At 40.9% G+C, this 46,598-nt stretch carries 38 protein-coding genes and 1 other RNA gene; 34 read left to right on the top strand and 5 right to left on the bottom strand.

What is annotated here, in order from left to right:
- The 24 genes from HPK16_RS14815 to HPK16_RS14930 all read left to right on the top strand — a co-directional run.
- Positions 1-192: sugar transferase (locus HPK16_RS14815; protein WP_181677692.1), on the top strand; the 192-nt coding region annotated here is incomplete at its 5' end.
- A gap of 24 nt (positions 193-216) precedes the next feature.
- Positions 217-963, top strand: coding sequence for a WecB/TagA/CpsF family glycosyltransferase (locus HPK16_RS14820; protein ID WP_181677693.1), 747 nt, complete (start codon positions 217-219; stop codon positions 961-963).
- On the top strand, positions 953-1,465 hold the full coding sequence (locus HPK16_RS14825; protein ID WP_181677694.1) for an acyltransferase: 513 nt from the start codon (positions 953-955) through the stop codon (positions 1,463-1,465). Before HPK16_RS14820 ends, HPK16_RS14825 begins: the two co-directional genes overlap by 11 nt.
- An 8-nt stretch (positions 1,466-1,473) precedes the next feature.
- The gene (locus HPK16_RS14830) at positions 1,474-2,721 is read left to right on the top strand and encodes an O-antigen ligase family protein (protein ID WP_181677695.1); all 1,248 of its coding nucleotides are present in this window, start codon (positions 1,474-1,476) and stop codon (positions 2,719-2,721) included.
- On the top strand, positions 2,718-4,157 hold the full coding sequence (locus tag HPK16_RS14835) for an oligosaccharide flippase family protein (protein ID WP_181677696.1): 1,440 nt from the start codon (positions 2,718-2,720) through the stop codon (positions 4,155-4,157). Before HPK16_RS14830 ends, HPK16_RS14835 begins: the two co-directional genes overlap by 4 nt.
- Complete coding sequence (locus HPK16_RS14840; RefSeq protein ID WP_181677697.1) at positions 4,154-5,230, top strand: glycosyltransferase family 4 protein; 1,077 nt, start codon at positions 4,154-4,156, stop codon at positions 5,228-5,230. Before HPK16_RS14835 ends, HPK16_RS14840 begins: the two co-directional genes overlap by 4 nt.
- A 26-nt stretch (positions 5,231-5,256) precedes the next feature.
- Entirely contained in the window at positions 5,257-5,838 is a 582-nt protein-coding gene (locus tag HPK16_RS14845; RefSeq protein WP_181677698.1) for a Crp/Fnr family transcriptional regulator, read from the top strand.
- 156 nt (positions 5,839-5,994) lie between these two features.
- Positions 5,995-7,458: an AcpB/EbpR/MafR family transcriptional regulator gene (locus HPK16_RS14850; RefSeq protein ID WP_181677699.1), complete on the top strand. Its 1,464-nt coding sequence runs from the start codon at positions 5,995-5,997 to the stop codon at positions 7,456-7,458.
- A 255-nt stretch (positions 7,459-7,713) separates the two neighbouring features.
- Entirely contained in the window at positions 7,714-8,388 is a 675-nt protein-coding gene (locus HPK16_RS14855) for a Crp/Fnr family transcriptional regulator (protein WP_181677700.1), read from the top strand.
- A 57-nt stretch (positions 8,389-8,445) separates the two neighbouring features.
- A complete protein-coding gene (locus tag HPK16_RS14860) occupies positions 8,446-8,910 on the top strand; it encodes a DUF4352 domain-containing protein (RefSeq protein ID WP_181677701.1) in 465 nt (154 codons plus the stop codon).
- Positions 8,911-8,948: 38 nt separating this feature from the next.
- Positions 8,949-10,352, top strand: coding sequence for a polysaccharide biosynthesis protein (locus HPK16_RS14865; RefSeq protein ID WP_181677702.1), 1,404 nt, complete (start codon positions 8,949-8,951; stop codon positions 10,350-10,352).
- A complete protein-coding gene (locus HPK16_RS14870) occupies positions 10,349-11,695 on the top strand; it encodes a nucleotide sugar dehydrogenase (protein WP_343064820.1) in 1,347 nt (448 codons plus the stop codon). Before HPK16_RS14865 ends, HPK16_RS14870 begins: the two co-directional genes overlap by 4 nt.
- A gap of 25 nt (positions 11,696-11,720) precedes the next feature.
- Positions 11,721-12,401: a YveK family protein gene (locus HPK16_RS14875; RefSeq protein ID WP_181677703.1), complete on the top strand. Its 681-nt coding sequence runs from the start codon at positions 11,721-11,723 to the stop codon at positions 12,399-12,401.
- An 18-nt stretch (positions 12,402-12,419) separates the two neighbouring features.
- Positions 12,420-13,088 (top strand): CpsD/CapB family tyrosine-protein kinase, encoded by a 669-nt coding sequence (locus tag HPK16_RS14880; RefSeq protein ID WP_181677704.1) that lies wholly within the window; start codon positions 12,420-12,422, stop codon positions 13,086-13,088.
- A gap of 10 nt (positions 13,089-13,098) precedes the next feature.
- Positions 13,099-14,475, top strand: coding sequence for an O-antigen ligase family protein (locus HPK16_RS17130; RefSeq protein ID WP_181677705.1), 1,377 nt, complete (start codon positions 13,099-13,101; stop codon positions 14,473-14,475).
- Positions 14,447-14,926 carry a DUF4352 domain-containing protein gene (locus HPK16_RS14890; RefSeq protein ID WP_181677706.1) on the top strand — a complete coding sequence of 160 codons (480 nt, stop codon included), beginning with the start codon at positions 14,447-14,449 and terminating at the stop codon, positions 14,924-14,926. Before HPK16_RS17130 ends, HPK16_RS14890 begins: the two co-directional genes overlap by 29 nt.
- Positions 14,926-16,074 carry a glycosyltransferase family 4 protein gene (locus HPK16_RS14895; RefSeq protein WP_181677707.1) on the top strand — a complete coding sequence of 383 codons (1,149 nt, stop codon included), beginning with the start codon at positions 14,926-14,928 and terminating at the stop codon, positions 16,072-16,074. The genes HPK16_RS14890 and HPK16_RS14895 overlap by 1 nt, the downstream gene beginning before the upstream one ends.
- A gap of 27 nt (positions 16,075-16,101) precedes the next feature.
- Positions 16,102-17,592, top strand: a complete 1,491-nt coding sequence (gene murJ / locus HPK16_RS14900) for a lipid II flippase MurJ (protein WP_181677708.1) — start codon at positions 16,102-16,104, stop codon at positions 17,590-17,592.
- Entirely contained in the window at positions 17,592-18,707 is a 1,116-nt protein-coding gene (locus HPK16_RS14905; protein WP_181677709.1) for a glycosyltransferase family 4 protein, read from the top strand. Before murJ ends, HPK16_RS14905 begins: the two co-directional genes overlap by 1 nt.
- A gap of 14 nt (positions 18,708-18,721) precedes the next feature.
- Complete coding sequence (locus HPK16_RS14910; protein WP_181677710.1) at positions 18,722-19,912, top strand: glycosyltransferase family 4 protein; 1,191 nt, start codon at positions 18,722-18,724, stop codon at positions 19,910-19,912.
- The gene (locus HPK16_RS14915; protein WP_181677711.1) at positions 19,896-20,504 is read left to right on the top strand and encodes a sugar transferase; all 609 of its coding nucleotides are present in this window, start codon (positions 19,896-19,898) and stop codon (positions 20,502-20,504) included. The genes HPK16_RS14910 and HPK16_RS14915 overlap by 17 nt, the downstream gene beginning before the upstream one ends.
- A gap of 41 nt (positions 20,505-20,545) precedes the next feature.
- On the top strand, positions 20,546-21,718 hold the full coding sequence (locus tag HPK16_RS14920) for a DegT/DnrJ/EryC1/StrS family aminotransferase (RefSeq protein ID WP_181677712.1): 1,173 nt from the start codon (positions 20,546-20,548) through the stop codon (positions 21,716-21,718).
- Positions 21,719-22,600: 882 nt separating this feature from the next.
- Entirely contained in the window at positions 22,601-26,107 is a 3,507-nt protein-coding gene (locus tag HPK16_RS14925; RefSeq protein WP_181677713.1) for a toxin Cry1Ac domain D-VI-related protein, read from the top strand.
- 96 nt (positions 26,108-26,203) lie between these two features.
- Complete coding sequence (locus HPK16_RS14930) at positions 26,204-28,564, top strand: toxin Cry1Ac domain D-VI-related protein (RefSeq protein WP_181677714.1); 2,361 nt, start codon at positions 26,204-26,206, stop codon at positions 28,562-28,564.
- Between the two features lie 157 nt (positions 28,565-28,721).
- Here the strand turns inward: HPK16_RS14930 and fghA are convergent, their stop codons facing one another.
- On the bottom strand, positions 28,722-29,564 hold the full coding sequence (fghA, locus tag HPK16_RS14935) for an S-formylglutathione hydrolase (protein ID WP_281368051.1): 843 nt from the start codon (positions 29,562-29,564) through the stop codon (positions 28,722-28,724).
- The gene (locus HPK16_RS14940; RefSeq protein WP_181677715.1) at positions 29,557-30,669 is read right to left on the bottom strand and encodes an S-(hydroxymethyl)glutathione dehydrogenase/class III alcohol dehydrogenase; all 1,113 of its coding nucleotides are present in this window, start codon (positions 30,667-30,669) and stop codon (positions 29,557-29,559) included. The genes fghA and HPK16_RS14940 overlap by 8 nt, the downstream gene beginning before the upstream one ends.
- 229 nt (positions 30,670-30,898) lie before the next feature.
- Here HPK16_RS14940 and HPK16_RS14945 point away from each other — a divergent pair, with 229 nt between their 5' ends.
- The 3 genes from HPK16_RS14945 (at position 30,899) to HPK16_RS14955 (ending at position 36,876) form a co-directional block, all read left to right on the top strand.
- Positions 30,899-34,786, top strand: coding sequence for a putative mucin/carbohydrate-binding domain-containing protein (locus tag HPK16_RS14945; protein WP_181677716.1), 3,888 nt, complete (start codon positions 30,899-30,901; stop codon positions 34,784-34,786).
- Positions 34,787-34,933: 147 nt separating this feature from the next.
- Entirely contained in the window at positions 34,934-35,239 is a 306-nt protein-coding gene (locus HPK16_RS14950) for a hypothetical protein (protein WP_181677717.1), read from the top strand.
- 92 nt (positions 35,240-35,331) lie between these two features.
- Entirely contained in the window at positions 35,332-36,876 is a 1,545-nt protein-coding gene (locus HPK16_RS14955; protein ID WP_181677718.1) for a gluconokinase, read from the top strand.
- A gap of 300 nt (positions 36,877-37,176) precedes the next feature.
- On the opposite strand, the gene HPK16_RS17220 is transcribed toward HPK16_RS14955, so the two are convergent.
- The gene (locus tag HPK16_RS17220; RefSeq protein WP_181677719.1) at positions 37,177-37,281 is read right to left on the bottom strand and encodes a type I toxin-antitoxin system Fst family toxin; all 105 of its coding nucleotides are present in this window, start codon (positions 37,279-37,281) and stop codon (positions 37,177-37,179) included.
- 236 nt (positions 37,282-37,517) lie between these two features.
- Between HPK16_RS17220 and HPK16_RS14965 the strand changes: the two genes are divergently transcribed.
- Positions 37,518-37,889: a hypothetical protein gene (locus HPK16_RS14965; protein WP_036060690.1), complete on the top strand. Its 372-nt coding sequence runs from the start codon at positions 37,518-37,520 to the stop codon at positions 37,887-37,889.
- Between the two features lie 247 nt (positions 37,890-38,136).
- Here the strand turns inward: HPK16_RS14965 and HPK16_RS14970 are convergent, their stop codons facing one another.
- Positions 38,137-38,247 (bottom strand): putative holin-like toxin, encoded by a 111-nt coding sequence (locus tag HPK16_RS14970; RefSeq protein ID WP_220132361.1) that lies wholly within the window; start codon positions 38,245-38,247, stop codon positions 38,137-38,139.
- A gap of 197 nt (positions 38,248-38,444) precedes the next feature.
- Positions 38,445-39,302 (bottom strand): GRP family sugar transporter, encoded by an 858-nt coding sequence (locus HPK16_RS14975; RefSeq protein WP_181677720.1) that lies wholly within the window; start codon positions 39,300-39,302, stop codon positions 38,445-38,447.
- Between the two features lie 157 nt (positions 39,303-39,459).
- On the opposite strand from HPK16_RS14975, the gene HPK16_RS14980 reads away from it, so the two are divergent.
- From HPK16_RS14980 to ffs, 6 genes are all read left to right on the top strand, one after another.
- Positions 39,460-41,421: a BglG family transcription antiterminator gene (locus tag HPK16_RS14980; protein ID WP_181677721.1), complete on the top strand. Its 1,962-nt coding sequence runs from the start codon at positions 39,460-39,462 to the stop codon at positions 41,419-41,421.
- Positions 41,421-41,885: a PTS sugar transporter subunit IIA gene (locus tag HPK16_RS14985; RefSeq protein ID WP_181677722.1), complete on the top strand. Its 465-nt coding sequence runs from the start codon at positions 41,421-41,423 to the stop codon at positions 41,883-41,885. The genes HPK16_RS14980 and HPK16_RS14985 overlap by 1 nt, the downstream gene beginning before the upstream one ends.
- Positions 41,882-42,202: a PTS fructose transporter subunit IIB gene (locus HPK16_RS14990; protein ID WP_036060685.1), complete on the top strand. Its 321-nt coding sequence runs from the start codon at positions 41,882-41,884 to the stop codon at positions 42,200-42,202. Before HPK16_RS14985 ends, HPK16_RS14990 begins: the two co-directional genes overlap by 4 nt.
- A gap of 12 nt (positions 42,203-42,214) precedes the next feature.
- Positions 42,215-43,321: a PTS fructose transporter subunit IIC gene (locus HPK16_RS14995; protein ID WP_181677723.1), complete on the top strand. Its 1,107-nt coding sequence runs from the start codon at positions 42,215-42,217 to the stop codon at positions 43,319-43,321.
- Between the two features lie 15 nt (positions 43,322-43,336).
- Entirely contained in the window at positions 43,337-45,940 is a 2,604-nt protein-coding gene (locus HPK16_RS15000; protein ID WP_181677724.1) for an alpha-mannosidase, read from the top strand.
- Between the two features lie 104 nt (positions 45,941-46,044).
- An RNA gene (gene ffs / locus HPK16_RS15005) (signal recognition particle sRNA large type) lies at positions 46,045-46,311 on the top strand.
- Positions 46,312-46,598: the final 287 nt, after the last annotated feature.

Consider the following 46,598-nt stretch of genomic DNA (forward strand, 5'->3'; position numbering starts at 1 on the left):
CGCGATCATAGAAGGCTTTCGATTACACCAGGATGCACAGGTTTATGGCAAGTTAGCGGACGCAATGATGTAAGTTTTGCGGAAATGGTCAATTTAGATTTAGAGTATATTCAAAAAGTTAGTTTTTTATTAGATATGCAGATATTACTCAGAACGGTGCGGGTTATTTTTGTCCCGAATAGCGCCTATTAAGTCAGAGGAGAAGTGAAAGATAGTATGACACGTACTTTTTTGTTAGGTAGTTATGTTGATTCGCTTACGATGCAGGAAACGGTGGATCAAGTAGAAAACATTATTCAGATTGGAAAACCAGTGCAGCATGTGGTGATTAATGCCAGTAAAATTAATTTGATGGCAGAAAACAAGGAACTCGCGAATATCGTGAATACGTCGCCGCTTATTAATGCGGATGGCCAGTCCATTGTTTGGGCGATGAAGTTTCTTGGTCATGAGGCACGTGAAAGAGTCACTGGAATTGATTTATTTGAAAATTTAGTAAAATTAAGCAACGAGAAGGGTTACCGTGTTTATTATTTTGGCGCAAAGGAAGAAGTCGTTCACGAAGTCGTCCAGTTGCATCAAAAGAAATATCCGAATCTGCAAGTTGCTGGATACCGAAATGGCTATTTTGAAGACGCAGATTCAGAAGAAATTGCACGTGATATCCAAAAATCGAAAGCAGATATAGTCTTTGTTGCTTTTTCCAGCCCTAAAAAAGAGCAATGGATTCATGCGTACAAAGAGATGATGAATGTTCCGTTTGTAATGGGTGTTGGTGGAAGTTTTGATGTTATCGCTGGTGTGACAAAACGTGCGCCGCGATGGATGCAAAAAACAGGGCTCGAATGGTTTTACCGATTTATGCAAGAACCACGTCGAATGTTTAAACGTTATTTTGTCGGAAATTTGAGCTTTATGTGGAAAGTTATAAAAGAAAGGTGGCGTACACAAGATGTTGGCTAAACTGACATTCTCGTTACTTAATGTTTTTCCGATGCCTAATCGCTTAGTTTTAGGGCGAGTGGTCCGTCACCTTAAGAATCAAATGGCAAGGTATTTCTTTGGAAGTTGTGCGAAAAACAGCAATTTGCGACCAAAGCTAAAATTACGCCATCCCAAAAATATTCACATTGGCAAACGTTCGTCGATTGGTGACAATGCACGTATTATTGCAACGGCACCTGTTCATATTGGCGATGATGTATTGATGGCACCAGATGTGGTGATTTTAACGGATACGCATTGTATCAATGGTAAGGAAAAGATTTTAGATAGCGGAACAACACAGAAACCTGTTTTTATTGGGAATGACGTTTGGATCGGCACGCGTGTCACTATTTTAGCGGGAGCCGAGATTCCAGATGGCTGTATTGTTGCGGCTGGCGCGGTTGTACCTGCCAAGAAATATCCACCTTACAGTGTGATTGGCGGTGTGCCTGCAAAAGTGATTAAACAAGAGAGGTAAGGATAATTTTGCTCAAAGAAACTAAGATTTTCATTTTTTTATTCGCGATTTTTCCGATTGTTGATGCGCTGAACGGCTTTGTATTGTCTGCTGGTATCAACCTTCCTATTGGTGTGGCCTATCGTCTTGTCTGTATTGGCTTTCTCGTTTTTCAGATTGCTAGAAAGGGGTTTCCGAAAAAGCTCTACACAGTTCTATCAGTCGGCTTTCTTTTTTGTGGTATTATCTCGCTCTTTATTCAGACTATCGTACTGCAAAATGATTTGTCGGGACTCCTTTATGATTTGACGAATATGACTAAATTTTTTCTCTGGATGCTTATTCCTTATTATGTGTATCAGCGTGCCGATTTGTTGAAAAAGACGAGTTATGAAAAAATCTTTCTGACCATTAGCGTCCTTTTTACGGTAGGGCTGCTCATTCCATATGTACTTGGAATTGGGAATCAGACGTATGCGGGTTCGGATGCGGGTTATAAAGCTTTCTTCTTTGCTAATAATGACACAACGATTGGCTTCATCGTTTCTGCGACGTTCACTGGTTGGTATTTATTTCGGCAGACGAAAGAGACAAAATTATGGACGCGTATGCTGATAGCTTTACTTTATCTAGGTAATTTACTTGGCTTGTTGCTTCTTGGAACGAAAACAGGAATTGTATATGGTGTCATCTTAACAATTGTCTTACTCCTTCGCTTTTTCTTCTTTCAAAACCGCGTCGGAACAGTTGCGAAGTGGGGAATTGGAGCTGTGATTATCGCAGTGCTGGCGCTCGTTGTCATCCAAGGGAAGGCCTTTATTCTTGAGACTGTATCGGGACTTCTTCAGAGACTCACGTATTTCTACAATTTGTATAACGGTGATTTAGTCCGCTTTATCACAAGTTCGCGTAGTGAATTCTTGGACTCCGCTTTTCATTCCTATACGTACAGCGGCAATCTCATGACACAACTCTTCGGTTACGGATTTAGCACTCGCGTTGCAACATGGGGACTCGGCGATTTAGTCGAAATGGATTTCTTTGACGTATTTTTCTCCCTTGGTATTATTGGCCTCATTGTTACACTTGGCCTCTTACTCTTCTTCTTTATAACATCGTGCAAAAAACGAAATATCTACAGTGTTCTCTTCCTCATCCTCGTACTATATGGCGCCTTTGCTGGACATGTTTTATTTTCCGCCCTATCTTCCACTTTGTTTGGTCTCGTATGTGGCGGCCTATTTTTACAAAAAGAAAGCTTGTGTGAAAAAGAATGAAAGCTCTTGTAAAACGATTAATGCAATTTGCGATTGGTTCCCTTGGTTCCGCGATATTAAATTTGATGACAATTCCAGTGATTACATTTTTTATCACACCAGAAGAATATGGTAAAACTAGTATGTTTATGCTGGTGCAAACATTGTTAATTTGTTTCATTTATCTAGGCTATGATCAAGCATTTGCGCGTGAATTTTATGAGTATCCGAATAAGAAAAAACTATTTAGTACAGCGATGATCGTGCCATTTATGTTTTCAGGCGTGGTTATAGGATGTATGTGCTGGTTCGCAAAGCCGATTTCGGACTTGCTATTTGGAAGTGAAGTATACTTTCATGTCGTGTATCTGATAGCAGCTTCCATCCCATTTCTGATATTCGAACGATTCCTTTTCTTGTACATTCGGATGCAAAACAAAGCACTAGAATTTTCATTATTCAACATTTTAGTGAAGCTTAGCATTTTAGTTTGTACAGTTCTTTTCCTCTATTTTTTCTCCCATACATTTATTACTGTTATTTATGCTACCATTATCGGTCAAATTATCGGAGACGCGATTTTGATGCTCCGTAATGCGCGTATATTGTACATGAATCCGATTAAAACAGACCCCGATCTATATCCTAGGTTAGCAAAATTCGGCTTGCCAATTGCGGTTGCGACGGTAATTTATAGCTTGTTTGTGATTATTGATAAACTGTTTATTCGCTATTTTTGCGACTTTGAACAATTGGGCTTATACACAGCGGCTTTTAAAATTGCGAGTGCCCTGTTGATTTTGCAGACGACGTTTTCAAATTTTTGGGTACCGACGGCGTACGAATGGTATAAAAAGCAAAAACCGATGCATTACTTCAAATTGGTGAGCGACAGCATTATGTTTTTGATTGCTATTTTGTTCATGGGGCTGCTCCTCTTTAAAGGCGTTATTATGATGATTTTATCTCCTGATTACAGCCAGGCGCAGTATATATTTCCGTTCCTCTGTTTTTATCCGCTGATGATGACGGTAAGCGATACAACGAATCTGGGTATTGTTTTCTTGAAACGAAGCTCGCTGAATATTCTTGTTTCGATTATCGCGCTGATTGTATCCGTAGGCTTGAATTTTCTGCTTGTGCCTAAGTACGGCGCGATTGGAGCGTCCATTGCAACTGGATCTGCCTACATTGCCTTCTTCTTAGCACGCACCTATTTCTCGATGCGGATTTGGAAAGGTTTCTCTGTAAAAAGTCATTTGATAACCACGTTACTACTTGTTGTCGCAGCTAGTTTAAATATACTGATTCACACCGTTTGGCTGATTTCGATCATCAACGTGGGTATTCTGATAGGCATTGTTGTCATCTATATCCCGTTACTACGCAAATTATATCGTTCGTATTATACCAAAAAACAACCATCTATTGTAGAAAAGGAAGGAATTGAAATATGAAAATTCTTGTTATTGCCAATATGTTTCCGTCAAAGGAGTACCCATCGTACGGCGTTTTTGTGAAAAATCATGTTCGCTTGATGGAAGAGGCAGCAGATAAAGTAGAGACTATTACGATGAAAAAAGAGTTGAATAAAATAAAGAAGTTATGGTTATACATCCAATTTTATTGCCAAATTTTCTTTACGTTACTATTTAAGAAATATGATATTGTCTACTTGCATTATGCGTCACACAGCGCGTTTCCAATTTTGTGTGCGAAGTTTTTCAACCGTAAAATCAATCTCGTTGTTAATCTCCATGGAAGTGATGTGTTTCCAGAAACCGCCTTCCAAGAACGTCTGCAAAAATGGGTGGCGCGACTTTTGAAACAGGCGAATCATGTCGTTGTACCTTCCGATTATTTTAAGCAAGTGGTCGTGGAACGCTATCAATTGGCACAAGAGTATGTCTGGATTTCTCCATCAGGAGGCGTTAATCGTGAATTGTTCGCACCGCAAGAAACAACGACAGATACGGCGACTTTTCAGGTGGGTTATATCGGACGCATTGATGTAGATAAAGGTTGGGATGACGCGCTTCGTGGTTTTTCCGAATTCAAGCATCAATCGAACCAACCAGCAAAATTGATCATGGTTGGAAGCGGCAAAGAAAATGCGCAAAAAGAAGCGCTTATTCAAGAATTGGAACTACAAGAAGATGTTCGTTGTTATGATTTATTGCCACAAGAAGAACTCGTTGCGCTATACAATGAGATGGATGTCTTTGTTTTTCCAAGCCGTAGAAAAGGCGAGAGTTTAGGGCTTGTCGGCATTGAAGCAATGGCTTGTGGTGTCCCGGTTATTGGCAGTCAGATTGCGGGGATTCAAGGTTACCTTATCGACGGGGAAAATGGTTATTTCACAGAAACGGGGAATCCGTATTCGATTGCTGAAAAATTACTAGCATTCCATGCGCATAGCGAGGAAAAAAAACAAACATTAAGAAGTAATGCGTTTCATTCGGCGATTCCTTACGATCAGTTACAGGTGCAAAGAGATATGGTAAACATGTTAGATATTTTAGTGAAATAAGCAGTTTGAACAAGGAGGAGCATGAGATGTTAGTCAAAGATATTGAAATCATTTCATTGAAGCAGGGAGAAGTGCTACGAATCTGTGGAGAATATACAATCCTTGAAGGGTATGTTGTATGTCGAAGAGGGAATCATTTATTGAGAATAATAAAGGAAGGTACATTTATTGTTCCAGAAGATGCTTTTATGGGAGGTTTAGTAGAGTATAGAGCTCAAAGGGATACCCGCGTTGCCTTTATACCAAGCTCGTTGTTAGCTGGTTTTTTGAATAAACAAAGGGAAGCACAGCAAGATATTATCCAGCTATTTACGCAGCAGTTAGATTTATATGAGCTGCCTGTTAAAGAGCGAGTTATGGCATTATTATATCGAACCGCGTGTGAAGTTGGTGAGTTTAAGTTGGATAAATGTCGTATACCCACGATTTTGATACAAGCAGAAATCGCAATATATACGCATTGTACGAGAGAGTATTTAAATAGTGTTCGTAAAGCTCTAATGAATGAAGGCTGGTTGGATGTTAGTAAGGATTGGGTGCTTCTGGATTGGGAACGTTGGAGCGCTCGCGTATCGGTTGATTCGTTAAAGGGAAGGTCTGTTTTATAGTAAAGAAATACCCCAGTTTCTCAAGAATTTAATTTGAGAAACCGGGGTATTTTATATACTGTGAAGTTGCAGGAAATCTGCGGTTGCGTTTATAATGATGGCAAGGAAGGGTACACAATATATACGTGGACACTTAGGTTCGAAAGGGGAATAAGCATGAATCATTTTTTTTCACAGTTGGTTGCAGATAAAAAGATAAAACGTCAAATTAAGTTGCTACAAGCGATTTACGAGGCAAACTATCCCATAATGCTCGATGAAATTGCAGATGATTTTGGGACTTCTAAACGAACGCTATTCCGAGATATGAAGGATTTGGAGCATGTATTACCGGAAGACAATATTGTGGAGTTTAGTACAGTATCTGGCTATACGATTAACCATGCGCATTTGATTGAAGACTTGATTGCTCAAGTTTCTGAGCAATCACCTCTGTATACGATTGTTAATAATATCTATGAAGAAATCTTTTTGACGATTGATGAATGGGCGGATGACTTATTTTTGTCAACATCAACACTATATCGCTATCTAGGCTATCTAAAAAAAGTATTAAAAGAATTTAAGTTGGATTTGACACTAACTCCCGTTGCAATTGTCGGTGAGGAGGTAAATATTCGCCATTTTTATTTCCACTTTTTCTATAACACGAATGATATTTCTTCCATGAATAGGCCGACAGAACAGCATAAAAAAATTTTTAGAGAATCATACCGCTTTTTCTCGGAGGTGGCGAATCATAAGCCAGCCACGTTGCATAGGAGTTCGTTATACTGGATTATGGTTACGACGAAGCGTTTGGAGCAAGGACATACGATTACTTTAGATGATAGTCTAAAAAAAATGGTGAAGCATTTGAGATCTTATGAGTTTATGCCTCAATTTGGACCGCTGTATTTTCCGGATATTGAAGAACAATATGTGACGGAAGATGAGATTTTGTATTCCAGTTTGTTGACGCTAGACAATTATGTATATGAAAAAGGAGAACTATATGAAACAGAAGATTTGCTGGATGCAGAAAATTTAGAGGTCATCCATCAATTTTTAGTGCGTGCTTTTGCCACTTTAGAAAAGAAATTACCTGAAAAAGAAACGCTCTCGCTCTATGTGTTGTATTTACGCAATCTTTTCTTTCTTACTAAATTGACACCGTTATTTCAAAAAAACAGCATGGAGGTAAACAAGCTGATCAAGCACCGTCATCCGTTTATTTACACGAAATGGCTAGAAATAGTAAAAGGTGATCCGATTAAGAAAAAATTTGGGATAGCGTACGAAGAAGATGTCGCGGTGAATCTTGCAATGTTCACCTACTTTTCGCAACACGGCGAGCCGCACGAGAAAAAGCAAGTACTATTTACTTTTGATGGTAAGAGGGCATACACTAATTATTTAAAAATCTTAGTGGATAGTTTTGTGAATCAAAATGTGGAAGTTACGTTTCTGGTAAACCAGCATATAACGAATAAAGTGATAGAGGATTTAGGCGTGGATATCGTGATTTATAATTATAAAGAAGAAAGTGAGCAGCTTGATTGCACTAAATATAGAACGGAACGAATGCCTACTGAACATGACTGGGAAAGGATAAATAACCTTATTTTTGATACACAATAAAAGAAGATATAAGCAAAGAACTGTAGTTTAACAGCTATAAATTCTTTGTTTATTTTTTTTTGCTTTTTTACAAATGACAGTAGTGGGTGACAATTGTGATTACCTTAAAATGGCTGGTGATGGTTAAATAGAGTTAACAGCAAAATAAATACGCATATTGAACTTCACGAAATAGACATAAATTTTTGAAATTAGTTATGTTTTTAAAAAATAAAAGATAATTAGACCTGTTAGTATAATTTTGGAGGTGATGAGATGGAGTTAATGGAGCTTTACAATCAGGATACAATTGAACAAGACTTTCATCCGAAAAAATTAGTATCACTGTTACTTGATGATAATAGCTTCCCAATTTATAAGGAACATGTTTCGTATGGAAGAGGAGATAAGATTACTTTGGAGTCGAATAAAGTAGAATCTCCGTATATGTATATTGTAGAAAGTGGTATTGGTGCGATTTACATCGGTAAACAGGTTATTGATTTTGTTGGTGAGGGGGATTTTATTGGGTTATATCATAGCCGAGCAGTTCATGATACAAAGATGTGTGGTGTGGTCTTAACCGGTAAAATGATGGTTTGGCGATTATTGTTAAGTGACGTCATCGCGAAAATAATGAGCATTCAAGAAGGTTATCTATACCATTATAACTACATGCGTATGGTATACGAACGCTATGCTTTAAAAATTGTAACAAGTAGTGACATGAATCAGAAGAGAGTAGAGAACATGCTTCAAGTTATTATAAAACGTTTCGCGACGGAACAGTCAGAAGATTATGTGAAATTACCGCGATGTTTCACTCGTGATGTGATGGCTAATTACGCAGGTGTTAGTAAAACAACCTTGAGTGGAATTTTAACACAGTTGGAAGAAGAAGAGTATATCATTTTTCAATTACGAAATATATTGGTATTAAATGATTTCTAGATATAGTTTGTGAAAATAAAAAACAGGACAAGAATCAGTACATTAGGAGGGTTTAAAGTGTTAAAAAAATTACTAGCTATTACAGGTATCGTTCTAGCAACCATGACTATTGCCGCTTGTACTGGGAATGAAACGCCTAAGAAAACAGAGGCTTCAAATCATCAGGTGCAAGAAAAAGTAGACACAAAAGGTTTAAAGATAAATATCGAGCAAGCGAATTATACGGATGAACGGGACCGTAATACGGAGAAGGTTAAACAAGTTTTACGATTGAAAATGACGGTGGAAAATACATCGATTGAAGAAATATTTTTTGATAGTACGAAGCTTCAAGTGAAGGATGGTAATGGAAAGAAACTGGCTATATACCCATTTGAAAATATGATGGAGACTGTTGCACCAAAGAAAACGATGACTGGTTATGCTTATTTTAAGTCAAATAGCAACGGACCATACACAGTGGTTTATACGCATCCGATTACAAAGAAAAAATATGAATGGCAAGTGAACCCAGAGAGATGAATAAAAAAGCGATAGATAATAAGTGTGAGGTGTAATAGATGGTGTTGAAAAGAACGATAATTATCGGTGGCGGAGAAGCTGCTAACTATGTTTTCCATACGTTGACTAGTAGAGCAATTTCGGAGTACCAAATCATTGGCTTGCTAGATGATAGTTCAGATGTGAAATTGAACAAAATACCGCGTCTAGGCGGTTTGGATCAATTAGAAAAGGTTGTTCGAAATGAAGACATTACATGTGTGTTACTTGCCATACCATCACTAGAGCAAACGAAACGTAAACAAATTTTAGATACGTGTATATCGTTACAAATAGAGACACAAGTTTTACCAACGTTACAAGATATTTTTGCTGAAAAAGAGAAAATTACGATGCGTCCGGTTGTGTACCAAGACATTATTGAGCGTGATGAATTCGAATTGGATTATCAGAAGGTAGCACGAATGGTGAAAGATAAGACGATTTTGGTAACTGGTGCCGGTGGTTCTATCGGTTCGGAAATTACACGCCAAATTATGCGAGGAAATCCGAAAAAACTAATTTTGCTTGGACATGGTGAGGCGAGTATTTATAACATTCACCGTGAACTAGGAAAAGTGGACTCGCCTGTGGAGTTGGTTTCATGCATTGCGGATATTCAAAATAAAGAGCGACTAACAGCTATTTTTGAAACGCATCGTCCAGATATTGTTTACCATGCTGCTGCGCATAAACATGTTCCGCTGATGGAGGAAAATAGCACAGAGGCCGTAGCAAATAATGCGCAAGGAACATGGAATTTAACAGAAGTTGCAGATGCATACAACGTAGACAAGTTTGTCATGATTTCAACAGATAAAGCGGTGAAACCAACAACTGTGATGGGTGCTTCAAAGCGTATCGCCGAAAAAATTGTGCAGTTATTCAACCAGATGTCACAAACAAACTTTTGCGTAGTACGATTTGGAAATGTGCTAGGTAGTCGAGGCAGTGTGGTTCCATTATTTCACGATCAGATCTGCAACGGTGAGCCAGTAACATTGACGCATCCTGATATGGAACGTTATTTTATGACAATTCCAGAGGCGAGCAAACTGGTGATACAGGCGAGTATGCTGACAGTTGGCGGTGAGATATTTGTATTAGACATGGGAGCCCCAATCAAAATTTTAGATGTGATTCATAAATTAATCGACCTGACCGGACGAAAACGTGAAACAGTTCCCATTGAATTCATCGGTATTCGTAAAGGCGAAAAAGTGCAGGAAGAATTGTTTGAAAATCACGATAAGAAACCAGTCCTAATTTTTGATAAGATTTTTGTTGGCGAGGATAATCCTCATCCAGCAGAATTAATGCGAATTAAAAATTTATTGGTCAATTATATGGATTTTGCAGAAGAGGAACGTAAAAAACAATTATTCGGATTAGTAGAATTAGATTGGAGATATGAAAAAATATGACATACAAGCAATCGGAAACTATAACACCTATGAGTAACTATGAGGCACTGACGAATAAAATTTTGCAAAAAGAAGCGGTAGTTGGTGTTATTGGTATGGGTTACGTAGGACTGCCACTGGCAATGGAGTTCGCGTCGGAAGGCTTTCAAGTCATCGGCGTAGATGTAGATGCTAGAAAAGTTGAAACCTTATCGCTCGGGAAATCGCATATTATCGATATTTCGGAAAAGGCGATTGGTGAGGCATTGCAAAATCAGCGCTTCCGAGCAACAACAGATTATCAAGAACTGGAAAAAGCAAATATCATTAGTATCTGTGTTCCGACACCGCTCACCAAGTCGCATGAACCTGATATGAGTTACATCAACGAAACGATTTCACGCCTAAAACCAGTGATTCAAAAAGGTACGCTACTCGTTTTGGAGAGCACAACATATCCGGGGACGACGCGTGATTTGATTCATATCGAGTTTGAAAAAGAAGGTTGGGTGACAGGCGAAGATTTATTTATCTGTTTCTCTCCTGAAAGAATCGATCCAGGGAACAAACAATTTAAACCGAAAGAAGTCCCGAAAGTAGTCGGTGGCATGACAGAGAAGTGTTCTGCACTTGGCCAACTATACTACGAAAATGCGTTCGACACAGTTGTTCCAGTATCGACGCCAGAAATCGCCGAAATGACAAAATTACTAGAAAACACATTCCGTAGTATTAACATCGCGTTTATCAATGAAATGTCGCTTTTGGCAGAAGAGCTAGGCATTGATTTATGGGAAGCGATTGATGCGGCAAAAACAAAACCGTTCGGATTCATGCCATTTTATCCAGGACCAGGTGTGGGTGGGCATTGTATTCCACTTGACCCGATGTACCTGTACTGGAAAGGCAAAGAGAAGAATTTTTTCAGCCGATTTATTGATTTGGCGCAGCAAGTGAACACGTCTATGCCAAAACATGTCGTGGAAATCGCAAGCAAAGCGCTCAATAAACAAGGTAAGTCACTCAGCCAGTCCCGCATTTTACTCGTTGGTATGGCATATAAAAACGATATTGACGATGTGCGAGAATCCCCAGCACTGCACGTATACGAGCATTTGAAAGACGCTAATGCAAAACTCACTGTACTCGATCCTTTTGTGTCCTCATTCCGGGATGCTTCTGGTGAAATCATTCATCCTGAAAATGAAGTAGCAGATCTTGCAGCCTATGATGGCGTGATTATTATGACTAAACATTCTACGATTGACTATGATCAAATTTTGGAAACAAGTTCATGCATTATCGATACTAGAAATGTTTGGACAAAGTCATACGATCATGTATGCAAGATAGGGCAAGCATGAATAGAAAAAGTAGAGGTGAACTGGGATGAATGGAAAAACAATGGAGCTCGGCGTGGCATTAAAGATTATAAAGAATAATCTGATATGGTTAATCGCCTTGCCATTGATCGCCATGGTCATTGCATTTGGTATTAGTAAGTACTATCTCGTGCCACAATATACATCATCTGCGCAGATTTTTATAACAACTAATGTAGAATCTGATTCGGAAAAAGAGACAACCGTTTATTCAGAGCAACTAAGGACAAATATGCAGATGGCAAACACGTTTAACACGATATTAAAAAGTTCGAGAATGCTAGAAACAGTGAGGTCAGAGCTGCATCTCACTGAATCAAATGATGCGTTAGCAAAAAAAATAAGTATTCAATCAGATAAAGATTCCCTCGTTTTCACAGTATCTGTCGAGGACTCTAGTCCCGACAGAGCACAGAAAATCGTAAATACGATTACTAAAACGTATCAAAAAGACCTGCCGAAGCTCATTTCTAATAATAAAGTCATTATATTAGAGCCGGCGAGTCTCCCCTTAGAACCAAGCTCCCCCAATGTTATTATCAACACGATGATTGCTTTTGTACTTGGAATCATTGGAAGTGTCCTCTTGGTCTCACTCATTTATCTTTTCCGAAATGTGATCGAAAGTGAGGATGATTTGGAAGAACTATCACTGAAATTTGTTGGTGATATACCGCTCATTAAGTAACGCAGAAAGGAGACAAATATGAAAACATATCGCGAGTTTGAACAAACGAAAGAAATCCAATTTTATAAAGAAAAATTTCATAGCATCCAGACAAGTTTACAATTCATGTTGCAAAAACAAGGTATCCGCAATTTCATGGTGACTTCAGCGAACATGAGCGAGGGGAAAAGTTTTACGAGTGCTAATATTGCTGGGGTTTTTGCAGAAAAAGGAAACAGCACATTGTTAATTGATGCGGATTTTCACAGACCATCTTTACGGAAATATATGCAAATTTCGGAAAACGTAGGGCTGATTGACTGCTTGATGGGTGATAAAACATTGATGGAATGTACGCAAGAGACACATCATCCGAATTTGAGATTAATGCCAACTGGGATTGCACCGCTAAACCCTAGTGAATGGGTGGATTCGCTTGAGATGAAGCAGCTTATTGAAGAAGCAAAGCAACAATTTGATTATGTCATTATTGATGCACCGCCACTTTTGCCAATTACAGATAGCCGGATTCTTAGTTCGTTATGCGATGGTGTACTTTTTGTCACTTTTGCTAAAAAGACGAAGCGTAGTGATATCAAGCAAGCGATGCGTTACCTTGAGATTGCTGATGCAAATGTAATCGGTAGTGTGTTGAACGGTGTCGCAATTTCTAAGAGTAATATGAAAGGCTATCACTACAAATACTGAGGTGGAAATGGTGTATAAAACAGTAACCTTAAAAGCGGCTTTTATACTGGGCTTCCTAGCGTTACTAGTAGCAGGAACGGTATTTAAAGAAGTGCTAGTCCTTCCTTTCTTTATCGCCATTATTGTGTTCAGTTTCTTCTTCACACTGAAGCAATTGGCAGAAATGACTTGGATAATCCTCATAGTTTCTTCGTTCTTTGGCTCGATTTTGTCTATTCCAGGTTATGAGAGCTTGTTCTTATATCGGATTTTGCTACCAGTTCAAGCGTTATTATTATTACTCACTTGGAAGGACTGGTCATGGCTAGATAGGCGCATCCGAGGTCTGTTATTACTGCTAATTGGCTGGCTTATTACGGCGTCTATTACACTCATTTGGGCTCAATATCAAGTCGCAGGATTCCGAAATTTGTATTACATCATCGAAGCTATCTACCTTATTGGTACTGGGGTTTATTACTTGGATAGCAAAAAGAAACTGGAACGACTAGCACTACTAGTGTGCGGTGTGATTATCATCAATATCGGTGTCGGCGTTTATGAGATTACAACAGGGCTTCATTTGAAAAAATCAGCACTTGTCGGTGCGATTGGAAATGTCCAATTCTTACCCAGCGGAACGTTTTTTAATCCCAATGATCTCGCCTCCTTCCTTGTTTTATTTTTGCCAGTTGTCCTCGTGTACATGCGCTCTGAGACCATAGTTGGAAAAACAGTGAAGATTGTACTTTCGTTTATGAGTGTTTATATTATCGTTGCAACGCAATCTCGAATTGCCCTCGTTTTGATTATTGGGGTTTTGTTCCTTCTAATCTTGAAAAAGTCCTGGAAATGGGGACTTATAATCCTGCTGACCATCCCGCTTTTCCTGCAGCTACCGGCGATGCAGGAGATTACAGAACAAGTGAACAAAACCTACACTGAAAAAAATAACTCGACCGACTTTCGACTAGAAATCACGGATTACACATGGCAAACAGTTTTGGATACACATTTTGTAGGAGTGGGACCAGGAAACGTACAGATGAAATTGGCGCAATATTTTCCAGTCGACGAACAAAACGAAGAAGGAAACATATCTGTGCACAATTTTTTACTAGAAGTTTTGGCTAACTACGGGTTGCTGTCAGCGCTATGTCTTTTCCTTTTTCTTTACCTCGTCTGGCACTTCAGCTTCCGACTATGGAGAGTAAACAAAAATAGAGAGGCATGGTATATGTTACCTCTAATTATTAGTGTCGCTTTCCCATTTATCTCTTTTGCATCGAGTACGACGCTTGAAAAAAGCTATGTATGGATTAGCTTTGGCATTATTCTAGCGGTATTGAACCATTACTTTAAACGAACGGAGCTTAAAAATGAAAAAAATTATACTTGTAATATGTAGCCTATTTGTAGTGGGTGTCCTTGCTTCTTGTCAACAGAATGAGGAACCAAAAAAAACAGAAATGAAGCCAACGCAACACACTTTTTCAAAAAATAATACAGCAACGGTAGCAAGCTTGAAAATCGAGATGTTAGGGATTAAAGATGCTGAAAAAAGTATCCCGAAACACGAGAAGTTAGAAGATAAGAAGCTTGTGAAAGTAGATATGAGAATGAGTAACATGACAGAATACAAGATTCCGATGGCTGCGAGTCTCTTCAAAGTTTTAGATTCAAATGGAAAGTATCAGCCGAATTATCCGATGCTAGATGAGCTGGGTCAAACGATTGCTGGTAATAAGGAGATTCGAGGTGTTGTATATTTCGCTATTCCAAAAAACAGTGTCATTGAGAAAATCGTGTACGAAGATCCTAAGAGAGACGCGCTTCACGAGTGGACGGTGGAAAAATAATGACTGAAAAATTAAATGTATTGATGGTATCTGATGACTTTTACCCAAAGGTCGGTGGGATTGCAGCGCATGTATTAGAAATTAGTCGCGCTATTAGTGAACTAGGTCATCAAGTAGTATTGCTCACAAAAATATACGATCCTAAGAATGAACTACCAGAAGAAGAGTACATCGGAAACATTCGTATTGTACGAGTAAAAGTAAGTAATAGACGCAAAATTCGCGCTCTTGAATTCATGTACAAAGGCAGACGCAAAATAAAGGAACTACTGAAAGAAAATACGTTTCAAGTAATTCACTGGCATAAACTCATTGCCGATTCTATCATTACGAAAATTCCGTTTGATGGTGTAAAAATTTTCACAAATCATTCTTCTACTTTTTTGAATTGGTATGAGCGAAAGAAATTCGGACGCTGTCGTTTTCTGCTAGGACATATGGATGGTGTTATTGCCCCGAGTCTGGAGCTGACGAGTAAGATTGGGACTATTTTTCCAGATAAACCAGCGCTTAATATTTCCAATGGTGTAGACGTTTCTAAATTTTATCCAGACACGATGATGCGCGGTATAATGCGCATGCAACTTGGATATAATTCTTCTGATAAAGTTGTCATGATTGCGAGGCGGTTAGAAGAAAAGAATGGTGTAATGTATTTTACACAATCGATCCCGAAAATGGTGGACAATGACCCTACGATTCAAATATTGATTGTTGGCAGTGGAAGTCAGGAAGTAGCGATTCGAACCTTTATTGAAGAAAAGAACTTGGAGGAGCGCGTAACGATTATTCCAGGTGTGATGAATCCAGAAATGCCATATTACTTTAATGTAGCGGATCTTGTTGTATTACCGTCTTTGATGGAGGCAACAAGTATTGCTGGGCTCGAAGCGATGGCGTGTGGGAAACCGCTTGTGGGAACGGATGTTGGAGGTATACCTGAAATCATTACCCCACATGAAACGGGTTTGCTCGTACCCGCTAGATCTGCTGAAGCATTAGCTAATGGTGTTTTAGAGATGTTGGTCGACGAAAATAAGCGTCTAGATATGGGTGAAAAAGCGTTACAAAGCGTACAAGAAAACTTCGCTTGGTCAGAAATTGCAAGAAAAACAGTAGCATTTTATCAACAGCATTTAAAGGCCTAAAAATTAGCTAGAAAAGGTGATTGACGAGTGACTTCCAAATTAATAAAACCATTCCTGCTCATGATTCTATTGACAATTGCCACCCAATTTGCCGGTTTGATAAAAAACGTTTTTATCGCAAAAATTTTCGGGATGGGTGCAGAAGTTGATGCATATAATTTAGCAAATACGTACACAGTATCGATTACGAATTTGGCGATACCCGCTATTATTACGGTACTCATTCCGTTTTTAACGAGGCGTGGTAATAGTGTAGCTGAGCGTGCCGCAATCAATACGTATGTAAGCTTTCTGTTGTTGGGAGTCGCAGTTGTAGTAGGAATAAGTATTGGAGGTATAGCTTGGGTACTAAAGAATCAGTTAAGCCTATCAGAAACGCTAACATCGACATTATCATTCATTATGATTTTGAGTGTTGCACAAATTTATCGTGTTCTTACTACAGTTTTAACAGCATTTAGACAAGTTGAGAACGACTTTCTGACTGCTAAAATAGCAACTTTGTGCAGCACTATTTTTAGCGGAATTTATATTGTCGTGGCGCAGAATCCATCTATTTTGCTAGTCAGTTTGTTTCTGACAATCTCCTTCATGCTCGAAGCTATGATACTACTCATCAAAAACCGCGGCTTCTCATTTCGCATCCAATTTAAATGGGGAAACCGAATTTTTCATAAGTTAATACGCCAAACGGGGCCTGTTGTTTTTAACTCCATCGTGTTTCAAATCTCATTACTCTTCTCAACTACTCTGGCCAGCTTTCTTGGTCAAGGCTATGTTGCGACGCTAAGCTACGCAAACCAAATTTTGAGTATCATTCAAGCATTAGTTCTAGTTAATATTTTGACACTCGTTTATCCATCCATGTCGCGAGTCTTTGCTAAAACAATGGCGGCGGGAAAAGAATTGTTTATCAAGTACACCATCGTTACGAATATGTTGGTAATCCCTCTTGTTGTTGGGATTATGGTAATCGGTGACTTGTTCACGGCTTTGCTTTTTGAGCGAGGGGCATTTACTGCGGCAGATACGCAACAAGTAACGCTATTTATGACGATGCTAGGTATTAGCCTACCAGGTTTAGTGTTACGAGATTTCATTTATCGGGTTTATTTTAGCCTAGATGATACCAAAACGCCCTCTCGGATTTCTATATTTACAATCATCGGAAATGTTTTGTTACTACTGACTTTAACCCCTATTTTTAATATCTATGCGATACTTTTTATCCCGGGACTTATGAACTTTGCATCGGCTTGGTTTGCTTATCGGTTACTTGAAAAGCGAATTGGGCGAATCGACGTGCAGCGTAAATTGGTAAAGCAGCAGTTACTCATCGTATTTAACGCTAGCGTGATGGGGGCAGTACTTTACTACGTGAAACAGGCATTGAATTTCTCGCCGTTGCCAACATTTCTGCTACTCGTTGGGATTGGGATTGCAGTGTATGGCGTTCTAGTTGTCCTTACACAACGAAGGTTTATCCAAACATTTAGGATGAAAGGAGTAAGCGAATAATGAAAAAAGTATTGATAATGAGCTCAGTTCATCCATGGAACGATACGCGTGTTTTTCATAAAGAGGCTGTCAGTTTGGCTCGATTAGGTTATGACGTAACGCTTTACGCAATGGCAGGTAATCATGTTTATGATGATACTATTCCGAATTTGTGTGTGGTGACATTTACACCAAAAAGCATAGCTAAGAGGTGGAAAACATGGCTTCAACTCTATAGAATCGCTAAACATTCCGATGCAGAAATAATTCATATACACGATCCAGAGTTGCTACCGCTCGGCTATTTACTAAAAAGAATGCACCGAAAAAAAATGATTTTCGATATGCATGAAGACTTTCCAGCAGTTTTGGGAGGAAAAAAATTTGGCAAGATGAGAATACCGAGATGGTTACTTCGGCTAGTTTCTACGGCAGAAAAAAAGATGCTCCAAAAAATGAACGCAGTAATTTACGCTGAGAAGTATTACAAGGAAAATTACGAAACATTGACGACAAAACAGAGGGACATTTATAATTATCCATTTTTGCAAGAGGCGACTGAAACATTGAAATATGAGAAACAAACACTGATTTATGCAGGAGCAATTCACGAAATACGTGGCTTTAAAGAGATGCTCGCAGTTGCGAAACTTTTAAAAGGAGCAAACTATGATTTTCAATTATTAATTATTGGAAAAGTGCCGGAACGATTGAAAATATATGCGGAACAATTCGTACGAAACAATAATCTAGAAGATGAGGTAAAGTTGCTTGGGCGCTTGGATTTACCCGAGTTGATGACCTATTATGCGAAATCTCATATTGGTTTGGCAATACTTCATCCGGAAGCAAATTATTTGCGCTCACTACCAACAAAAGTTTTTGAATACATGTCGGTTTCTCTCCCTTACGTTCTGTCCAATTTTGAATCTTATGAGCGCTTAGTAGAGGAAACAGGAAGTGGCTATGTAGTAAACCCCTTGTCTCCACATGAGATAGCATCACAAATTCAGACGTTACTAGATGATCCATTAACGCAAACGGAACTAGGAACGAATGGCTACAAACAACACGTTGCTAACTTCAATTGGTCGATTGAGGAACAAAAATTAGGTGAATTATATGACGGAATTTAAAGGAGTAAGTCACTTTGAAGATATTGTATCTACACCAACATTTTCAGAAAGAAAAAGGTGCGACAAGGTCCTACGAGTTTTCAAAATTCTTCTTGAAACAAGGTCATAGCGTTACGCTTATTACCGGAACAGGAGCGAGCGAAACGACGGCAGAAGGGCTTGAAGTTATGTCTACCGAAACAGAATATGACCAAAAAATGAGCAAGTGGCGACGAATTCAAGCATTTGCACAATTTATGACAGAAAGTTTCAGATTGGGCATGAAACAGAAACGTGTTGATGTGATTTATGCAACGTCAACCCCACTTACGGTAGGTTTGGTTGGGCTAGCGATCAGTAAATTAAAGCGTGTCCCATTCGTATTCGAAGTTCGGGATGTTTGGCCGGATGTACCAGTTAAATTAGGTTATTTAAAAAATCGCTTTTTAATTGGAATACTATCCTATTTAGAGAAACAATTGTATAAGCATGCAGCGGAAGTAGTGGCATTATCGCCTGCCATGAAGGAAAATATCGTGGCAAAAGGTGTTACCAGTGAGAAAGTGCATGTCGTGGAAAACCTCGCCAATAATGAATCGATGCAACGAATTATCGCAAAAACACCGACTTCGCTCACTGTGAAATCGTGGGTAAAAAATCGTTTCGTTGTCATACATCCAGGCACTATGGGTGAAGTGAACGGATTACAACACTTGCTTAACGCCGCCCGCGAATTGAAGGATAAATCGCATATCGGTTTTGTACTCATTGGTGAAGGCTCAGAAAAAGCGGCTTTGCAACAACAGGTTGCGGAGCAGGGATTAAGAAATGTGTTAATTCTTGATGAAATGCCAAAGAAAGAGGTACTTAGTTTTATGAAATGTTGCGATCTTGGTGCGATGACAGTGAAAGATGCTCGAATTCTTTGGGATAATAGCGCCAATAAATTTTTCGACTTTTTAGCGGCAGGATTGCCAGTGATTTTGAATTATCAAGGTTGGCAACATGAGGTTTTGGTGAAAAGTGGTGCTGGAGAAGGTTTTTTATACGCAGATCAGGCAGGATATTGTCGTTTTATTGAAGAGATGGCGCGGGACAAAGTACGTTACCACAAAGCGCAGCAAGCAAGCAAACGACTAAGTGCGGATTATGATGCTGAGCATTTGGCAGGTCGCATGCACGATATTTTAGTGAAAGGAGCAAGTGGATATGAAGCGTCTCGTTGATATTATAGTTGCCTTTAGTATAGGGACTATAGCGATTCTGCCAGTGCTAAGTTGTGCCTTGATTTTCTATTTTTTATATAAAGAAATGCCGTTTTATGTAAGCGAGCGTGCTGGAAAGAATCGAAAAGCATTTCAAATTTACAAATTGAAATCGATGCGTCAATTGTTTGATTCGTCGGGGGAGCCGTTACCAGATGACGCACGATTAACCTCGTTTGGACTGTTTTTAAGAAAGTACAGTCTAGATGAGTTGCCGCAATTGTGGAATGTGCTAAAAGGTGATATGAGTCTGATTGGGCCGCGTCCGCTCCCAATGGAGTACAACGATTTGTACAATGAGGAACAACGCAAAAGAAATGACGTAAGACCTGGTCTCACTGGTCTCGCACAAGTGAATGGTCGTAATGCCATCAGCTGGGAAGCCAAATTTGCTTGGGACATTTATTATGTGGAACATTATTCGGCCAAGATTGATGTGAAAATTTTTATCCAAACGATTGGAAAAGTGCTTGGAAGTGCGGATATTAGTCAAGACAACCATGTTACAGCAGAGAAATTTCAAGGGACGATAGTTGAGACGCAGTCTGATTAAGCTAATGGCAATGAATTTAACAAGGGAAGAGGTTAAAAGCGATGAATAAAGCAATTTTACTATCGACACCACATATGAGCGGCAAGGAACAGGATTACATCCAAGAAGCGTTTGACACAAATTGGATTGCTCCGCTCGGACCCAATGTAACGGAATTCGAACGGAAAATTAAAGAGTACACAGGAGCGGCAGCAGTTTGTGCAACGAGTTCTGGTACAGCCGCGATTCACCTAGCATTGCGTTTATTGGAAGTAGGTCATGGTGACACTGTTTTCTGCTCTTCCTTCACGTTTATTGCAAGTGCCAATCCAATCAAATATTTAGGTGCAGATGTGACTTTCATTGATTCAGAGTCGGAAACGTGGAATATGTCGCCTCAAGCATTAGAACGCGCGCTAGCTGATGCAAAAAAAGAGCATTGCCTACCAAAAGCCATTATTATTGTGCATCTATATGGACAGAGCGCCAAAATGGACGAATTAGTGACTATTTGCGAATTTTACGGTGTTCCTATCATTGAAGACGCGGCAGAATCAATGGGCTCTACTTATAAAGGTCAACAAAGTGGCACGTTCGGTGACTTCGGTATTTTTTCTTTCAACGGTAACAAAATTATCACAACATCAGGTGGTGGCGCGCTTGTAGCTAAAGACCCCGAGATGATTGAAAAAGCAGTATTTCTAGCCACACAAGCAAAAGAAGAAGCGTTGCATTATCAGCATGAAACTGTTGGTTATAACTATAGAATGAGTAATGTTTTAGCTGGAATTGGTCGAGCTCAAATGGAAGTCTTGGATGACCGTATTGCAGCTAGACAAAATAATTTCCGTTTCTATGCAGGTAGATGGAAAAATATACAAGAAGTAAAAATGATGCCCGAACTTCCGAATTCAGTCTCAAATCATTGGCTTAGCGCTATCACACTAGATATCGAAAAAAACAGTATGACTCCGTACGATGTGATGGACAAAATGCAAGAATTAGGGATAGAAACACGCGTACTATGGAAACCATTGCATTTACAGCCAATTTTTGCGACAACCGCATTTTATGAACATGTTCAAGGAGAAGAAGCAATCTGTGAGCAGTTGTTCCGTAAAGGGCTATGCCTACCATCGGGATCGAATTTAACGCAAATGGAATTAGAAAATGTCAGTACAGCGCTAGAAACAGTTTTACAGAACAATAAAGGAGGTGTTGTCAGCGCAATATAGTTGAAGCAATAGCCATAGAACAATTTTAAAAACTTCGATGTGAAAGCAACATGAACGTTCGATGGTAACCACTGATACCAATAGCAGACTATTCTTCATTTGTTTTCTCTCAGGCAAGCATCATCTAATAAACTATTGAAAAAAGTGATTTCGACGATACCACCAACCATCAATAATCTTATTACCCAATTACTTCAAAGTAAAAATCGAATACTAGCATCAAACAAGAAAAGATTAGAAGGATTTTTCTTTCTAAATTGTCTTTAACAGGCACATATATTTCTATATGGAGTATATTAGCAACGATGTTAAAAAGTGAAAAAACATGAAAAAAAGTATGGTTTTATTTCATGGGAATAGCAAAAGTTCATGAAACTGTCATAAAAGAAAAATGTGAGAATAAAAACCAGAAAAAAACTGACAATTAGATTTGCTAAACTTAAGTCAAGGAGGTGAGGGAGAAAGACAACTTAGAAACGCAGCATTCAGACCTCCGGATTAAGGTGTAATAGCCTTAGTAATTAAGAAACATAATTTGAAAAATGAAAGAGGTCGTGAAATCAATATGAAAAACTTGTAATGTATTTACAACTGTATCGATTTTGGGAACAAAATTTGCCGCATCATTTTGAGAATTCAGTGAAATTTGCTGTATCAGTAACAAACCCAACATGTAAAGTCTGTATAACCTCAATTGCAACAAAAGTTCAAGTGTCAGCTGAAAATAGCGACAAACACATGAACAGTGATTTATCAATGATGTTCACGAAGTAATTTTTCTATGTAGCGATATGTAAAACATTGCTACACTAACTTTTGAGAATAACAACAGCACCTAATAATGAAGGTGTAAATTAAACTATAGGAGCGTGTTTTAAGAACATGAAAAAACAAGATTTATTGAAAAAAGGAACTAGTATCGCCTTAGTAGCAACTATTGTAGGAAGTCAATTATTAGCTACAGTACCATATAACGTATTTGCAGCAGAAAATGTAGCAGGAACAAGCACTCAAGCACTTCCATACTACGGAGTGACAGTTAGTACTTGGCCTGAACTAAGAGCGGCTCTTACAAGCGCAGTTGTTACTGATGTTTACATGGACGCTGACATTACAATTGGAGAAACGACAAATATAACAGCTACAACAAAAAACGTTCACGGTAATGGTCATACACTAAATGCAGATCTTAACCAACTTAAACTTACTACGCCGAATGCTGTAGGACTAATGGAAGATTTAAAAATTACGAATACAGATATCTACGGTCTTTTCTGGGGTGATGCTGCTGGTCTAGAAGTAACGTACAAAAATATAGATCACAACGGTAACCAAATGATTTATTTACCATCTGGAGAACTTATCATTGAAGGAACTGTTAGCAGTACTTCAACGGTACAAGAAGTTTTCCAAGGAAAGAAATTAACAATCACAGATAATGCAGATGTAAATTTCGTTTCAACTACAAAAGATAGATCAGTTTCACCGATTACTTTCCTTTCAGCAAATGGGGGACTATATGTTGGAAAGAATGCTAATGTAAAAGTACGCTCTTATGCTGCTACAATTTATGGTGGTACTAATTCTACACTTATAAACTACGGTAACATGGATTTGGAATCTGAAAATTTCCAAGCTATTCATCTAGCTGATAAAAGTACTATGTATTTCCAATCAGGAAGTGTTTTAAAAGCTGTTTCGGGAGATACAGTAGAAGAAGCGGTGGAAGCAACTGGTGGTAGCATCTTTGTAGAGTCAGGAGCAACTTTTGAAGTAGAAGGTAACGGAACTCAAGGTGCGGTAATTGCCGGTGATACACTTAAACTAGCAGAAGGATCTAACTTCTCTATCACAAACTTTAACCCAGCAGGTGCGGTATTTGGTTCTTATAATTCCCCATTGGATGTTACTTTACAATCCAATAAAGGTGTTAATACATGGGATCGTGGAACGGTTACCAATACATCACCAACAGCGACTTATCCAGGACTTATAACCTCACAGTTTACGCTATCAGGTTATACAAAAGCTGTGTCTCAAACGAATTTGACATCAAACAACTCGCAATTTACTAGTGCATATAAAACAGGTGAAACAGGTAAAATTGTTGGCGGAAGCTTCGCTGTAAACGATCAAAACACAGCAAGAGACGCTGTCGACGCATTGTTCACAGATACAACAAAAACAACGATCAAAACAACGACAACTCAAACAACAATTGATGCAGCACAAACATTAGTAAATAAAATCACAGATACAACATTGAAAGCAGAATTACAAAAAGATATTGACAATGCACAAAACTTACTAAACGCGAAAAATGAACTAGTAAAACAAACAACAGCGAACACAGCAGTAAAAGAATTGTTCACAAATAACGACCCAGCAAGCAATTCTATTAAAACAACAACAAATCAAAAAGCTATTGATGATGCACAAAAAACAATCGACGCACTAGCACCAGGTTCTGTAAAAACAGGACTTCAAGCAGATCTAGATAAAGCGCAAAGCTTACTTGATGCACGCAACCAACAAGCAGCGGATGATCAAGCACAAAAAGCAGTTGCAGGTTACGCAGTGAATCAACTATTCGTGAATAACACACCATCAAGTGATGCAATCAAAGCTTCCACAGATCAAGATGCTATCGATAACGCACAAGCAGAAATCGACAAAATTAAAGATCCAGCACTTAAAGTAGACCTACAAAAAGACTTGGATCGTGCACAAGAACTGTTAGATCAACGTAATGCAACTAGCCAAGCAGGACAAGATGCAGCGAAAAAAGCAGTAGATGAGCTATTCAACAACAACACACCATCAAGTAATGCAATCAAACCAGCAACAAACCAAGCAGCAATTGATGCAGCACAAGCATTAGTAAACAAAGTAACAGATCCAACAACAAAAGCAGCATTACAAGCAAACGTAGATAAAGCACAAAGCCTATTAGATGCTAAAAATGCAGCAAGAAAAGCAGTAGATGAGCTATTCAACAACAACACACCATCAAGTAATGCGATCAAACCAGCAACAAACCAAGCAGCAATTGATGCAGCACAAGCACTAGTAAACAAAGTAACAGATCCAACAACAAAAGCAGCATTACAAGCAGATGTAGACAAAGCACAAAGTCTATTAGATGCTAAAAATGCAACAGCAGCTGAAAAAGCAAAACAAGATGCAGCGAGAACAGCGGTTAACGCACTATTCAACAACAACACGCCATCAAGCAATGCAATCAAGCCGGTAACAGACCAAGCAGCAATTGACGCAGCACAAGCATTAGTAAACAAAGTAACAGATCCAGCAGTAAAAGCAGCATTACAAGCAGATGTAGACAAAGCACAAAGCCTACTAGATGCTAAGAACACAGCTTTAACAAAACCAGTATTGAATGCATACCACATTACAGATGAGTACATCACAGGGAAAGTCGATGCCAATACAGCAACTGTTGAACTTTATATTAACGGTGTGCGTACAAAAATATCTACTCCAACAAACGGTGAATTCAAACTTTATGCACAAGGCTTTGGCTTAAAAGTTGGCGACACATTTGAAGTTCGTCCAGTCGATGCAAAAGGAACTAAAGGTCCAGCTGCTACAGGAACGGTACTAGGTGCAGCGCTGAATTTAACAACAAATGACGCGGGCTTAAGCTCAACTACAGTCACAGGAACAGTTGGTGCTGGAGTTACATCAGTACGTTTATCGATTGACGGTACAATTGTAAAAGTTGGTCAAATTAACGCAGATGGCACATATAGCATTGCAACAAACAACCTTATCAAACCTAGCTCAAAAGTAGAAGTTGTAGGTTATGTAGATAAAACAGAAATGGTCCGCAAAGCAGTTAACATTGTCAACGATGAAAAACCAGTTCTAGGGGCTCTAACAGTTGATGACGACGCAGTTAAAGGATCTGTCACAGCAGGTTCTGCGGTAGGTTTCCGCGTAAGTATCAATGGCGTAGCAACGAAAACAGGGACTATTGCAGCAGATGGAACTTTCCAATCTAGCATTGGTAAACAACCACTAGGAACTGTAGTTAAAATTGAAGTTAGAGACAGCGCAGGTTACAACTCATACCGTACAGCAAGTGTTACAGTAACTCCATCAGCGGTTGCTAAATTAGCAGCACCAACACTAACTAAAATGGACGGTAGTTACATCGTTGGAACAGCACCAAAAGGAACAGAATCCATCGTAGTTTATGAAGATGGTGTAGCAGTAAGAACACAAAACGTTAGCACAATGACAACCAACTCAGACGGTAGCTTCACATTCAAAGCATATGTAGCATCAAGCGCATCAAGCATCCAAGTTCAAGCAAAAAATAGTGACAAACGCATGAATAGTGATCTATCAGCAGCATTCAAAAAATAAAAAAATTACAGCGGGCTTCTCGAATAAGAAGAGAAGCCCGCTGTAATAATTATGTCTAAAAAAATGGAACCAACAGCCGAAAGGGGAACACATCACATGAAGAAACAAGTCGTGAGTTCATTAACAATTATATCTATTTTAGGGGCAAGTATTATAACACCATTCAACGTGCTTTCGGAAGCACCAGTAGAAGCAGCGGTACTATCCACAGCACCAAAGTATACTGCTCCAACAACACAAATGTCTTATTTGACGTTTACAAAAACGAATGTTTCTAACTATTTGCCAAAGATTAGTTATAACGGCGTCTATTTGGTGATTGATATAACTAAATTGCCTAAGGGTTATGGCGTACAAACAAATCTCCCAGATGGAACAGTTGATAAGCAATATTCAACAACAGCCGCGGGAGTAGCACAAAGCATATCGATCTATATGACCTACCAAGAATTTAGTAAAAATACGAGGATAAGTATCAATATAATCTCACCAGATGGAAAGATAGTAGAACAAAATGATGCTGTTTTGACGGCGGCAGATTTTGTAGGCGACTTCGGAACTGGGCTTCAGGATTTTGGGCAAAAAGTCTATAACCTGTATGAGAATACACTGTTTCTTCATCTAGCCGCAGGTATCACGCAAGCTGATATAGACACAGCATATGCCGCTGCACAGAATGTAGCATCCTCTTATGAACGGGACCGTTTAATGGATCTTTTAGATACAATGCAGTGGGAATTCGACGATAACAATGCTCTAGCATTACAAAAACAATTTAACAATGCTAATGGAGCCGTTAGTGATTTATTTATTAATAATCTACAGACAAGTGGAGCTATTAAATCTACTGTCACACAAAACACAATTGATGCAGCGAAAGTTTTGGTAAATGAATTAACAGATTCCGCGCAGAAAACAGCGTTGCTAGCAAATGTGCAACTAGCGCAAAGTCTTTTAAATAATGCTCAGCCAACGCCACCAGTATCAATAACGCCAGCACCAACACCAACATCTTCTTTTGTAGCAAGTAATGCAGTATCGGGGCTTTTTGCAAACAATAATCCAAGTACTAACGCCCTTAAATCGACAACAGATCAACAAGCCATTGATGATGCACAAAAATTAGTAGATGGAGTTGCAGATGCAAGCGTAAGAGCAAATATGCAAGTAGCTATAGACCAAGCAAAAAATTTACTGAAAATAAAAGATACGGCACTTGATTATAGTATAGTAGCAAACGCTGCAGATATCTCATCAACAGCAATCACAGGAACGGTAGGTAAAGGTATTACCAGTATACGTTTGGCGATTGATGGCGTAGTGAAGAAAAGCGGAAAAGTGGATACGGATGGCACATTCAGTATTGCAACAGATAACCTGATTACCCCAGGAGCCAAAGTAGAAGTAGTAGCATACAATGGTTCGTCTGAGGTAGCAAGAAAAACGGTTAATGTTAGTAATAATGCGAAGCCACTGGTTCCAGGAACAAATGAGTCACTAGCGAAGCAAATGGCAGCAACCGCAATACTAGCTCTATTCAAAGATAATGAGCCGAATACAAACGTACTCAACTCAAGCACAACTCAAAAAACCATTGATTATGCTCAAAATTTGATTAACGTGGTTCAAGATGCAACTGTAAAAGCAAATATGCAAAAAGACTTGGATAAAGCACAAGGTTTATTAAATGCTTCTTACAACCTTACAGCGAACGATACAACGTTAAAAGCAGCGAGCATTACTGGAACGGTAGGAAGCGGAATCACGATTGTGCGTTTAGCGGTGGATGGAGTTGTGAAAAAGACTGGGAAAGTTAACGCAGACGGAACCTACACTATTGCAACAGATAATCTGCTCACAGCAGGAGCGAAAATCGAAGTAATAGGCTATGAAGTTACAACTGAGATAGCACGAAAAGCTGTTACTATTGTCAGTGATGAAAAGCCAGTCCTTGAAGGGATGACTGTGGATAATGAATCTATCAAAGGTTCTGTAACAGCAGGATCAGCGACAATTTTCCGTGTCAGCGTTAATGGTTTAGCTATTAAAACTGGTACGATTGCAACGGATGGTAAATTCCAATCGAGTATCGGAAAACAGGTAGCTGGAACCGTCATTAAGGTTGAAATTAAAGATAGTACGGGTAGTTACAGCACATCACGTGTAGCAAGTACAGTTGTTACGGGCTCAGCGACAGTGAAACTAGCAGCACCAAAATTAAGTAAAATGGACGGCAACTATATTATAGGGACTGCACCAAAAGGGACAGAAAGTATCACGGTCTATGAAGATGGTGCAGCAGTCAGAGCGATGAATATTAGTTCTATGACTAGCAACCAAGATGGAAGTTTCACATTCAAAGTTTACGTTTCACCAGGTGCTTCAAGGATACAAGTTCAAGCGAAAAATAGTAATAAACTTATGACAAGTGACCTATCTGCAGCTTTTATTAAGTAATAAATAGCAGCGGTGAGAGTCAATTTATGTTTCTCAGTGCTTGTCATTTTTAATCAGAGAATAAAATGAAAACCGCTGACTAGCTTCAGCGGTTTTTGTAATGAAATCGTCGTAGAAAAAATCGGCATAACTGGGCTATAAAAATCTTCCCCAGTTTTTATAAATACTTTTGATGAAATTCTAAATGCTGGTCGATAAAACTCGCGATGAAATAATAGCTGTGATCAAAGCCGTCTTGCATGCGCAGCGTCAGCGGATAACTTTTTTCAGTCGCGATATCAACTAACTTCTCAGGTTGTAATTGTCCATCATAGAACGAATCTCCGGTTCCCTGATCCATCAAAATCGGCGTCTGCGTACTACCGTCATGTTCCGCCAACAACTTCGTAGCATCCCATTCCGACCAACTCTCCCGATCCGCGCCCAAATACGCATCAAACGCTTTAACACCCCACGGAACCTCCATCGGATTCACAATCGGCGCAAAAGCCGAAATCGAGCGGAAGCGTCCTGGGTTGCGCAAGCCGATTACAAGCGCGCCATGTCCACCCATCGAGTGTCCCATAATCGACTCCGGACCAGTCAAACCAAACGTATCCCGCACAATCCCCGTAAGCTCCGTCACGATATAATCATACATCCGGAAATTCCGCACCCACGGTTCCTGCGTCGCGTTCAGATAAAACCCAGCACCCTGACCCAAATCCCAGTCCTCACTATCCGCAACACCATCCCCGCGAGGGCTCGTATCCGGCATCAGCAGCGCCAAACCAAGCTCCCCGGCCTTTTTCTGCGCGCCCGCCTTATGCGTAAAATTATCATCCGTACACGTCAAGCCTGAGAGCCACCAAACGAGTGGCGGCGTCTCAAATTCCTCCTTGTTCGGCAAAAATAAGCTAAACGTCATGTCACAACCGAGAACCGTCGAATAATGCCGATACTTCCTCTGAACACCATCAAAACTCCGATGCTCCTCAAGCAATTCCAGTTTTTCAGTCATACGAAAGCACCGTCCGAATCGATTCACCGTTATGCAACAAGTCAAACGCCTCATTAATGCTCGCAAATGGCAAAGTATGCGTAATAAACGGATCAAGCTGAATCTCGCCCTTCATCGCTTGTTCCACCATTCCTGGCAACTCACTACGCCCTTTCACGCCACCAAAAGCCGAACCACGCCACACGCGACCCGTCACAAGTTGGAATGGACGCGTACTAATCTCTTTTCCAGCCGCCGCAACGCCGATAATCACGCTCTCGCCCCAGCCTTTATGGCAACATTCCAGTGCCGAACGCATCACATCGGTATTCCCGATACACTCAAAACTAAAGTCCACGCCACCGTTCGTCATCTCAACAATCACTTCTTGAATCGGCCGCGCATGATCTTTCGGATTCACAAAGTCCGTCGCGCCCATCTCTTTTGCCAGTGTAAATTTATCCGGGTTCGTATCAATCGCGATAATCCGGCTAGCACAAGCTTGAACCGCGCCTTGAATAACTGCCAAACCAATTGCGCCAAGTCCAAAAACCGCTACCGTATCACCAGCTTGAACTTTCGCCGTATTGTGAACCGCGCCAATCCCCGTCGTTACGCCACAACCAAGTAAACAAGCCTTCTCAAGCGGCGCCTCCGGGTTAATTTTTGCAAGCGAAATCTCTGGGATAACCGTGTATTCGCTGAACGTACTCGTGCCCATATAATGATAAATCGGCTCGCCGTTGTAGGAAAAACGAGTCGTCCCGTCCGGCATCAGACCTTTCCCTTGCGTCTCACGAACCGCCTGACACAGATTCGTTTTACCAGACGTACAATATTCACACTCGCCACATTCGGCTGTATAAAGCGGAATCACATGATCGCCAACCGCCACACTCGTCACGCCTTCGCCAATCTCGATGACAACGCCGCCGCCCTCATGTCCTAAAACCGCTGGGAAAACGCCTTCAGGATCATCACCAGAAAGCGTATAAGCATCCGTATGACAAACCGCCGTATCCGTAATTTGAACTAAAACTTCTCCTTTTTTCGGAGCCTCCACGTCAATTTCAACGATTTCAAGAGGTTTTCCAGGAGCAAAAGCAACTGCTGCACGTGATTTCATATTTAACTTCCTTTCGAAATTACTATTTTTAGCATACAGGTTAAGTATACTATAGGGCGCATTAGTATAACAATGAATAGATGTTCACTATATTGTCACTATTAAGGAGCTCAAAAACAGTGGTAGCGTAAAGTTGTTGCTATTAATGAGTCGGATATTTCTCTATGATAGTATATGTAGTGAAAATAATCATGTCACTGCAAAAAAATTGAAAAGAGGGAGCAAATAAATGAATCAAGGGAAAATGAGAACAATTATCTTAGCAGTATTTTTAATTGCTGTAGTAGGTATTTTTAGTGCGGGTGGGCTAAAAGTAGACGCGGCAACAGTAAAAGAGAAGAAGTTATACACCTTAGAAAACCCAACTTGGATGAGAGCGCAAGGGTTATCAAAAGGTATCGATCATGATCGTCAAAACTTGGGCGTGATACTTCCTAAAGGAGCGACAATCGAGATTAGACAAACGAATGCGGCCTATACTCAGAATTTGTCACTCGAATTATTGAACGATAATAATCAAACAGAAAGCTATGCTACAGTAGGAAGTTCATGGGTGAAGGTAACGGCTAATAGCGAATCTGTGCCTTTCATACGAACTACTTTCACAAAAGATGCGCCCATCGTAGAGTACAAAGTAAGCGATACGGCGATTGATTTGCCAATTTACAATCAAGGCGATAACGAGGCAGCATTTTTCAATAAATGGGATGAATCGAATGCTAGCTTTGGTTTAGTAGGCAATAAATATATCCAAATCCTTGTTCCTACTAAAGATAAAGCTTATCTGAAAAAAATGAATGACTTTACTTCAATAGATGGATTGCTAGCTTATTATGACACGCTTTTTGAAACATACAGTAAACTTGAAGGACTTTCATTCACACCAGAAAAAGCGACGGATAAGAATATCGCTAACCGTTACTTTGCTAAAGCAGATAAAAAGGGAGCGGGAGCGGCATATTATGGCGGTTCTTATACGGCTCAGACAAGCGATTCCGTTGCTGGTTTCTGGCTTACAACAGGCTGGGGTGGGCTTCATGAGATTGGGCATGGATACCAAGGAAACTTTATGGGCGATTCGACATTTGGAACAGGAGAAGTATGGAATAACCTATATGCAGATAGTATGCAGAAGAAAATGCTCGGAACAGATTATTATAACGGCTGGCTCTATGGAGGAAATGTAACTGGACTAGAAGCTAAGTTTGAAAAAGATGTATTCACTGACAAGAAACCAGCGAGCAATTGGGATTTGCGTAGTAAGTTATACATATTAACATTGATGAAGGATAAGGCGGGCGACGACGCATTTACGCATTTCAATCAAGCGTACCGCGCGGCATCAAACGCGAAAACAGTTCCAACAAATGCTCAACTACTAGATTTAATGAGCAAATATTTTGGAGAAACAAGTCACTATAATTTCACGCCTTACTTGGAATTTGTTCAAGGACCGATGTCGGCGAAACAAAAGGCAGAGAATCTATATTCTGGCAACAAAGCCGTTTATCCGCTTGCGGCTCTGCTTTCAGGCGATAACTTGAAAAAGGCACGCAAAGACATCAACCTAGACAGCAAATGGGGATTGGTGAGTAACGACCAACTTGGAAAATACAAACTAAATAACACTGCGACAATCGAATTTGCAATCAATGATTTCACACAGCTAAAAGGGAAGACGTTACGCATTAAAGATGGCGCTGACGTACTACGCGAAATCAAGATTACAGCGCCAACGATGACGATTAAAAATATGCCAGTTGGGATTTATTCATTAGATATTCCAACAGGAGTTAACCGTTTTTATGAACCATCAACAAATTATTTAGCAGTTTCTGATCGTGAAAATACGACGACAATTACAATGAATGAGCTTCAAACATCAGACATCGCGGCACAAAAAATGATTTTTAAAGGACTAGGCGACGGCATTTTTGCTATTGCGACGGTTGATCCTGAGAAAGGTAGTCTAAATTTGAATGTCACAAGTAGTTCGCCACATTCTTACTTCACGAGTGAATATGCATCGATTGAAGTGCTAAACGAACAGGGTGAATCGGTATTCAAGCACGTGATGAACGGTAGTAACACGGAGATTGGTAATTTTGATACGATAATCAAACCAGGCTATACGATTAAAATCATGCATAAAGAGCCAAGCCGTTTCAACATTCAAGACGGAGCTTCCAAACTAACGAATATGTCTATGAATCAAACTTTTAAAGTGACGAAATACGGTTTAGTAAGTGACGTTACCGGCGTAACAGCCCAAGATGCACTAGCAAACTTTAAAGAGAAATTAGTCACAGCAGCAGAATTTATTCGCAACGATAGCAATATCAAGGATGAAGATAACGCGAATCCAAAAACAAAGCTTAGAAAAGCAATAGATTATTTAGCAGATACAGACACAGATAAAATCAAATATCAACAAGATTATGCAGATATACTAGCATCTAAAAATGACAATACACCAATGATTCTGAGCGGAGATCACTTCAAGTTCCAAATGAACGGTTTAGGTGACTGGAATTTTGCGAATCTACGTATTGATTTAGAAACAAATAAAGCAACAATCACGCAAAATGCTGGCGAACCACATTGGTATTTTGCTGGAACATACGCAACGGTGAAAATTACGAATAGCAAAGGAAAAGAAGTTTTTGCGAAGGATTTTAACGGTCGTGGAAATGTTGCGGCATCAGAAAATAATGTGAACATTGCAGTCGGCGATTTCATTACAGTAACACACCAAGAATCGGCCGGACGTTTGATTGCAACGAACGAGCAAACGGGCGAACGATACGAAACATACCAGGAAGCGACGTATCTTGTCACAGCAGACGGACTTAAAAAAGTAGCAACTACAACAATACCAAAACCGAATCCAAATGAGTTCACAGGACAAAATTTCGAATTTAAATTTAACGGCTTAGGCGATTGGAATTTTGCGTCGATGACTTTAGATTTAACGAACAAGAAAATGCAAGTGAAACAAAATGCTGGTGAGCCGCACTGGTACATTGACGACACATATGCATCGATTAAACTACATGATTCACGTGGAAAACTTGTGTATACGAAGGACTTCAAAGGTCGTGGAAATGTAGCGAGTTCTCTCGATAATCTGAAAATCGATCAAGGCTATTACATCACAATTATGCATTGGGAAAATCAAAACAGATTGCTGTTTACTAATCTAGATACGAAAGAAGCCTATGCAACGGGCAAACAAGTAACGTATAAAGTGACATCTGATGGACTGCTAAAAGTAACAGAGGACAGTATTCCAAAGCCAAGTTTAGCTGACGTTGATGGCGATTTGTTCACGTATAAATTCCTTGGACTCGGTGACTGGAATTTCGCGAACTTGTCCGTAGACTTGTCGCAGATGGAATTAACATTTGCAAAAAAAGCTGGACAGCCACATGTGTATTTTGGCAAAACGGAACCATATGCAACGATTCAAGCGAAAGATCAAGATGGTAGCGAAGTTTATAGCTATACGATGATTGGCAATGAAAATCTTGGAACGGTGCTCAAGAAAATCAAATTAGAGCAAGGTTACTACCTGATTATCAATCACCGCGAAGCTAATGGACGTTTGAAAATGACAGTGGACAACGTGGCGCAAGCTGGTTTACCCACTCAAAACGTGTATCAAATCGGAGAAAATGGTTTGGTGAAGAAGGCACTGGCGGATATTCCGATGCCAACTCGTTTTACCAAATCTAAGCTATACAGCGATAATATTGATTTTGCATTCAAAGGGTTGAGTGACAATCAATTTGCAATACTTCATCTAGATAAAGCGAAGAATATGATGCATATGGAGATCAAAGCAGTGAAGCCACATACTTATTTTTCAACAGCTTATGCGAGTATTGAAGTAAGTGATGATGCCGGGAAAATTGTATACTCGAAGGATTTCATCGGGAATGTGACGCAAAAGGCAGAAACGCTAGATATTCCAATTAAAGATGGCTACACAATGAAGGTGAATCATCAAGAGCCAGGGGGGCGCCTCGTTGTGACAGATAGCGCGACGAAAGAAAGATATAAAATGGCAGTACAGAATGAATATCTTGTCGTTGCTAATGGTTTAATAGCTCAATAAAATAGAGATGGTGGGAAGTGATGCTGCTTCCTGCCGTTTTTCTATTCACAAAACTGTAACACATGCCATTACGAGAGAAACGAAATCTGAAGAAAACAGTCTGGTCTATTCGACATAATAAAGGAAGAAGGAGAGGAGGCTAAAATATTGAAAACAATAACTTGGCGAACGAAAATAGGTTTTCGTTTTACTATTGCCGGTATATTTTTACTCGCGCTATCTTTGGTAGTAGGAACATTTTTTAATAGTAGCTCAGATATATTTTTATTTCGAATAGGTGCTGGAATTTGTATAACGGTATTTTTGATAGGCTATATTAGCAGCTTTTTGAGTATTGTTTCGAGGCAAGAAAAACGCTCGACAGGAATAATTACGCTCTTTGTGATTGGGTCGTTGGTTATTCTCTGGATAGGCAGTGTGCTATATTTAGGAACGACTGGTTTTTATGATTGACTGGAAAGTGGAGATTCGAGGGCTAAACCTTGACTCCGCTTTTTTTATCGTTATAATTGGGGACAAATGAGGAAAAATTGAGGGTGACGTGGATGGGAAATGTGGTTTATGTAATGGGCGTCGATATTGGGACGACGAGCACGAAAGCGGTGATTTTTGATGCGAGTGGGGAGCTGGTGGCGCGGGAATCGCGAGGCTATCCGTTATTGACGAATGATTTGGGAATGGCGGAGCAGGAGCCGCGCGTGATTCTGGATGCGGTTGTGGATGCGATTCGGGCTGTGATTGAGACGGCGGGCGTGGACGCGCAAGCTTTGCGGGCGATTTCTTTTAGCGCCGCGATGCATAGTTTGATTGCGGTGGACGCGGACGGTGAACCGTTGACGAATTGCATCACGTGGGCGGATCAGCGCAGCGGTGAGGCTTTGGAACGTCGAAAACGCGATTTTTACTTGAACCAAGTTTATGAGAAAACGGGGACGCCGATTCATCCGATGAGCCCTTTCGCGAAACTCTGCTGGTTGCACGATGATTTTCCGGATGTCGTGGCGAAAACGGCTCAGTATATCGGGATAAAAAGTTATGTTTGGCACGCGCTGTTCGGCGAATATGTGATTGACGAGGCGTCGGCTTCCGCATCAGGACTCTACAATATGTTGACCCATGACTGGGAGTCGCTCGCGCTCGACATTACGCAAATAACAGCATCACAATTGCCAAAAGTAGTCGCAGAATCGCACGCCTTCCAAGGTATCCGGCCAGCGTGGAAAGAAGCGCTCGGCGTCATCGCAGAAGACACACTTTTCATCGTGGGAAGCAGTGACGGCGCGCTTGCCAATGTCGGCATAGGTTCCGTCGGCGAACACGATGTCACGCTCACCGTCGGAACAAGTGGTGCCGTTCGCAAACTCACAAAAACGTATCACGTCGACGATTGGCAGCGAACATTTTGCTACGGCGTCGCGAACGGCTACTTCGTACAAGGCGGCGCAGTAAACAATGGCGGTGCCGTCCTCGCCTGGGGACTAGAACAATTCGGCACAGACGCCGAGCGCGCGGCAAACGATTTCACCGGATTCATCAATAGCACCATCCAAACACCACCCGGCGCAAACGGTCTCCTTTTCCAACCCTATTTACTAGGCGAACGCGCGCCCTATTGGACCGACCAAATCCGCGGAAGCTTCGTCGGACTCACCATTAACCACAAACGCGCCCACTTCATCCGCGCCATTTTAGAAGGCATCGCGTTTAATTTAGCACACGTTTACGAAGTGATGAGCGACCCACACGACAAAATTCACGTCACCGGAGGCCTCTCCCAACATCCCGTTTGGTGCCAACTCGTCGCCGATGTTTTCGACCGCGAAGTCATCGTGCCCCACACAATCGAAGGCTCAAGTCTAGGCGCCGCAATCATTGCCCTGCATACATTGAAAATTTTGCCAACACTCGAACTCCCGAAAAAAATACCACCAAGGCACATTTACCAACCAAATCCTGAGAACGTCGCGATTTATAAAGAACTCCAACCGATTTTCCAACAAATCACGACCCAGCTAATGGGAAGTTACGAGCGCCTAATTGACTGGCAAAAAAGTCAAGTAAATGGTAAGATAGAAACAAATAACAGATAAAGCGCGCATCGGAGGCAAAAAAAACGTGGGGTGATTCGAATGAACCGCAAATTAGTATGGACGCTAATCATTTTAGTGGGAATTTGTCTTTTAGGGACATTGATTGCAGTATTGGCAAACTTATTTTATTTCAACGCATAAAAAACTGGCCTCGGCCAGTTTTTTTGATTCCCGATTTTTATTTTACGAATCCCGATTTCTATGATATACTTAAGTCAGTTGATGTTGAACATGATGATACCAATAGTGAAACCCCTATCTCGGGCGTGAGATAGGGGTTTCTTTTGTTAGATTCACCGTCTACTTTCTTTTTTTCTCCTTGCTACGTACCTCTAACCAGTGATTGAAAATTGCAAGGACACAACCAACCACGATAGGAGCAAGGACTGTTGTGATGATGGACATAATGACACCTCCCTTCTCCAGAAGTAGTACTCGTCTCTGGAGGTAGACGGCATCTTAAGCATAGCACAAACAAGCACTTGCTTTTCATGTCTTGAACACAAATTAAAAATCCCGGAAAAACAAAATTGTGTGCATCCAATCGAAGTTAAATTTTGAGAAATTCAATGATTATGGTAATATAAGTAATGTATTGGTTTGTCAAAAATAATACTTAATTAAAGAGGGGAAACACGTCGATGAAAAATAAAATAGCGTTATTTCTAATGGCAGTTTTGGTTGTATTTTCACCTGTTTCAGCAGGAATTACAGGCGTTTCAAGCATCCAAGCAGAGGCGGCAGTTAAGAATCCAGTCAAAGTATCACTAAGCACAACGACACCAAAACAACGCACGAATGTAACTTTGAATGTATCAGGTGTACCTAAAAACACAGCCTACACAGGTACAATTTTTTACAAATCGAAAAAAACCTACATCTCTGGTAAAGTTGGCACCGCTAAAAAATTCAACATCAGTACAGCAACAAAAGGCTATAAAGTCAAAGTAGAAATCGTTGTAAAACACAATAAACAAACGTACAAATCATACGCATACTTCACACCGCGGTGATCTGAATAACAAGCCAATATAGATAAAAGCATCACTTGTTAACTCTCTTACTTGAGAAGATACAGGAGGTGTTTTTTCGTGGGAAAAGGAAGTAATTTTGACGAGATTTTCAAAAAATGCTATAATGAGGACAAGAAAAGGAAGTCATGCGCTAACATGACTCCCTAGTAGTAGCTCCGGCAAAAGACAGTGACATAATTTTATATGGTACAAAAATAGCCATCGACTCTTGTGGGAGTGAGGATGGCTATTTTTTGTGGTCGTTGTTAAGCTTAATCAATGCAATAACAAGAGCAATTAAGGAAATCAAAAGACTTCCAAAACCGACTGCTAATTGCAAAGCTTCTGCTACAGACACAAGGCATCTCCTTTCGTTAGAGTAAATACTTATTCGCATAAGCATCCCCCCTTCCATTAAGAATAGCCACCATCTTTCACTTACTACTAATTGTTATTATATCATATTTGTGTTGTTTTTGTGATTACGATACATAGTGAGTTTTTTAGGCTTAAACGAGTTATCGATGAAAAGGTTGGAAATGGGCGACAATCTGCTTATTTCAACAAACTCAACAACACAACCCCAACCATAATCAATCCAACCCCCGAAAGAATAAACGTCCACTCGAGTGGGCTCTTTTTTTGCTTGAAAATCAGAATTCCACCAATCGTCGCCACAATCACGCAAGCCTGTGAAATCGAGAAACTAGTCGCGACGCCAAGCACGGCAGTCGCTAGAAACATACCGAGATTCGCGATCGACCATGATAATCCAGTCAACAGATTGAACGCCACATTTTTGCGGGAAATGGCAGATTTTTTCGTTAAATTAATGCCAATGGCGCATGTCAGCATCCCGATGGCTTGTGGTAAGATGATAGCGAAACCACTCACGTGAAATAGCTGGTTTGTCACGACGTAAAGCGTTAAAAAGAAGGAAGATAGAATAACGATAGCGTAGACATGAATGGAAACTGACTCCTTGATTTGATTCCCACGTTTTTGAAATCCGGTCATTACCACCCCAACCAAAATGATAAGCACTGCAAAAATGCCAATCACAACAGCGCTCGTCGTCTGCCATTCGTGGAAAATGAGGACGGCAAATAGTGTAGCGCCAACGAGTTGTGTGCCATTGGAAATCGGCATCGCCTTGGCGACGCTCGACGCGGCGATTCCTTTAAATTGCAGTAATTGTCCAAAACTCCAAAAAATACCCGACACGAAACTGACGATAAATGAGGCTAGCGTGACTTCGGGTGACACAATCCAAAACAAAATAAAAGCGAATACAAGCGCGCTAATCGACGTCCCGAGTAACTGCTCCTCCGGGGTGCTTTTTCGTAAGTTCGCAATGATGGGCATAAAACCCCAACCAAGAACCGGTAATAAGGCAACAAAATAAATCAACATAATAAGCTTCCTCTCATCATTAATAATGCCACTTAAACTTATCACGGGTATGATAACTCGGCAATATCCCAAAATTACGGTATTCAATGCGGTAATTTTCGTAGTTTTCGGTAAGATAGCTTTGTAATAGAATAAGGTCAGGGAAAGGAAATATGAAATGAAAGCGGTAACTAAAATGATTGCAAATCGCGAAAAGAATATCATTCAGTTTTTAATGAAAGCAGGCCAGACACGCGTGGGAGATATTGCGGATCACTTAAGTCTCTCTGAAAAAACAGTATCCAATTCATTGAAAGAAATCGATGTGTTCCTAAAAGAATTTGGCATGACGGTCGTGCGTAAACCGAAAGTCGGCGTTTATATTGATGGAGATAGCGAAGGCTTGGCGCAAGTCACTCGTTTTCTAGGCAACCAAGTGAGTCTCGTTCCGTCCACTAAAGAAGAGCGCGTCATCTACATCTTCAGCACGTTACTAAAAGCAAGCGATTACGTGACGATTCAAGAACTTTCCGAAGCGCTTTACATTAGCCGTGGAACGATTGAAAAAGACATGGTCGAAGTGACGAAAATGCTTGAGAAAGAAGGCGTCAAACTTTATAAAAAGCCAAGTAAAGGTATGAAGCTTCTCGTTAATGAGCAAGAAAAGCGCGCCTTGACCTCGAAATTTATCCGCAATTTCTGGGGCAACAATTGGTATTTGAAACAAGAAGGCGAGAAAGTACTCCAAGCTTTCGATACGATTCAAGCGGACGTGACTGGAATTTTTCCTGAAGAGGGTCTAAAAGAAATTATTTCGATTGTGCGCGAGTTCAGCGAAACATATGATTTCGCGTTTACCGACTATGCTTTTCAGTCAATCGTGATTCATCTAGCCATTGCGGTGGAACGGATTCGTAAAAAAGAGTATGTACGAGATCAGGTGGACGGTCTAATAAAAGATGCATTGGATTCCCAACAAAAAAATACCGAGACGCTCGTTGATATGCTCGAGACTCGGCTGGATATCACGATTCCTGATTTTGAAATTGGCTATATTCAGATTCATCTTGCAGCGGCTTATAACCAACGAAATAATCATTTTCTCAGCAATCACATACAAACGCAAGATGATGTTTCGGAATTTGTAACGGAATGTTTGGCCGAAACGGAGTATGATCAGGAGCTGCTAGAAGGCTTGGCGACACACATGAAGTCGGCGATTAATCGACTGGAACTCGGGATGAATTTTAAAAATCCGTACCTTAGTAAAATTAAGCAAAACTTCCCGCGAGCGTTTGAGGAAGCGCTATATTTGAAAACGGAGGTGGAGGGAAAATATGGGGTGCAAGTGAATGAAGATGAAACGGCGTATATTGCGCTTCATTTCGAGGCGTATCACGAGCGAATGCGTTCCTTCCCTGATCCAATTCGTGTGGTGCTTGTGTGCAGTACTGGTCTAGGTTCGTCGAGGTTACTTGCCGCTAGAATTAAGAAATACTTCCCGATGATTCAGATTGAAAAAATCCTATCCGTGCAAGCGATGATGGAGTCGGATGTCGATGTGGATCTTGTCATTAGCACGATTTATCTCGAACTGGAAACGGTGCCAAGTATTGTGGTGAGCCCGATGATGAGTAAAGAGGACTTGCAACAAGTGGAGCGACATATGGAAAAGTTGAAGCGGCAAAAGAAAATCGTGAGCCAGCCGTTTTTAGATTTAATCCAGCCAGAACATATTTTAGCAGGGCTTGACGTTATGTCGATGGAGGCGGTGATTACCGAGATTGGCGAGCTGTTGATTTCGCGTGGAATGGCGAAGCCAGGCATCGCCCGAAGCGCGCTTTTGCGGGAGGAATTGTCGTTCACATCCTTTGATGGAATGGCGACGCCGCATGCAGATCCGGCGCTGATTAAGGAATCCACGATTGTTATTGCAACGCTTAAGAAACCAGTGAAATGGGGACTTGTGGACGTGGATAAAGTATTTTTCATCGCGCTGACGGAGAATAATGGTTTGAATTTAGACGCGGTATACGAGCAATTTTACAATTATATTGATAATAAAAAGTGGTTGGAAAAGCTGGCGACGCTTCGGACCTCTAAAGAAATATATGAACATTTAATAAAGGATGGGATGTAATGGAAGTAAAGGATATTTTGACAAAAGAACTCGTCGTATTCGATTTAGAAGCGACAACGAAGGAAACAGCGATTCGAGAAATGGCGGAGATTCTGGATTCGAAGGGAATTCTTGCGGATAAAGAGGTCTACATCCAAGCTGTTTTGGATCGGGAAACGCACGCGACGACAGGGATTGGGAATAATATCGCGATTCCGCACGGTAAGAGCGATAGCGTGAAGCATTCGGCAATTGTTTTTGCACGCACGAAAAACCTGATTGAATGGGAGTCGCTTGATGACGAGCCGGTAAACATGATTTTCCTACTTGCCATCAGCGACTCCGATAAAACCGATGCCCATTTGAAAATTCTAGCTGAAATTGCGACCAAACTTATGGATGACGATATCGTTGTAGGGCTGAAAGAAACGCGAGATAAAGAAGAAGTAATCCGTATTTTAAACGAAGGAGTGGTAGGAGTATGAAACGTAAAATAATCGCAGTAACCGCATGTGCAACGGGAGTAGCCCACACATATATGGCAGCGCAAGCACTCAAAAAAGGCGCGAAGAAGATGGGGGACTTAATCAAGGTCGAAACGCAAGGCGCGACTGGAATCGAGAATGAACTGACCGAAAAAGACGTGAATATCGGTGAAGTTGTGATTTTTGCAGTGGATACGAAAGTGAGAAATAGCGAGCGATTTGCCGGGAAAACGATTCTAGAAGTTCCTGTAAGCGCGCCGATTAAAGACGCTGAAAAAGTGATTAACGAAGCACTGAAACTAATCGATGAGAAATAGGGGGAAACGACTATGTTTAGAAAAATTGGGAGCGAGCTTAAAAAACACGTTTTAACAGGTATTTCATATATGATTCCGCTCGTTATTGCGGGTGCGGTGATCATGGCGATTGCGCGTGTTGGTGGTTCTTTTTACGGAATTACGGACATTTGGGATCCGAAATATGCAGATAGTACGAACGGTATTATTTCGCTGCTGCACAGTTTAGATGGCTTTGGCGGCCTGGCGCTTGGCATGATGTTCCCTGTCATTGCAGCGTTTATCGCCTATTCGATTTCGGACAAATTGGGTATCGCACCAGGACTTGTCGGTGGTTTGCTGGCTCGTGATATTGGCGCAGGATTCCTCGGCGCTCTTGCGGCAGGTTTGATCGCAGGTTACACATGTCTTTTGATTAAAAAATATGTCAAATTACCAAAATCGGCAGCATCGATTATGCCTGTCTTTTTAGTACCGGTAGTTGGTACGCTAGTCACGGTTCTTGTTATAAATTATGTCGTCGGAATTCCGTTTGCCGACTTGAATAAAGCGCTTGAAACTTGGTTAAATGGCATGTCAGGAACGAATCAAATTTTGATGGCGGCAATTATTGGCGCGATGGTTGGGTTTGACTTAGGCGGACCGGTAAATAAAGCCGCAGTTACGACCGCGATGGCACTTTTGACGAGTGGAATTTATGCACCGAACACAGCCGCACAAGTCGCGATTATTATTCCTCCACTAGGTCTGGGGTTGGCAACATTGATCGCTAGACGAAAATACAACACCGAAATGCGCGAAGCTGGGAAATCCTCGCTGATCATGGGACTCGTTGGTATTAGCGAAGGCGCGATTCCGTTCGCTGTAGAATCCCCGCTAAAAGTCATTCCAGCAACCGTGATTGGTTCGGCAATCGGCGGCGCGCTCGCAGTAGGACTTGGCGCGATTAACCAAGCACCAATCAGCGGTTTTTATGGCTGGTTCACCGTGCAAAACTGGTGGTTCTATATTTTAGCAATCGCAGTTGGAACGCTTGTCGTAGCAGGTATGTCCGTCGCTTTACGGAAAGATAGCGCAGGTCAGGAAGAATCGTATACAGTTGAAGAAGATGATTTTGATGAAGCAGAATGGGAAGCTTAAAAAACGGAGGTAATTATGGTTAAAGCACACATTGTCAATCATACGCATTGGGATCGCGAGTGGTATTTCACGTCCACCGATGCGCTGGTTTTGAGCGAACAACTTTTCACAGAGGTTATTGAGGAATTGAAGGCGCATCCTGAAGCAAATTTCGTATTGGACGGTCAATTATCGATTTTAGACGATTACGTCGCATTATACCCGGAAAAAATGGACGATATTAAGCAATTAATCGCGGCAAAACAGCTTTTTATCGGGCCTTGGTTCACGCAAACAGACGCGTTTTTTGCACACGGCGAATCGATTTTGCGAAACGCGATGATTGGAATTTTTGATAGTAAAAAATACGGCGATTATATGAAAATTGGTTATTTGCCAGATACATTTGGTTTTAACGCGCAAATGCCGACATTGCTTGCTCAGGCGGGGTTTGATAACATCATTTTCTGGCGGGGGATTCATCTTGGCGAACAAGTCCAGTCTACCTATTTCAAATGGAGCGGGCTGGGCGATGCGGCGCAGATTTACGCGATTAACATGCCGCAAGGATACGGGACGGGTATGTTGCTTGAGCCGACAACGGCGTATGTGGACGGGCGTCTTGATCCTGCGATTGATTTCATCGCGAAATACAGCGAGACGCAAGAAGTCCTGATTCCATCGGGAAATGACCAGCTGAACATTATTACCAATTTTGCCGAGAAATTAGCGGAAATAAACAAGATGGGACGCCATTCCTACGAGCTCAGCACATACCAAGATTTCATCGACTACGTCAAAACGTTGCCAGATTTAGAGGAATATCGTGGCGAATTCAGAAGCCCAGTTTTAGCTCGGGTGCACAAAACGATTGGCTCCAGCCGCATGAACATCAAGTTGAAAAGCGCAGAATTAGAGCAAAAATTACTGACACGCATCGAACCGCTACTCGTTATCGCGAAAGCCTCGGGAATCCCAATCAGTGAACGTTTACTAATGCATACGTGGAAAAAACTACTGGAAGGCCAGGCGCACGATAGCTTGGCAGGATGCGTTTCCGATCCTGTCGCAGACGATATCATGCATCGAATGAAGGAAGCCGACGAATTGTGCGACAGTATTGAGAACACCATCGTGAAGAAAATCGCGGATGACCTAGAACTCGAAGCTAATGAAATCCTCGTTTTCAACACGGAACTTGCCACGTTTGATAGCTATAAAGAAGTACAAGTCATCACGAAAAACAAGCACATCCACTTTCCAGAATGCCCAGACGCGATGATTGTCCAATCGGAATATATCGAATCGCGGGAAGACGTGCTTGAGGAAACACCAGCTGGAAATCGCTTTATTAAAGAGCCCGGATATTATGTTTTGCAAGTGAGAATGAAAATAGAGCTACCAGGTCTTGGCTATCGCGTTCTGACTTTTGAAGACAGCGAAACGGCACTCGAAGAAATGAAACCAGTCACGGACGCCTCGATCAGCAATCCGTTTTACAAAATTACTTTCGAAGACGGCACCATTCATCTTGAAACAGCAACTGGCGATAAACAACCTGCTTTTATCGAGCTAGAAGATGCCGCCAATGCAGGCGATACCTATGACTATTCCCCATTAGCAAACGATGTCCCGCGCGATTTCCAATTTACAAAAGTAATAACAGAGAAATCACGCCAAGTGGAGCGTTTAATTTTGACCGGCGTCCATGCGATGCCATTTGACTTGGAAGACCGACTCATACCAGACGGCAAACAAGCCGAACTTTTGGTAAAAATGACCTTGGAATTGAGTCGAGATAGCGCGTTACTTCATTGCAAATTAAAAGTGAATAATCAAATCAACAGCCACCGCCTGCGCCTAAAAATAAATACCGGCGTGAAAACCGACACGAATATCGCGTCGCTCCCGTTCGGCTATATCGAGAGGAAGCCTGGCGTCCCAGCGAATTGGCAAGACACATACAGCGAAATGCCAGTCGATATTGAGCCGCTGGAACAAAGTGTGACGCTGACTAGCAAAACGAAGAGCTGTACCATCTTCACGCGAGGCATCAAAGAATACCAACAATCCGGGGACCAGTTGGCGCTGACGCTGCTCGCAACGACAGGTCAACTGGGTAAACCAAATCTTGCTTACCGTCCTGGTCGAGCATCAGGCGACACAACAAAAAAGGGCCACGTACTAATCCCAACAGAAGGCGCACAACTAATCGGCGACCACACATTCTCCCTAGCCATCTATCTGGGTGCACAAGGATTCAACGAACATGAAACCGCCCAACGCAGCAGAGAATTCAACCAAACAACAGTTTCCTATCAACGCCAATCCTACAACTATTTCCTGCACCGATTGGACAATAAAATTCAAAAAACAGAACGAAAACGAGGCCTACAAAGGACTCTACAACTAAGCGACATGCCAAAATCCTACCTCATTTCCGCCTGTTATCCATCCTATTACGAGTCAGACAAATACATCATCCGGATCGAAAACCCCACCAGAACACCACAAACAATCGATCCAACACACTTAACGAAAGGCAGTGTAACGCTGGTAAATGCACTAGAAGAACCCATCACAAATCAAGATTTTACAATCCCAGCCTATGACGCCATCACAATACGACTTCCATTTTAAAAAGAAACGATAAAATCAACGCACAAATCAAGTTCTTACTTGCCTTTTCCATGAAATAAAGGTATATTTATAAGTGAGCCGTTTTTGAAATGGCAGCTAATTTGTCATGCTAGATGGGGACGTAGCGGAGCCCTGTAACCCACAATCCGCTCTAGTGGGGTTGAATTCCTTATCGAGGCTTTGTACCTGTTTGGTCAGCCCTTTGTAAGTGGTGTTGACGTTTGGGTCTTGCGCAATGGGAACCTGTGAACCATGTCAGGTCCGGAAGGAAGCAGCATTAATCAGTGCTTTCCATGTGCCGTGAGGTCGCCTGGGCTGAGCTAACTGCAAAGGTAACGCAGATGGATACATCGCCGGAATAAGGTGCATGGCATTATAATTTAAAACGATACAAGCCTTCTTTCTTCATTGAGAGGAGGCTTTTTTGTTGGAGTTGTTCAAACGAAGTGAGTTACAACCCCAATATGCATGAGAGCGAAGCGAGCAGGTAATCCCCCAGTGCCTGTTCGACCGCCTCCAAACAAAGAATAGTGGCTCTATGTCAATTGTTGGGGTGAAATATCAAGGTGCGAGCTAGGGAGTCAATAGCTCGTGCCTTTTCTTAACCTACAGAGATGTCAAAATCTTTGATAAAGTGTTGGGCTAGTATTTTGGCTCG

The sequence above is a fragment of the Paenilisteria rustica genome (genome assembly GCF_013820765.1).
Taxonomy (GTDB): domain Bacteria; phylum Bacillota; class Bacilli; order Lactobacillales; family Listeriaceae; genus Listeria_A; species Listeria_A rustica.

Excerpts from the sequence above, each read along its gene's own strand:
- HPK16_RS14820 (WP_181677693.1), top strand. The coding sequence starts at position 217 with ATGACACGTACTTTTTTGTTAGGTAGTTATGTTGATTCGCTTACGATG.
- HPK16_RS14825 (WP_181677694.1), top strand. The coding sequence starts at position 953 with ATGTTGGCTAAACTGACATTCTCGTTACTTAATGTTTTTCCGATGCCT.
- HPK16_RS14835 (WP_181677696.1), top strand. The coding sequence starts at position 2,718 with ATGAAAGCTCTTGTAAAACGATTAATGCAATTTGCGATTGGTTCCCTT.
- HPK16_RS14840 (WP_181677697.1), top strand. The coding sequence starts at position 4,154 with ATGAAAATTCTTGTTATTGCCAATATGTTTCCGTCAAAGGAGTACCCA.
- HPK16_RS14845 (WP_181677698.1), top strand. The coding sequence starts at position 5,257 with ATGTTAGTCAAAGATATTGAAATCATTTCATTGAAGCAGGGAGAAGTG.
- HPK16_RS14850 (WP_181677699.1), top strand. The coding sequence starts at position 5,995 with ATGAATCATTTTTTTTCACAGTTGGTTGCAGATAAAAAGATAAAACGT.
- HPK16_RS14855 (WP_181677700.1), top strand. The coding sequence starts at position 7,714 with ATGGAGTTAATGGAGCTTTACAATCAGGATACAATTGAACAAGACTTT.
- HPK16_RS14865 (WP_181677702.1), top strand. The coding sequence starts at position 8,949 with ATGGTGTTGAAAAGAACGATAATTATCGGTGGCGGAGAAGCTGCTAAC.
- HPK16_RS14870 (WP_343064820.1), top strand. The coding sequence starts at position 10,349 with ATGACATACAAGCAATCGGAAACTATAACACCTATGAGTAACTATGAG.
- HPK16_RS14875 (WP_181677703.1), top strand. The coding sequence starts at position 11,721 with ATGAATGGAAAAACAATGGAGCTCGGCGTGGCATTAAAGATTATAAAG.
- HPK16_RS14880 (WP_181677704.1), top strand. The coding sequence starts at position 12,420 with ATGAAAACATATCGCGAGTTTGAACAAACGAAAGAAATCCAATTTTAT.
- HPK16_RS14890 (WP_181677706.1), top strand. The coding sequence starts at position 14,447 with ATGAAAAAAATTATACTTGTAATATGTAGCCTATTTGTAGTGGGTGTC.
- HPK16_RS14895 (WP_181677707.1), top strand. The coding sequence starts at position 14,926 with ATGACTGAAAAATTAAATGTATTGATGGTATCTGATGACTTTTACCCA.
- HPK16_RS14905 (WP_181677709.1), top strand. The coding sequence starts at position 17,592 with ATGAAAAAAGTATTGATAATGAGCTCAGTTCATCCATGGAACGATACG.
- HPK16_RS14915 (WP_181677711.1), top strand. The coding sequence starts at position 19,896 with ATGAAGCGTCTCGTTGATATTATAGTTGCCTTTAGTATAGGGACTATA.
- HPK16_RS14920 (WP_181677712.1), top strand. The coding sequence starts at position 20,546 with ATGAATAAAGCAATTTTACTATCGACACCACATATGAGCGGCAAGGAA.
- HPK16_RS14925 (WP_181677713.1), top strand. The coding sequence starts at position 22,601 with ATGAAAAAACAAGATTTATTGAAAAAAGGAACTAGTATCGCCTTAGTA.
- HPK16_RS14930 (WP_181677714.1), top strand. The coding sequence starts at position 26,204 with ATGAAGAAACAAGTCGTGAGTTCATTAACAATTATATCTATTTTAGGG.
- fghA (WP_281368051.1), bottom strand. The coding sequence starts at position 29,564 with ATGACTGAAAAACTGGAATTGCTTGAGGAGCATCGGAGTTTTGATGGT.
- HPK16_RS14940 (WP_181677715.1), bottom strand. The coding sequence starts at position 30,669 with ATGAAATCACGTGCAGCAGTTGCTTTTGCTCCTGGAAAACCTCTTGAA.
- HPK16_RS14945 (WP_181677716.1), top strand. The coding sequence starts at position 30,899 with ATGAATCAAGGGAAAATGAGAACAATTATCTTAGCAGTATTTTTAATT.
- HPK16_RS14955 (WP_181677718.1), top strand. The coding sequence starts at position 35,332 with ATGGGAAATGTGGTTTATGTAATGGGCGTCGATATTGGGACGACGAGC.
- HPK16_RS17220 (WP_181677719.1), bottom strand. The coding sequence starts at position 37,281 with ATGTCCATCATCACAACAGTCCTTGCTCCTATCGTGGTTGGTTGTGTC.
- HPK16_RS14965 (WP_036060690.1), top strand. The coding sequence starts at position 37,518 with ATGAAAAATAAAATAGCGTTATTTCTAATGGCAGTTTTGGTTGTATTT.
- HPK16_RS14975 (WP_181677720.1), bottom strand. The coding sequence starts at position 39,302 with ATGTTGATTTATTTTGTTGCCTTATTACCGGTTCTTGGTTGGGGTTTT.
- HPK16_RS14980 (WP_181677721.1), top strand. The coding sequence starts at position 39,460 with ATGAAAGCGGTAACTAAAATGATTGCAAATCGCGAAAAGAATATCATT.
- HPK16_RS14985 (WP_181677722.1), top strand. The coding sequence starts at position 41,421 with ATGGAAGTAAAGGATATTTTGACAAAAGAACTCGTCGTATTCGATTTA.
- HPK16_RS14990 (WP_036060685.1), top strand. The coding sequence starts at position 41,882 with ATGAAACGTAAAATAATCGCAGTAACCGCATGTGCAACGGGAGTAGCC.
- HPK16_RS14995 (WP_181677723.1), top strand. The coding sequence starts at position 42,215 with ATGTTTAGAAAAATTGGGAGCGAGCTTAAAAAACACGTTTTAACAGGT.
- HPK16_RS15000 (WP_181677724.1), top strand. The coding sequence starts at position 43,337 with ATGGTTAAAGCACACATTGTCAATCATACGCATTGGGATCGCGAGTGG.